General features: G+C 70.3%; 38 protein-coding genes and 6 pseudogenes. 16 read left to right on the top strand and 28 right to left on the bottom strand.

The window, feature by feature from the left end:
• Positions 1-89: 89 nt before the first annotated feature.
• The 15 genes and pseudogenes from ABZU99_RS03485 to ABZU99_RS03415 all read right to left on the bottom strand — a co-directional run.
• Positions 90-1,055: pseudogene (locus tag ABZU99_RS03485) on the bottom strand (ISAzo13 family transposase); the annotation flags it as partial.
• A gap of 55 nt (positions 1,056-1,110) precedes the next feature.
• Positions 1,111-1,951 (bottom strand): annotated as a pseudogene (locus ABZU99_RS03480) (IS256 family transposase); the annotation flags it as partial.
• 104 nt (positions 1,952-2,055) lie between these two features.
• The gene (locus ABZU99_RS03475) at positions 2,056-3,087 is read right to left on the bottom strand and encodes a hypothetical protein (RefSeq protein WP_355944853.1); all 1,032 of its coding nucleotides are present in this window, start codon (positions 3,085-3,087) and stop codon (positions 2,056-2,058) included.
• Positions 3,069-3,824, bottom strand: a complete 756-nt coding sequence (locus ABZU99_RS03470) for a hypothetical protein (protein ID WP_355944851.1) — start codon at positions 3,822-3,824, stop codon at positions 3,069-3,071. Before ABZU99_RS03470 ends, ABZU99_RS03475 begins: the two co-directional genes overlap by 19 nt.
• Positions 3,825-3,919: 95 nt before the next feature.
• A pseudogene (locus tag ABZU99_RS03465) lies at positions 3,920-4,507 on the bottom strand (IS5 family transposase); the annotation flags it as partial.
• A gap of 1,156 nt (positions 4,508-5,663) precedes the next feature.
• Entirely contained in the window at positions 5,664-7,451 is a 1,788-nt protein-coding gene (locus ABZU99_RS03460) for an IucA/IucC family siderophore biosynthesis protein (protein ID WP_356043921.1), read from the bottom strand.
• Positions 7,448-8,056: a GNAT family N-acetyltransferase gene (locus ABZU99_RS03455; RefSeq protein ID WP_356043923.1), complete on the bottom strand. Its 609-nt coding sequence runs from the start codon at positions 8,054-8,056 to the stop codon at positions 7,448-7,450. The genes ABZU99_RS03460 and ABZU99_RS03455 overlap by 4 nt, the downstream gene beginning before the upstream one ends.
• Positions 8,053-9,360 (bottom strand): lysine N(6)-hydroxylase/L-ornithine N(5)-oxygenase family protein, encoded by a 1,308-nt coding sequence (locus tag ABZU99_RS03450; RefSeq protein ID WP_356043925.1) that lies wholly within the window; start codon positions 9,358-9,360, stop codon positions 8,053-8,055. The genes ABZU99_RS03455 and ABZU99_RS03450 overlap by 4 nt, the downstream gene beginning before the upstream one ends.
• A 156-nt stretch (positions 9,361-9,516) precedes the next feature.
• Positions 9,517-11,094, bottom strand: a complete 1,578-nt coding sequence (locus tag ABZU99_RS03445; protein ID WP_356043927.1) for an aspartate aminotransferase family protein — start codon at positions 11,092-11,094, stop codon at positions 9,517-9,519.
• 260 nt (positions 11,095-11,354) lie between these two features.
• Positions 11,355-12,236 (bottom strand): siderophore-interacting protein, encoded by an 882-nt coding sequence (locus tag ABZU99_RS03440; RefSeq protein ID WP_355944844.1) that lies wholly within the window; start codon positions 12,234-12,236, stop codon positions 11,355-11,357.
• A 64-nt stretch (positions 12,237-12,300) separates the two neighbouring features.
• The gene (locus ABZU99_RS03435) at positions 12,301-13,329 is read right to left on the bottom strand and encodes an ABC transporter substrate-binding protein (RefSeq protein WP_356043931.1); all 1,029 of its coding nucleotides are present in this window, start codon (positions 13,327-13,329) and stop codon (positions 12,301-12,303) included.
• A 154-nt stretch (positions 13,330-13,483) separates the two neighbouring features.
• Positions 13,484-13,594: pseudogene (locus ABZU99_RS03430) on the bottom strand (oxidoreductase); the annotation flags it as partial.
• Positions 13,585-13,758 (bottom strand): annotated as a pseudogene (locus ABZU99_RS03425) (Rieske 2Fe-2S domain-containing protein); the annotation flags it as partial. The pseudogenes ABZU99_RS03430 and ABZU99_RS03425, both read right to left, overlap by 10 nt.
• A gap of 405 nt (positions 13,759-14,163) precedes the next feature.
• Positions 14,164-14,442: a DUF4190 domain-containing protein gene (locus ABZU99_RS03420; protein ID WP_355944842.1), complete on the bottom strand. Its 279-nt coding sequence runs from the start codon at positions 14,440-14,442 to the stop codon at positions 14,164-14,166.
• Positions 14,443-14,445: 3 nt separating this feature from the next.
• On the bottom strand, positions 14,446-14,601 hold the full coding sequence (locus ABZU99_RS03415) for a hypothetical protein (protein WP_356043935.1): 156 nt from the start codon (positions 14,599-14,601) through the stop codon (positions 14,446-14,448).
• Positions 14,602-14,749: 148 nt separating this feature from the next.
• Between ABZU99_RS03415 and ABZU99_RS03410 the strand changes: the two genes are divergently transcribed.
• Positions 14,750-15,379, top strand: a complete 630-nt coding sequence (locus tag ABZU99_RS03410) for a TetR family transcriptional regulator (RefSeq protein WP_355944838.1) — start codon at positions 14,750-14,752, stop codon at positions 15,377-15,379.
• Here the strand turns inward: ABZU99_RS03410 and ABZU99_RS03405 are convergent.
• Positions 15,345-16,676, bottom strand: a complete 1,332-nt coding sequence (locus ABZU99_RS03405) for a M6 family metalloprotease domain-containing protein (protein ID WP_356043937.1) — start codon at positions 16,674-16,676, stop codon at positions 15,345-15,347. The two genes, ABZU99_RS03410 and ABZU99_RS03405, sit on opposite strands and share 35 nt — an antisense overlap.
• Positions 16,677-16,982: 306 nt before the next feature.
• On the opposite strand from ABZU99_RS03405, the gene ABZU99_RS03400 reads away from it, so the two are divergent.
• The 3 genes and pseudogenes from ABZU99_RS03400 to ABZU99_RS03390 form a co-directional block, all read left to right on the top strand.
• The gene (locus ABZU99_RS03400) at positions 16,983-17,630 is read left to right on the top strand and encodes a TetR/AcrR family transcriptional regulator (protein WP_355944835.1); all 648 of its coding nucleotides are present in this window, start codon (positions 16,983-16,985) and stop codon (positions 17,628-17,630) included.
• 179 nt (positions 17,631-17,809) lie between these two features.
• On the top strand, positions 17,810-19,318 hold the full coding sequence (locus tag ABZU99_RS03395; protein WP_356043940.1) for an MFS transporter: 1,509 nt from the start codon (positions 17,810-17,812) through the stop codon (positions 19,316-19,318).
• Between the two features lie 120 nt (positions 19,319-19,438).
• A pseudogene (locus ABZU99_RS03390) lies at positions 19,439-19,627 on the top strand (IS30 family transposase); the annotation flags it as partial.
• An 89-nt stretch (positions 19,628-19,716) separates the two neighbouring features.
• On the opposite strand, the gene ABZU99_RS03385 reads toward ABZU99_RS03390, so the two are convergent.
• On the bottom strand, positions 19,717-20,229 hold the full coding sequence (locus ABZU99_RS03385) for a MarR family transcriptional regulator (protein ID WP_355944831.1): 513 nt from the start codon (positions 20,227-20,229) through the stop codon (positions 19,717-19,719).
• Positions 20,230-20,345: 116 nt separating this feature from the next.
• Here ABZU99_RS03385 and ABZU99_RS03380 point away from each other — a divergent pair, with 116 nt between their 5' ends.
• Positions 20,346-21,128, top strand: coding sequence for a class III extradiol ring-cleavage dioxygenase (locus tag ABZU99_RS03380; RefSeq protein WP_355944829.1), 783 nt, complete (start codon positions 20,346-20,348; stop codon positions 21,126-21,128).
• A gap of 142 nt (positions 21,129-21,270) precedes the next feature.
• Here the strand turns inward: ABZU99_RS03380 and ABZU99_RS03375 are convergent, their stop codons facing one another.
• Both ABZU99_RS03375 and ABZU99_RS03370 read right to left on the bottom strand, forming a co-directional pair.
• Positions 21,271-22,392 carry a questin oxidase family protein gene (locus ABZU99_RS03375; RefSeq protein ID WP_356043944.1) on the bottom strand — a complete coding sequence of 374 codons (1,122 nt, stop codon included), beginning with the start codon at positions 22,390-22,392 and terminating at the stop codon, positions 21,271-21,273.
• 161 nt (positions 22,393-22,553) lie between these two features.
• Positions 22,554-22,982: a hypothetical protein gene (locus tag ABZU99_RS03370; protein ID WP_356043947.1), complete on the bottom strand. Its 429-nt coding sequence runs from the start codon at positions 22,980-22,982 to the stop codon at positions 22,554-22,556.
• A gap of 383 nt (positions 22,983-23,365) precedes the next feature.
• Between ABZU99_RS03370 and ABZU99_RS03365 the strand changes: the two genes are divergently transcribed.
• Positions 23,366-24,367 carry a sigma-70 family RNA polymerase sigma factor gene (locus ABZU99_RS03365; RefSeq protein WP_355944823.1) on the top strand — a complete coding sequence of 334 codons (1,002 nt, stop codon included), beginning with the start codon at positions 23,366-23,368 and terminating at the stop codon, positions 24,365-24,367.
• A gap of 175 nt (positions 24,368-24,542) precedes the next feature.
• Here ABZU99_RS03365 and ABZU99_RS03360 read toward each other — a convergent pair whose 3' ends face one another.
• Entirely contained in the window at positions 24,543-25,280 is a 738-nt protein-coding gene (locus ABZU99_RS03360; protein ID WP_356043950.1) for a 3-oxoacyl-ACP reductase family protein, read from the bottom strand.
• A 266-nt stretch (positions 25,281-25,546) separates the two neighbouring features.
• Between ABZU99_RS03360 and ABZU99_RS03355 the strand changes: the two genes are divergently transcribed.
• From ABZU99_RS03355 to ABZU99_RS03345, 3 genes are all read left to right on the top strand, one after another.
• Positions 25,547-26,308 carry a DeoR/GlpR family DNA-binding transcription regulator gene (locus tag ABZU99_RS03355; RefSeq protein ID WP_355944819.1) on the top strand — a complete coding sequence of 254 codons (762 nt, stop codon included), beginning with the start codon at positions 25,547-25,549 and terminating at the stop codon, positions 26,306-26,308.
• Positions 26,305-27,249: a 1-phosphofructokinase gene (pfkB, locus tag ABZU99_RS03350; RefSeq protein ID WP_356043953.1), complete on the top strand. Its 945-nt coding sequence runs from the start codon at positions 26,305-26,307 to the stop codon at positions 27,247-27,249. Before ABZU99_RS03355 ends, pfkB begins: the two co-directional genes overlap by 4 nt.
• A gap of 85 nt (positions 27,250-27,334) precedes the next feature.
• Positions 27,335-29,518, top strand: coding sequence for a fructose-specific PTS transporter subunit EIIC (locus ABZU99_RS03345; protein ID WP_356043956.1), 2,184 nt, complete (start codon positions 27,335-27,337; stop codon positions 29,516-29,518).
• Positions 29,519-29,525: 7 nt separating this feature from the next.
• Here the strand turns inward: ABZU99_RS03345 and ABZU99_RS03340 are convergent, their stop codons facing one another.
• Both ABZU99_RS03340 and ABZU99_RS03335 read right to left on the bottom strand, forming a co-directional pair.
• Positions 29,526-30,488, bottom strand: coding sequence for an FAD-dependent oxidoreductase (locus ABZU99_RS03340; RefSeq protein ID WP_356043959.1), 963 nt, complete (start codon positions 30,486-30,488; stop codon positions 29,526-29,528).
• Positions 30,489-30,562: 74 nt separating this feature from the next.
• Positions 30,563-31,705, bottom strand: a complete 1,143-nt coding sequence (locus ABZU99_RS03335) for a P1 family peptidase (RefSeq protein WP_356043961.1) — start codon at positions 31,703-31,705, stop codon at positions 30,563-30,565.
• 199 nt (positions 31,706-31,904) lie between these two features.
• Between ABZU99_RS03335 and ABZU99_RS03330 the strand changes: the two genes are divergently transcribed.
• Both ABZU99_RS03330 and ABZU99_RS03325 read left to right on the top strand, forming a co-directional pair.
• Entirely contained in the window at positions 31,905-32,480 is a 576-nt protein-coding gene (locus ABZU99_RS03330; protein WP_356043964.1) for an AMP-binding protein, read from the top strand.
• 3 nt (positions 32,481-32,483) lie between these two features.
• On the top strand, positions 32,484-32,669 hold the full coding sequence (locus ABZU99_RS03325) for a hypothetical protein (RefSeq protein ID WP_355944807.1): 186 nt from the start codon (positions 32,484-32,486) through the stop codon (positions 32,667-32,669).
• A 7-nt stretch (positions 32,670-32,676) separates the two neighbouring features.
• Here ABZU99_RS03325 and mscL read toward each other — a convergent pair whose 3' ends face one another.
• The 5 genes from mscL to ABZU99_RS03300 all read right to left on the bottom strand — a co-directional run bounded on the left by mscL (position 32,677) and on the right by ABZU99_RS03300 (position 37,012).
• Positions 32,677-33,171, bottom strand: a complete 495-nt coding sequence (gene mscL, locus ABZU99_RS03320) for a large conductance mechanosensitive channel protein MscL (protein WP_355944993.1) — start codon at positions 33,169-33,171, stop codon at positions 32,677-32,679.
• 108 nt (positions 33,172-33,279) lie between these two features.
• Complete coding sequence (locus ABZU99_RS03315; RefSeq protein ID WP_355944805.1) at positions 33,280-33,906, bottom strand: RcpC/CpaB family pilus assembly protein; 627 nt, start codon at positions 33,904-33,906, stop codon at positions 33,280-33,282.
• A gap of 173 nt (positions 33,907-34,079) precedes the next feature.
• Positions 34,080-34,928: an S-methyl-5'-thioadenosine phosphorylase gene (locus tag ABZU99_RS03310; RefSeq protein ID WP_356043968.1), complete on the bottom strand. Its 849-nt coding sequence runs from the start codon at positions 34,926-34,928 to the stop codon at positions 34,080-34,082.
• 95 nt (positions 34,929-35,023) lie between these two features.
• Positions 35,024-35,386: an FmdB family zinc ribbon protein gene (locus ABZU99_RS03305; RefSeq protein ID WP_355944801.1), complete on the bottom strand. Its 363-nt coding sequence runs from the start codon at positions 35,384-35,386 to the stop codon at positions 35,024-35,026.
• Positions 35,387-35,521: 135 nt separating this feature from the next.
• Positions 35,522-37,012: a potassium/proton antiporter gene (locus ABZU99_RS03300; RefSeq protein ID WP_355944991.1), complete on the bottom strand. Its 1,491-nt coding sequence runs from the start codon at positions 37,010-37,012 to the stop codon at positions 35,522-35,524.
• 275 nt (positions 37,013-37,287) lie between these two features.
• On the opposite strand from ABZU99_RS03300, the gene ABZU99_RS03295 reads away from it, so the two are divergent.
• The gene (locus ABZU99_RS03295) at positions 37,288-40,041 is read left to right on the top strand and encodes a penicillin acylase family protein (protein ID WP_355944799.1); all 2,754 of its coding nucleotides are present in this window, start codon (positions 37,288-37,290) and stop codon (positions 40,039-40,041) included.
• 104 nt (positions 40,042-40,145) lie between these two features.
• On the opposite strand, the gene ABZU99_RS03290 is transcribed toward ABZU99_RS03295, so the two are convergent.
• Positions 40,146-40,745 carry a 5-formyltetrahydrofolate cyclo-ligase gene (locus ABZU99_RS03290; RefSeq protein ID WP_355944989.1) on the bottom strand — a complete coding sequence of 200 codons (600 nt, stop codon included), beginning with the start codon at positions 40,743-40,745 and terminating at the stop codon, positions 40,146-40,148.
• Between the two features lie 85 nt (positions 40,746-40,830).
• On the opposite strand from ABZU99_RS03290, the gene galU reads away from it, so the two are divergent.
• The 4 genes from galU to ABZU99_RS03270 form a co-directional block, all read left to right on the top strand.
• On the top strand, positions 40,831-41,733 hold the full coding sequence (gene galU, locus ABZU99_RS03285; protein WP_355944797.1) for a UTP--glucose-1-phosphate uridylyltransferase GalU: 903 nt from the start codon (positions 40,831-40,833) through the stop codon (positions 41,731-41,733).
• A 4-nt stretch (positions 41,734-41,737) separates the two neighbouring features.
• Positions 41,738-43,063, top strand: a complete 1,326-nt coding sequence (gene glp / locus ABZU99_RS03280) for a gephyrin-like molybdotransferase Glp (protein WP_355944795.1) — start codon at positions 41,738-41,740, stop codon at positions 43,061-43,063.
• 62 nt (positions 43,064-43,125) lie between these two features.
• Positions 43,126-43,608 carry a cyclic pyranopterin monophosphate synthase MoaC gene (moaC, locus tag ABZU99_RS03275; protein WP_355944793.1) on the top strand — a complete coding sequence of 161 codons (483 nt, stop codon included), beginning with the start codon at positions 43,126-43,128 and terminating at the stop codon, positions 43,606-43,608.
• Positions 43,605-44,181 (top strand): MogA/MoaB family molybdenum cofactor biosynthesis protein (locus ABZU99_RS03270; RefSeq protein ID WP_356227680.1); only part of this gene is annotated, 577 nt, incomplete at its 3' end. The genes moaC and ABZU99_RS03270, both read left to right, overlap by 4 nt.

Raw genomic sequence — 44,181 nt, 5'->3', positions numbered from 1 at the left:
TGATCAGGACGACAAGAGCCGTATGACGAGAGATCGTCACGTACGGATCTGTGGGAGCCGGAGGGTGCGAATCCCTCCGGCTACCCGACCTTCGAAGTGCCCGGCGGGAAGTGACAGACCGTGACGGTCAGGCCGGCCTCGGCGGCGAACGCGGCCAGCTCGGCCTTCCACAGCCGGTAGCGGTAGCTGTTGGACCCGCCGGCATCAGCGGTGATCAGCAGCCGTGATGCCTCGGGATAGTCGTGCTGTCCGCGTGCCTGCCACCAGCGGCGGATCGAGGCGGCCGCGAACGCGGACGTGTTGTGGTCGGTCCCGACGTTCACCCAGCCGGTGTTCGCGGTCATGTCGTAGATCCCGTACGGAATCACCGACTCCACGTGCGGGCCGGCGAAGAAGCTGTGGTCCTCGACCTCGACGGGCTTCCCGGCCGGCCGCCACTCCTGCCCGGCCATCGGCAGCAGCCCGATCTGTTCCTTCTTCTTCGCGTCCACACTGATCACCGGCTCACCCGCGGCCTGGTGCTCTTTGACCTGCTCGTTGATGTAGCGGAACTGCGCGTCCCGGTCGGGATGCTGATCGCCCTCCAGCGTCTTGGTGGTGCCCTGCAGGCTGAACCCCTGCTCCTTCAGCAGGCGGCCCACCGTGGGCGCGGTCACGCGATGCCCCTGCCGAGACAGCTCGGCGGCCAGGTTGCGCAGCGACTTCGTCGTCCAGCGCAGCGGCGACATCGGATCACCGCGCTCGTCCGGCTCGACCAGTGCCATCAGCGCGGGAACCATCTGCGGGTCAATGACCTCGGCTCGCATCCGTCCACCACCGGGGCGCCGGACACGCCCCTCGGTCAGCGGCTGATCCCCGGCTTCGAGTTCGAATACGCCCTTGCGGACGGTGGTCTCGCTGACCTGGGCCGTCCGAGCGACCAGGCGCACGCCTCCGTGACCGAGCAGCCGGGCCTCGGTCGCCAGTGCCAGCCGCTGCTGACGCTCGTTCAGGTGCGGGAGCAGGACCTCGAACCGCCGTGCCAGCTGGCCTCGGACCTCGTCGGATATGCGCATACCACATCAACGAGGTCACTCCTGCGGAGCAACGCGTTGATTTTTGACGGCTTCGGTGCACGACGCAGGTCTGCACGAGCGTCCTGGGCCGGACGGTCTCGACCGCGTCGGGCAGGCCCTTCAGCCCATCGCAGACGAGCATGAGGACGTCGCTGACGCCGCGGTTCTTGATCTCGGTGAGGATGTGCAGCCAGCGCTTGGCGCCCTCACCGCTGTCACCCGCCCACAGCCCCAGAATCTCCCGCCGGCCCTCGGCGGTGACGGCCAGGGCCACATAGATGGGCCGGTTGGCCACCGCACCGTCGCGGATCTTCACGTGGATGGCGTCGATGAAGACGACCGGATAGACGGTGTCGAGCGGGCGGCTCTGCCATTCCGTCATGCCCTCCAGGACCTTGTCGGTGATGGTGGAGATGGTCTGGCGGGAGACCTCGGCGCCATAGACCTCGGCCAGGTGGGCCTGCACCTCGCCGGTGGTCAGGCCCTTCGCGGGCCAGCGAGATGACCATCTCGTCGACGCCGCTCAGGCGCTTCTGCCGCTTCTTGACGATCTTCGGCTCGAAGGAGCTGTATCGGTCACGGGGCACGGTTATCTCCACCGGACCGACGTCGGTCAGCACCGTCTTGGAGCGTGTGCCGTTACGGGAGTTGCCACCGTTCCTGCCCGCCGGGTCGTGCTTGTCATAACCGAGATGGTCGGTGATCTCGCCTTCCAAGGCGGACTCCAGCAGCCGCTTGGTCAGCTGCTGCAGTAGGCCGCCTTCGCCGGTCAGCTGCAGGCCCTCGGCCTGGGCGCGGCCCACCAGCTCGTCGATCAACTGGTCGTCCACGGCCTTCGCCGACGCAGCCTTCGTGGGCTCGGCGGCCTCGGAGTCGGATACGTTCTCACTGGTCATCGATGCATCTTCCATGATCGGGAGTTACACCGAACGATTTATAGTCCCCCTCTCAACCTTGACGCAGGACATAGAGACACCCCGGCCCAGCACCGGATAGCTCTTCAGGCGGCTCCCCCGCAGTTCTTCCAGACGTGCTCACCACCTGGCGCATATGCGTCCTTGGGCGGCAGAACGAGGCCGTTCGCCCGGAGAAAGTCCAGTGTTCGTGACGGCGCAGAGCTCTCGGCCATGCGGGAGTCGAGCAGTTCCATCACCTGGGAGTACCCCCGAATTGGCGGCTGCCCGGTGTGAAACTGGTACCACCACTGCCCGTTGAGGTACTTCGCCACCTCCTCCGCCATCCTCCCGTCGTCTTTCAGGCCGGTCAGAGCACTGATCTGCCCGCGCAGGCCAAGGGTGGTCAGGGCGTGATCCACCATTTCCCTCGATGTCATCGCAGGCAGCGTGCGGCCGACGGCGGGAAGCAGAGAATACGCAACGGGCATCCCATGGGCGGGGGAGTGCCATACGCGTTGGCGTGCCGCGTATCCCAGGGCGAAGAATGGTTTCATCAACGCATCAACTCGAACGTCGGGAATGACAGCCAGGTCGTACACACCCGTGTCGACACCCTCGCTCTTGTTGAGAACGGCGAGTTGCTCGAGGTCGACCAGGCAGACGTAGACCTCAAGCTCAACGTTTTTGCACAGGCTGTGCCCAAGAAGGAGTTCGCCGTAGAGGTAACCGTGACCATGGAACCGGCAAGCAGCGACATCGGCTCCTCGCATGTGCCCTTTGAACACCGGCAGGAAGTGGACATCCGATTCGGTCGAGCCTGAAGCGTAGTTACGCAGTTTGGTGTACAGGGTCGACGGATTGCGGTTGGCCCCGTAGGCGAGTACGGGAAATCGTTGCTGCAGACCGGGGAGGCGTAACGCGCTGAGCAGTTCCTCAAGAAGCAGACTCTCGCCCCCGGCAGTGACCAGGAACTCATGGTCCTTGTTGCTGGAGACCGGCAGGACCCGATCACCCCAGAGGAGGTAGCTCTGGTCAACCGAGACCCCAGGATACGTCTCTGGAAATTTGCGCGCCGGATGCCAGTTGTGCACGGGCGTACCTGCGGCGCGCATGGTCTTCAGTGCGATGCGGTCCATCTATCGACATCCCTCCACTTCCAGCGGACCCGGTACCGGGCATGGATGGGCAGCCAGTCGGTCTTGACCGGGGTGACGTGCCAGTACACAATACGCCCGTCGTCTAGGATCATCGGCTTGACCCGCGCGGGCTCGACCCTTGACCTGGCCCCGGTCTGGACTGATCCGAAGGCTTCGGTACATCGATAACGCTGCGTGAAGATCAGAATGATGGTGAGGGATTTGGTGGGCCTCTCTATGTGAGTCTCAAAGAACTCATCGGTCACTCCGTCGTATGCCCCGATGAAGGCAACCCTGTTGATCACCGGGCTGGGGACGCCCTGCGCAAGCCCGGAGAGGGGCACACCCACGGCCTGATTGGTCACCATGTGAGTGGAGTCGTAGTCGCCGGACTCGTATTGGTGAGGATGACTCGCCGAGCTGGCCGATAACTGGCCGCGAGTGCTGTAGATGGAAACGAGGCCGGTCCCGCCCTCTGATTCCCGCTGCACCAGGTACGCATCGGAGAGAAGCGCGGATCCTGGGTTCTGCGGGTCAAGGCTGGGGCTGTTCTGCAGATTGACGACCTTGACCAGGTCCTGGACGCTGAATGATCTCGCCTCGTCGATATCACCGAACCGCAGAGGGCTGTCGTAATCCGGGAGTCTTCGTCTTCTCCAGTGCCACGTCCCCTCGGCCAGTGCGATCGCGATCGACACCAGTACCGAGATCGCTGCCACAATTGCTTCCGCAGTCATCGTGGATTCCCGTAGCTCTCTATCAGAATGGTCAGTGCGAGCGTGGAGTACAGGACGATCCCCACGAGGAGGTGGCTGAGGCCTGACGCGCACCATTATGGCGTGCTGGCTGTCCAAGGACACGAGGATGCACACGTTGTACTGAGCTTGAACTTATGGTGTCGCAGTGCGACGGTTCTTGATCCCTGCACTATGAGCTCGTAACACGACCATGATCGGCGTTTCTTGAGTCGCCTCCAGCAGATGAGGCTGCAGGCGAGGGATACGAAAGCGTCGTGGAGCTCGGTCCGGCGTTCCCATCGGACGGCGAGGCGTTTGAACTGGTGGAGCAGGGCAAAGGTCTGCTCGACGACGTAGCGGAGCTTGCCCAGTCCCTGGTTGTTCGGGGAGCCCTTGCGGGAGATGACGGGCAGGATCCTGCGCGTGCGCAGCTCTTCCCGGTTGGGATTGGAGTCGTAGCCCTTGTCGCCGAGCAGGGCCTCGGGACGGCGGCGGGGACGGCCAGGGCGGCCGGCGACGGGCGGGATGCCGTCGACCAGGGCGAGGGTCTGGGTGACGTCGTTTACGTTGGCCGCGGTGGTGATGACCTTGAGCGGAGTGCCGCGTCCGTCGCGGATCAGGTGGTGTCTACTGCCCGTCTTGCGCCGGTCGACCGGCGACGGACCGGTGTCGGCACCCCCTTTTTTTCGCGCGGATGTGGGAGCCGTCTACACACGCCGGGGACCAGTCGATCTCACCCGCCGAGTTGAGCTCGGCGAGCAGGATCCGGTGCAACTGGTCGAAGACGCCGGCCTGCTGCCATCGCTCCAGCCGACGCCAGCAGGTCTTGCCCGGAGCCGAACCCCGGCTCCAGCGCGGTCTGTCTCAGCTGTCCAGGGTGATTGTGCCGTCCGGAATCCAGCCCTCGACGTACCCCTCTATGAATAGGCCCAGTTCCCGAGGGAAAGTTGTGACCTGCTTGAGCTGTGCAATGGCCACCAGTGAGCTGAAGGTAAAGCTGAGTCGGTCGCCACCGGCTCTGAGAGCTTGAAGATCGTCACGCGATAATCTTGGGTAATCGGTCCCGCTGCACTGGAGACAGCCGTAGTCAGATATCCGGTCACTCGGCCTCTGCGCACCTCGGATAGGGCCGTGCCCTGCCGCCGCCACCCTCGCACCACCCTCGCGCTTGAGCTGTCCACCGGCACATCCAGCCGCAGCGGCCACCACACTGCCGTACTCGTTGGCTGGTGTAGCAGGATCGTTCTCCTGTCATGGGACAGCAGAACGATCAGTACGGTGCGCCGCGCACTCTGACGGAACATGCCCATGCTTCACGGTCGGCCTGCTTAGCAAGTCGTGGCGAGCCAATCGCCGCCGCGTGGGTGAAGCACTGAGCCAGCTTGATGGCAACTCAGGTGGCCTGCGGTGTCAAGGACATCGGGCATTCCATTGCGGTGACCCAGCGCCTCACTGAGAAGCGGATCGCCGCTACGCCCTGTGAAAGCTGGCCTGACCTGTAGCAATCCGCACAGCGTTTCCGGGTCGAGGGTCAAGCGTTCCGAAGCGTTCTGCCTGTCGTCTGCTGACCTGCACTGACGGAGATTTCTACAAGCCCCACGGAGGCGTGCACCCGATCCTCCCTGCTGGTGGCAGGGGGAGGTGCCGGGGACAGCCCAGCGGACGGGGGAAGGGGCGGGTGCGTCCCCCGGGAGCTCTGGTCACGCCCTTGTGGATCTTGTCGGTGGGGCCATGGCCTGGGGGATGTCGCCCCAGGGCAATGGCCCGGGCCTGGGGCCCGGGCCGGCCCCGGATCGGCCGCCTGATCGCCCCTCCGCCGCGCCCCCGGCCGCCTGATCATCAGGCCCCCGGACGGAAGGCCGCGATCGGGTTCTGGAGGGTGCCGATGAGCTGGAGGGCGCCGGACGGGTCCTGGAGGTCGACCATTTCGCGGTTGTTGCGGAGCTGGAGTCGGTTGAGGCAGGACAGGGCGAAGTCCTCGGCGAACATGTCGTACTGGGTGCATTTGTCCGAGAGGTGCGGTACCGACTCCTGGTAGGCCAGTACGCACTCGGCGACCGTGCGCCAGAAGGTGTCCTCCTCCAGCAGGCCGTCGCTGACGAGGATGCCGTTGAGGAAGCGGAGGAAGCAGTCGAAGACGTCGGTGAAGACGGAGAGCAGCTTCTTGTCCTCGGGGACGTCCGCGCGGATGCGTTCGACGGCCGGGGGGAGGACGGCGGTCGGGTCCATGACCGCGATCTCCTCGGCGATGTCCTTGAAGATCACCCGCTGGACCGCACCGTCCTCGATGACCAGGATGACGTTCTCGCCGTGCGGCATGAAGACCAGGTCGTAGGCGTAGAAGCTGTGCAGCACCGGGGTGAGGTAGGCGTCCAGGTAGCGGCGGAGCCAGGTGGCGGGGGTGAGGCCGGATTCCTCGATGAGGGCGCTGACGAGGGACGCGCCCTCGCGGTCGGTGTGGAGGAGGGAGGCCATGGTGGCCAGGCGTTGGCCGGGTTCCAGCGACGGGACGGGGTTCTCGCGCCACAGCGCGGCGAGCATTTTGCGGTAGGGGGAGTAGCGGTTGGTGGCGGCCTCGTACTGGCGGTGGTGGTAGCCGATGGCGGCCCGCTCGCGGATGATCGAGAAGCGGGCGGCGCGGAAGATCTCGTCGGAGGAGATCAGCCCTGCCAGCCAGTCGTTGATGGCCGGGGTGGCCTCCATATAGGCGGCGGACAGGCCCCGCATGAAGCCCATGTTGAGGACGGAGAGAGCGGTTTTGACGTAGTGCTTGGAGGGGTCCGTGGTGTTGAAGAAGGTGCGGATCGACTGCTGGGCCAGGTACTCGTCGTCCCCCGGGCCCAGGCAGACCAGATGCTGCCGGGCGACCTCGGCGGCGAAGCTGACCGACAGCTTGTTCCACCACTGCCAGGGGTGCACGGGCAACAGGTGGTAGTCGGCCGGGTCGAGGCCGAGGTCGGTCAGGGTGGCCGCGAAGCGGGCGCGGGTCTGCTCGCTGAGCTCCGAATGGATCAGCTGCTCGTAGTCCAGGTCGGCGCAGGACGTGAACGTGGCGCGGTCGCGGCGGGCGGCCAGCCAGATCAGCTGGACGGGGCTGGCGGTCTCGGGAGCGTACGAGAGGTATTCGTGGATGCCGAAGCCGAGGCGGCCGTTGTTGGCGACGAAGCCGGGATGGCCTTCGGTCATCCCGGTCTCGATCTCCTGGAAGCCGGACTTCGCCAGCTCTGCGGCGCTGGTGGGCTCGGCGGCCAGTTTGTAGGCCGTGCCGGAGAGGGTGGAGCTGATCTCCTCCAGGTAGACGGGGAGGATGTCATCGCTGAGGCCGAGGGCCCCCCGCAGTTCTATGAAGAAGTCGAGGGCGTCCAGCGGCAGTTCGGCGCCGTCCCGGCCGTGGCGGGTGATGCTCTCCGCCTCGACCAGCCAGTGGTCCAGCGACAGGACGCGGGCGGCGAAGCGGTACGCCACCGCGCCGTCGTCGCTGTGGACCGCGTAGCGGCCGTCGTCCAAGGGCTCGGGTGTGAGCAGGCGCTCGTGCGCGAACTCGGCGAGCGCCTTGCGGATGAGGAGGCGGCCCGCCCGCTCCCACAGGTCGGGGGTGAGGTGGGCGACGGCGTCGCGGGGGGTCATCGGGTTACTCCTTGGGTGGCGCGTACGGCACGTACGGCGCCTTCGGCACAGGCCGCCTTGAACCGCTCGCGGGTGCAGATGCTGAGGTAGGCGTCCTTCTCCGGTTTGGCGATCCGCTCGACGATCTCGAAGCCGACGGCGGCGTTGAGTGCGTGGACCGCCGTATTACGGACGTCGGGTTCGACCACGACCCGGCGCACGGCCGGATCGGCGAAGCAGAACTCCATGACGGTCGTGATGACGGCGAGGGTGAAGCCGCGCACCGGGGTGTCGGTCGGCGCGCACAGGAAGTGCATGCCGACGTCACCCGGTCGGGGCTCGTACAGGCCCACCAGTTCGACCTTCGCCGGGTCGTAGCGTTCGGCGAGGAAGGCCGGGCGGCCCTCGTGCAGGCCGATGAAGGCGTCGTGGTGCGGATGCTCGGCGATCCTGCGGTACTCGGTGGCGACCTCCGCCTCGTCCGCCTCCTGCATCATCCAGAAGGACGCCTTGGGGTGGGTCACCCAGCCGTGCAGCAGCGCGGCGTCGGCCGCGGGGTCCAGGGCGCGCAGGGCGAAGGTGCCCAGGCGGTCGTCGGTGCGTGAGAAACGTGAGAAAGGGGTCATGATGCCGCTCCCTGCGGCGCGCCGAACTCCTGGAAGGCGATGGACTTCTCCACCGGATAGTGCTCCCGCCCCAGCAGCTCGCGGATGATCCACGCGTTGCGGTACGGGCCCATGCCCAGATCCGGGGAGGTGAGGCTGTGGGCGTGGGTGGCGCCGTTCTGGAGGAAGATGCCACGCCCCGTCACATCGATGCTGTAGTTGCGGGCGACGTCGAAGCGGCCGCGGCTGTCCCAGCGGATGCGGTCGTGGACGGGCTCCAGGAAGGCGGGCACCTGGTAGCGGTAGCCGGTGGCGAGGACGAGTCCCTGGGTGGTGAGGGAGAAGTCCCGCTCTTGTTCGACATGGCGCAGCGAGAGGGTGTACGTGCCGGAGGACGCGTCGTACGAGGCGTCGGTGAGCGCGGTGTTGGTCAGCAGCCGCGTCGGCACCGGGCCGCTTACGCTCTTCTGGTAGAGCTGATCGAAGATGGCGTTGATGAGGTCGGCGTCGATGCCCTTGAACAGGCCCTTCTGCTCGGACTCCAGCCGATAGCGGGTGCCCTCGGGCAGCGCGTGGAAGTAGTCCACGTACTCCGGTGAGGTCATCTCCAGCGTGAGCTTGGTGTACTCCAGCGGGAAGAAGCGCGGGGAGCGGGTCACCCAGGTGAGCCGGTAGCCGTGGGTGTCGATGTCGGCCAGCAGATCCTGGTAGATCTCGGCGGCGCTCTGGCCGCTGCCGACGATGGTGATGGACTCCTTGGCCTGGAGCGCTTCCTTGTGCTCCAGATAGCGCCCGTTGTGCAGCAGATCGCCGCCCAGGCCCTGGCATGCCTCGGGGACGTATGGCGGCGTGCCGGTGCCCAGGACCAGGTGGCGGGCGCGGTGCACGGTGGTTCCGCCGGTGGCTGGGCGCAGCGCGTGCACGGTGTAGAGGCCGTCGGCCTCGTCGTACTCGACGCGGGTCACCTCGTGGCCGAAGCGGATGGACGAGAGTTTGGCGGCGGCCCAGCGGCAGTAGTCGTTGTACTCGGCACGCAGCGGATAGAAGATCTCGCGGATGTAGAAGGAGTAGAGCCGCCCGGATTCCTTCAGATAGTTGAGGAAGGAGTACGGGGAGGTCGGGTCGGCGAGGGTGACGAGGTCGGCCATGAACGGGGTCTGGAGTGTGACGCCGTCCAGCAGCATGCCCGGATGCCAGTCGAAGTCCGGCTTGCTCTCCAGGAACAGTCCGTCGAGTTCGTCGATCGGCTCGGTGAGGCAGGCGAGGCCCAGGTTGTAGGGGCCGACGCCGACCGCGATGAAGTCGTGCGTGTGCGGGGTGGACACGTGGGTCTCCGGGTCTCCGGCGGGATGAAGGCGGTGAAGGCGGCTCAGCGGTCGCGGCTCAGCCGGCGTGGCTCAGCGATCGCGGCTCAGCCGGCGTGGCTCAGCGATCGCGGCTTAGCCGGCGCGGCTCAGCCGGCGTGGCTCAGCGGTCGTGGCTCAGCCGGCGCCCGAGTGGCTGAGTTCGGGCTCGATGTGCAGGGCCAGGTACTGGCCGGCGTGCTCGGCGAGGAGGTCGAGGACGCAGGCGATGTCGCTCAGCGAGGTCTCCGGGTTGAGCAGGGTGAATTTGAGGTAGTGGCGGCCGTCGACGACCGTCCCGGCCACCACCGCCTCGCCGGAGGCCGCGAGCGCCTCGCGGGCGTGCAGATTGGCCCGGTCGACGAGGGCGGGGTCACGGTCGTCCCCGGGCGGCGGTACGTAGCGGAAGACCAGCGTGGACAGCTGCGGCTCGGTGACGACCTCGTAGCGCGGATCGGTGTCCAGCACGCTCCATGCCTCGGCGGCCCGGTCCACCACCTCGTCGAAGAGCGCCCCGACGGCGTCCGCGCCCATGATGCGCAGCGTCAGCCACAGTTTGAGCGCGTCGAAGCGGCGGGTGGTCTGGAGGGACTTGTCGACCTGGTTGGGGATGAGCTTCTTGGCGCTGCGCTCGGGATTGAGGTAGTCGGCGTGGTACGTGGCGTGGCTGAGCGTGGCGCGGTCGCGGACGAGCACGGCGCTGGAACTGACCGGCTGGAAGAAGGACTTGTGGTAGTCCACGGTCACCGAGTCGGCGCGCTCGATGCCGTCGAGAAGGTGGCGGCGGGTCGGGGAGACCAGCAGTCCGCAGCCGTAGGCGGCGTCGACATGCAGCCAGGAGTCGTAGCGGGCGCACAGCTGGGCGATCTCGGGTAGCGGGTCGATGGTGCCGAAGTCGGTGGTTCCGGCGGTGGCGACGACGGCCATGACCACCAGGTTCTCGCGTCGGCAGCGGTCCAGCTCACGGGCGAGGGCGACGGTGCGCATCCGCCGGTCCTGGTCGCATGCGACGGGGATGACGGCCTCGTAGCCGAGCCCCAGGACGGCGGCGGCCTTCTGGATGGAGAAGTGGCCGGCCTGGGAGGTGAGGATGCGCAGCCGCGGCAGGATCTCGGATTTGGCGACGGTCTTTCCGGTCGCGGCGTTCTCCTTCTCCACCAGCGTGCACGCCTCGTCGCGGGCCAGCAGCATGGCGTGCAGATTGGACTGGGTGCCGCCGCTGGTGAAGATGCCGTCGGCGGCCTCGCCGAGACCGACGCGGTCGGCCGTCCACTCGATCAACCGCCGCTCGATCAGGGTGCCGCCCGCGCTCTGGTCCCAGGTGTCCAGGGAGGAGTTGACGGCGGACAGGACCGCCTCGCCGAGCAGCGCCGGGATGACCACGGGGCAGTTGAGATGGGCGAGGTAGCGCGGGTGGTGGAAGTAGACGGCGTCCTTGAGGTAGACGTCCTCCAGCTCCTTGAGCGCCTCGCCCGGGTCGCCCAGCGGCCGTTCCAGGTCGATTGCGGAGATCTCGGGGGCCAGTTCGGCGGGGGAGACGCCGGTGAACGGGCGCTCGGTGCGGGCGACGGTGGAGGCCACCAGGCCGACGCCGTCGGTCACGGTGCGCCGATAGCGCTCCGCCGTACGGTCGTTGAAGAGGTGGGCCCTGCCATCCGCCGCCCCGGGTATCGACTCCGGCGACGGGTCCTCAGCGGTCTGCGCGAGGAAACTCACGGTCTGTCCCTTCTGAAACGAGCATGCGGGCGTGCGGGGAGCTGCGGGCATGCGGCTTGTGGGGGGTGGCCTGGGGGCCTGCCGGGGTGTCCAGTGGCCCGTTGGGCCCGCGGGCGCGCCCTATGGCCGAGGTCTGCGGGCCTGCGGGGGCGCTGGACGGGGCGGCCGGGCGCGCGGGGGCGCGTCGAGCGGTCGGCCGCCTGTCGAGCGGTCGGCCGCCCGTCGTCCAGGTCGGGTGAGGAAGGAAGGGGTGTGGTCGCTCAGTCGTCGGCCGCGGGGCCGGTGCCCGACACGGCCTCCTCGACGAGCTGCTCCTCGCAGGCGCCCAGGCGCCAGTAGCCGGTGAACGTCACGGCTTTGCGGTCGAAGCCGCGCTCGCGGACCAGATGGCGGCGGAGGGCCCGTACCGTCCCGGCCTCGCCCGCGATCCAGGCGTACGGAGTGCCGTGCGGCAGCTCGGCGGCGCGCAGCTCGTCCAGGACGAGGGCGGAGCGCGGGGCGTCGGGGGCGGCGCCGTCCCGGATCAGCCAGGTGATGTCGGCGTTCGCCTCGGTGCGCAGCTCCTGCAGGTCCTCCGCGTGCTGGACCTCGATCCACACCTTGGCCCGGGTGCCGGCGGGCAGCCATTCGAGGATGCCGGCGATGGCGGGCAGCGCGGTCTCGTCGCCGCTGAGCAGCACCCACTCGGTGCCGGGCGGGGGCCGGAAGTCGATCCCGGCGTTGTCGGCGACGACCGGGCCGAGGAGGGTGACGCGGTCGCCGCGCTCGGCGCGGGCGGCCCAGCGGGCGGCCGGGCCGCCGTCCTCGTGCAGCGCGAAGTCGACGTCGATCTCGTCCGGGTCATGGCGCTGTTCGCGCACCGTGTAGGAGCGCATGATGCCGCGGACGCCGGGGTCCATGGCCCGCCAGCCGGCGAACCAGCCCTCGCCGTCCTCGACCGGTACGACCGGGGCGCTCTGGCCGGGGTGCGGCAGGAACAGCTTGAACCGCTGGTCGCGGCCTCCGGCGGTGAACTCCTTGAGACACGCTCCGCCGAAGGTGATCCGCGCCATGGACGGCCCGAGCGAACGGGTCCGGACGACCTGCGCGTCGAAGAAGCGGAACGGGACGGCCGTGGGGGTGGTGGTGGCTGCGGTGGTCATGGGAGGGGGGTCTTCCCTTCGCTTGCCGTGAAGCGGCTGGGCCGGCCGGTCGACTGACCGCCGGTCAACTGACCTTCTTCGCGTCCTGGATGGCCTTGGTGAGGGACTCGACGAGCGGGGCGGCGCCGGCGTACGAGAAGCGCGGCTCGCTGCTCCAGGGAGTGATCTGGCCGGCCTTGACGGCGGGGAGCTTCGCCCAGGTCGGCTTGGAGGTCAGGGCCTTGGGCTGGAGGGTCGCGGTGCGGTTGTCGAGGAAGAGCACATCGGCGTCGTACTTGTCGGCGTTCTCCCAGCTCAGGCTCTCGAAGTAGCCGCCCTTGTCGGGCTTTTGGGGGACGACGAAGTCGACGCCGAGCTCGCTGAAGTAGATCAGGTCGGCGTTGATTCTCGGGTTGGAGACGTAGAAGAGATCGGCGCTGGCGGAGCAGGCCATGACCTTGATCCGATGCGATTTCACGGTCCGGCGCAGTTCCTCGGACGCCTTCTCGAACCGTGCCTTGGCGTCGGTGACCTTCTTGGCCTTGAGGTCGGCGCCGAGGGCCTCGGCCAGCGCGGCGTAGCGCTTGATGGGCTCCAGCATGGAGACCCGGCCGGTGGTGATGGCGGCGCTCTTGGCCAGCGCGAGGATCTTCTTCTTGCTGTCGTCCGGGACGTAGAAGAGCGCGCCCGGGTCGTACATGTTGGTGATCAGCAGATCGGGGCTGAGCGAGGCGTACTTTTCGACGTTGAACTGACCCCACGTCTGGCCGAGGGACGTCACCTTGTCGACGGGGAGGTCGCCGGCCTGCACATCCGGCTTGCCGTTCTTCAGCGTGGTCGGGCCGAAGACGCCGGTGATCTGCTGCTCGATGCCGAAGTCGTAGAGCGCCGCCGCCGCGCCGATGTAGGCGACGATGTGCTGGGGCCGGCCGTCGAGGGTGATCTTCTGCTTGCGGTCATCGGTGAAGGACCAGGCGCCGCCGCCCTTTCCGTCGTCGCCGGAGCCCGAACCGCCCTTGCCACCGCAGGCGGTGACCATGGCTCCGAGACCGACAGCGCCGCCCGCGGCGAGCAGGCCGCGGCGGGAGAGGGGGAGTGCTCTGGCCTGGCGCATAACGGTGTGCCTTCTCTCGATGCGTACGGGGACGATGGCCACGGGACGGCGACCCGAGGACGTAGTTAGGTTAGCCTAACCAACCTGGTTGTCCAGTGGGTGGGGTCGTCCCAGCCCCGTCATCGAGAGGTGCCGGCGGCTGCTCGGGGCCGATTCACAGGTCCAGCACCAGCCGGGAGCCGCGGCAGCGTGAGACGCAGATCGTCATCGTCCCGCCCGACGCCCGCTCCTCATCGGTGAGTACGGAGTCGTGGCCGTCAGGGGATAGCGGCGGTGCACACAGCGGTCGGCGAGCGCGACCACCGTGCCGTCCGACTCGCCGCGGTGGAAGGCGACGGGTTCGTTCAGGATGGTGCGTCCCAGCAGCTCGCGGCCGGTCTCACGGCCGTAGGCGGCGACGTACCACGGGTTCCTCGCGAATGCGGTCATGCGGATCGGTACCTCGCGCTCATCGGCGCGGCGGCGCGCGATGCCCGGGTGCTCGGCGGGGGTTCGGCGCTGGTCTTCCCCGACCACATCGTCTCGCCCCTCGACGAGCTGCGCGCCGCTCTGCCCCCGGACGTCCGGCTCGACTACGCCGTGGGCGCCGAGCGTGGTGACGGGCGTCATGTGCGGGCAATGGCTCTTTCATTGAGTCGTTGAGTGGAAACGGAAGGGTCGCTGGGTGGAATCGCCGACGGCCGCTGGGCGGGAAAGGCGACGTGCCGCTGGGCGGGAAACGCAACGTGCCGCTGGGCGGGAAAGGCGACGTGCCACTGGGCGGAAACGCCGACGGCCGCGCAGGGGTGCCTGCGCGGCCGTCGGACCTGCGGAGAGGTCTTGGGCGCGGCGGGATCAGCCGCCGAACTGCCAGAAGACCGAGTGGTTCAGGGTCAACAGGACGATCAGCAGGACCACGTCCGAGATGCCGAGCGCGAGTCCGAGCAGTGCCCGGCCCCGGCGGCGGGTCTCACGGGCGAGCGCGAGCGTCCCGAGGACGATGGCGCAGGGCCCGAAGATCGCGTTGAAGAGCAGCAGGCCGATCAGGCCCAGGACGAACGAGGCGACGGCCATGCCGTCGGCGTCCCGGCGCGCCCTGGCGGGCGACGTGCGGGACGGTGCGGTGAGTGCCATGGGTCAGCTCCCCTTGTGTCCGGCGCGTTCACGGATGAAGAAGACGAGCAGCCAGGCGCCGATGGCGCCGGCGGCGGCGAGGAACAGCGGGAGCGGGGTGTGCGCCGCCGCGCCCAGAAGGACCCCCATCAAGGCGAGAGCCGCGACGATGAAGAGCATGTGAGCCTCTCTCGTAGTGACGGATCCGGTTGCGGATGGCGTTACGATGGTTGTTCGGTGAACAGTTGGATTTACAACTGTTCACTGAGATCTAGAGTACCCCGCACACCACTGGCTAAAGTCGGCGAACAGATGTTTACTGAATGATATGAGTCACACCTCCGGGGTCCGGCAGGCCCAGAAAGAGAAGACGCGGCGCGCGCTGCTGGACGCGGGGCTGCTGCTGTTGGAGGACCAGAGCCTGAGCAGCCTGGGTCTGCGCGAGGTCACCCGCGCGGTGGGGGTGGCCCCCGCCGCCTTCTACCGCCATTTCCGGGATCTGAGCGACCTCGGTGTCGCGCTCGTCGAGGAGTCGCTGGGCAGTCTGCACCACATGATCCGCGCGATACTCGCCGACCAGGCCGGCGACGAGGAGCGGATCGATGCCACCGTCGAGGCGGTCGCCGAGCATGTACGCCGCTATCCAGCGCATATCCGCTTCATCGCGCGCGAGCGCCACGGTGGCGTACGTCCCGTACGGGAGGCCATCGCCGCCGAGTTGGGGCGGTTCGCCGACGAGGTCGCGGACGCCTTCACTCCGCAGCTGGTTCCGCAGGGCTGGTCGCCAGAAGATGTCCGGATCCTTGCGCAGCTCTATGTCGACCATATGGTGATGACGGCGACGGCGTTTCTGGAGGCCCAGCCGGACCGTCCGGAGATCGAGCGGCGGGTGGCCGCCACCGCGCGCAAGCAGCTGCTGCTGATCAGCCTCGGGCGCCGGCACTGGCGCGACGGGTGACCTCGACGCCGTAGTTGCCCCGCGCGTCCCGCCCGGTGACGCGGACGCGCACGCGCGTGCCGTCCGCCGTCCCGGTGAAGCTCTCGCCGGGCGCGAACGCCGCGTCGCTGAGCCCGGGGTGGACATTGCGCTCATGGGTGCAGCCGCGGCCGCCGGGGGTGCTGTCCATGACCGTCACGGGGCCGCCGCCGGAGTCGATGCGGGTGTCCACCCAGGAGACCAGGACGCCGGGCTTGCATATCGCCTCGTCGTTGCCGCCGCTCTCGCGCGCCTCGACGGCGTAGCCGGTGGACGGCGAGACGGGGACGAAGAGCAGCTTGGTCCCGTCCGGGCGGCTCAGCGGGGTGAGCGTATGCGCCGAGACGCCGGCCTGGGCGGCGCAGGTCACCTGGCGCGGGCCGAGCCAGCCGAGCTTCCACTTGTGCCAGGCCAGCAGGTCGTTGCCGACGCCCCAGTCCTCGGACATCACGTCCCAGTGGCCGACCTTGTCCCCGCCGCCCCGGGTGTAGAGGTCGGGCAGCCCGAAGACATGGCCGTTCTCGTGGGGGAGGACGCGGAACCCGGTGCGGTGCAGCGAACCGGAGCCGTCGTCCTGGCGGCTGTAGACGAAGGAGACATTGGCCAGCGGTACGCCGTCGGCGGTCGGGGCGCGCTGGTTGTCGGCGTAGGTCACGGACAGCACGGCGTGTGCGGCCGGCGGTCCGGCGTTCGGGGTGACCAGGACGTTGACCAGGTCGTAGCGGCGGAAGTCGACCTCAGGGTCGGCCGTGGCGGCTATATCGGCGACGAGTTTGCGATAACCGGGCTCGAAGGGGCTGCCGCGCTTGATGCCGTACGAGCGGAAGGAGTGCGGCATCCGCAGCCAGTGGTCGATCGGCATCGCGGGGCGGTAGTCGAGCCGCCCGTACGAGCCCTGCGCGAACCAGCGCGAGGTCTGCGGGAAGAACTCCTCGAAGCGCTGGCGGGCCGTGCCCTTGCCGTGGACATCCGGGAAGTCGATCACCAGGTTGAGGGCGTTGACCGTGCCCGTACTACGGCTGTAGCCGTGCCCGGTGGGGATCCCCTCGGACATCTGGAGCCCATGGCCCGGGGCGAGGGTGCACGGCCCGAGGGAACCGGTGGCCGGTTCCGCCGAGAGCGCCGGGGCCCGCGTGGGCGTCGCGGTGGTCGTGGGACGCGGTGTCGCCGCCGGGGCCACCGCGGCCACCGTGAGCACGGCGGCAGTGGCGAATGCGCTGCCTCGGCGGGGCTTGCGTATTCGTATGCGGGGGCGCGTGGTCTCGCGGGTCTGCTCCATTGCCGACCACGGTGTGGGCGCGCCGGCGGGGGCGCCCGTGGGGTGCCGCCGTGCGGGGGAATCGGCTGCTCCGTCCGGGCGGTACGGCGCCCGGAAGAGTGTGATGCGGGTCACCTGCGGACGGGGAAATTCCGGGGACTGATTCCCCGTTTAAACGAGTGATCGCATAAACGGGGACTGACTCCCCGGAAAAGTTGAACGTCGAAACGTCAAAACGTCGAGAGCCGGGACCGAGTCGCCGGACATCGCGCGCGGAGACGCCGTACGCCGTACGCAGGGATGTCGTACGCAGAAGGGAGCGCTGACATGGCCGCCACGATGACCGCGAAGTCCGGGCAGCCCCGGCTGCGCGCGGACGCCGTGCGCAACCGGGAGCGGATCGTCGCCGCCGCGCGCGAAGTGCTCGTCGAGCACGGGGCCGAGGTCCCGCTCGATGAAATCGCTCGACGGGCCGGTGTCGGCAATGCCACGATCTACCGACACTTCCCGGACCGCCACGAGCTGATCCACCACGTCACGCTCTCGGTGATGTCCCGCGTCGCCGAACAGGCCGAATCAGCCCTGGCCGAGGAGCCTGACGCCTTCCGGGCGCTGTGCCGCTTCGTCCACGCGGCTGCGGATGAGCGGATCGGCGCGCTGTGCCCGCTGCTCTCCGACGGAATCGACAAGGAGCACCCTGACCACATCGCCGCCCGCGGCCGTCTGGACGCCGGTATCGACGCCCTCATGGGAGCGGCGCGCGCGGCCGGCCTTCTGCGCACCGACATCGACGTCGGTGATCTGATGGTGGCCCTCACCCAGCTCACCCGGCCGCTGCCCGGCAGCGGCTGCGTGAACTTCGACACGTTTGCGCACCGGCATCTGCAGCTGTTCCTGGACGGCCTGTCGGCCCCGGCGCGCTCCGAACTGCCCGGCTCCGCAGCGACCTTGGAGGATCTGCAGCACCGGCCGTGACATCGAGCGCACGACGGCCGATCGCACCGCACCGCACCGCACCGCTTATTTTCCGCGCGTTCACAGGTCTTCTGTGCGTGCGTTCTCGCCTCTCGCTTTCTCTTGTCCCAACGGCCTGAGCCGGACTGACCGGCCCACACGTCCCACTTCACTCTCCGCACCGCTAGGTAGGCACACCCATGCCCGAAACGGCTCAGTACGTCGATCCCCGGCGCTGGAAAGCGCTGATATTCATCGCGCTCGCCCAGCTGATGGTCGTGCTCGACGCGACCATCGTGAACATCGCGCTCCCCTCCGCGCAGACCGACCTCAACATCTCCGACGGCAACAAGCAGTGGGTCATCACCGCCTACGCCCTCGCCTTCGGTGGACTGCTGCTGTTCGGCGGCCGGCTTGCGGACCTGTGGGGCCGTAAGCAGACCTTCGTCGTGGGCCTCGTCGGCTTCGCGGCCGCTTCGGCGTTGGGCGGCGCCGCGCTCAACAGCTCGATGCTCCTCGGCGCCCGCGCGCTGCAGGGCGTGTTCGGCGCGCTGCTCGCGCCCTCCGCGCTCTCGCTGCTCGCCGTGACGTTCACCGACGCCAAGGAGCGCGCCAAGGCGTTCGGCGTCTTCGGTGCCATCGCGGGCGGTGGCGGCGCCGTCGGTCTGATCCTCGGCGGTGTGCTCACCGAGTACATGGACTGGCGCTGGACGTTCTTCGTGAACATCCCCTTCGCCATCGTCGCCGCGGCCGGCGCGATCGCCGTGATCCGCGAGCCCGTCGAGAGCCGTAACCCGTCCCGGCTGGACATCCCCGGCGTGCTCCTGGCCACCTCGGGCCTGGTTTCGCTGGTCTACGGCTTCACCCGCGCCGAGTCCGACGGCTGGACGGCGGGCTGGACCATCGGGCTGTTCGTCGCCGCCGCCGTGCTGCTGACCGCCTTCGCGGTCGTCGAGTCCCGGGTGAAGGCCCCGCTGCTGCCGCTGCGTGTGGTCACCAACCGCAACCGCGGCGGCGTCTACGCCTCGCTGGGCCTCGCCGTCATCGGCATGTTCGGCCTGTTCCTCTTCCTCACCTACTACATGCAGGTCGTCAAGGGATACAGCCCGGTCAAGACCGGTCTCGCCTTCCTGCCGATGATCGCGGGCATGATCACCGGCTCGACGCAGATCGGCGCCCGGCTGATGACCCGGGTTCCGGCCCGGCTGCTCATGGGACCGGGCTTCCTGGCCGCCGCGGCGGGCATGCTGCTGCTGACCCAGCTCGACCTGGACACCTCGTACCCGGCCCTGATCCTGCCCGCGTTCCTGCTGCTGGGTCTCGGCATGGGCACGGCCTTCATGCCGGCGATGAGCCTGGCCACACACGGTGTCCAGCCGCGTGACGCCGGTGTCGCCTCGGCGATGGTGAACACCTCGCAGCAGGTCGGCGGCGCCATCGGCACCGCGCTCCTCAACACCATCGCCGCCAGCGCCAGCACCGAGTACGCGAAGTCGCACGCGCTCGCGGCGCCCTCGCGCAAGGCGCTGGAGCTGCAGTCGATGGTGCACGGCTACACCACCGCCATCTGGTGGGCCGTCGGCATCCTGACGCTGGCCGCCACGATCGCCATCACGCTGATCAACTCCGGAGGGAAGGGCAGCGGTGGCACGGTGGCGGGCTCCGGTGAGGGGGCCGTCGAGGACGCCGTTCCGGTCATGGCGCACTGAGCCGGGGCCTCTGAACGGCCTTGGCGGTCGTAGCGGCCTCAGCGGTCGTAGCGTTCCTACGCAGGCGAAGGCCCCGCTCCCTCGTCTTCCGTTCTAGTGGTCGTTGCAACACCGCAGCTCAAACGCGGCTCGAACGAGAACACGAACGGCCTGCTGCGCCAGTACTTCCCCAAGGCAACCGACCTGTCCGTCCACACTCGCGAGCACCTGGAGGCCGTGGCAGCCGGACTCAACGGCCGTCCACGCAAAACGCTCGGCTGGGAAACCCCAGCCGAGCGTCTCGCTGAGCTCCTGGCCACAGCCAGTTGATCACTTGTGTTGCAACGACCCCTGGAATCCGCCATGGGAGCGGGGCCTTCGTGTGTCCCTGGGGCCGGGGGGCCGTGTTCCGGGGCCGCTCAGCGCAGCCAGGGCAGATCCGCGCCCTCCGGCTGCAGACCGTCGGCGATGATCCGGCAGATGTCACCGAACTGCGCGATCTGCTCCGGGGTGAGCCGGTCGAAGATCGCCGTCCGTACGGCGGCGACATGGCCGGGGGCGGTGTCCCGCAACACCGCGAAGCCCTTGTCGGTGAGGACGGCGTTCTGCCCGCGCTTGTCGGAGGGGCAGTCCTCGCGCCGTACCCAACCGTTCTTCTCCATCCGGGCGATGGCGTGCGACAGCCGGGAGCGGGTGATCGTGGCGGCCTCGGCGAGCTCGGTCATCCGCATCCGGCGGCGAGGCGCCGAGGAGAGCTTCACCAGCAGCCCGTAGTACACATGAGGCATGCCCGCGTCGCGCTGGAGCTGACGGTCGAGATGGTCTTCCAGGAGCATGCCGGCCTGGAGGTATGCCTGCCAGGCGCGCTGCTCCTCATCGGTCAGCCAACGCGGCTCTTCGGCGTCTGCGGGAGTCTTCAAGGCGTCGTCCACAAGGCTCATTGTAAGTATATTTCTTGAAACTTAAACAAGTGCGCGGTACAGTCGGAAACGCATTGCTTGAGACTTCAAGTGTCTGCTTCTCCGGATGTCTCGTTCGAGGAGTCCTCATGTCCGTGCCCGACGGGCGCATGCCCGCCCTCTACCTCAGCCATGGTGCTCCGCCGCTCGCCGACGACCCGGTCTGGCCCGGTCAGCTCGCCGCCTGGTCCGCGGGGCTGCCCCGGCCCACGGCCATCCTGATGATCTCCGCCCACTGGGAGGAGGCGCCGCTGGCCATCGGGGCCACCCAACAGGTCCCTCTCGTCCATGACTTCTGGGGCTTCCCCGACCACTACTACCGGGTGCGGTACGCCGCGCCCGGTGCCCCCGAGCTCGCCGAGCGCGTCCGCAAGACGCTCCGTGCGGCGGGCACGCCGGTCCAGGACATCCCGGACCGGGGGCTCGACCACGGTGCGTACGTACCGCTGGTCGAGATGTACCCGGACGCCGACATCCCCGTCCTCCAAGTGTCGATGCCCACCCTCGACCCGCAAAGGCTGATGGAGATCGGGCGGAAGCTGGCGCCGTTGCGGGACGAGGGCGTGCTCATCGTCGGCAGCGGCTTCTTCACCCACAACCTCGCCGCGCTCCGGCGGACGGGACCGACGCCGCCGAGCTGGTCGGCCGAGTTCGACGACTGGGGGCAGCGCGCCCTCGACGCGCAGGACATCGACGCCCTGCTCGACTTCCAGCGCACCTCCCCGGCGGGGCGGCTCGCGCATCCGCGCACCGAGCACTTCGCGCCGCTGTTCGTCACGCTGGGGGCGGCGGAGTCGGAACTGGGGAGCCAGCGCAGCGTGATCGACGGATTCTGGATGGGGCTGGCGAAGCGGTCGGTGCAGTTCGGCTGAGGCCGCTTCGGGCGGCGCCGCTTCAAGGCCGCTTGAAGGTGGTGCGGCTTCAAGGCCGCCTGAAGGTGGTGCGGCTTCAAGGCCGCTTGAGGGTGGTGCCGCTTCAAGGCCGCTTGAAGTGGTGCCGCTTCAAGGCGTCGGCTCAGCGCGCCGGTTCGATGAGCGCGCAGGCGTGGAGGGCGGCGGCCAGGGCCGTATCGCGGCCGTCCACGACATCGAGCGCGGTGTCGGTCAGCTTGATGACGTGCTCGTCGCCGTGGGCGGCGGCGCGGGCGAAGACCTCTTCGGGAGACAGGGCGCCCATGGACGGCAGCCGGTCGGCCGGAAGTGGCTCCGCCGGCCCGTACGCCGCCGTGACCGCGGCGCTCGCCGCGAACGCCGCGTCCAGGCTCGGCGCCCACAGCTCGCGCGGGAGCGCGGGCAGGGTGCGCAGCACCGCGTTGGGCGCGGTCGCGGCGTGGACCAGCATGATCGGCTCACCGTGGCCATGGGTGGCGTAGCGGTGCGTGGCGGCCCGTACGAGCTCGGTCAGCCGCTGCCGCGCCTCGTCCGCGCTTGTTCCGTCCGGCCGTGTCCCGTCCGGCCGTGTCCCGTCCGGGCGCGGGACGGCGGGCCAGGCCGGGAACGCGGTGAGCCGCGGCAGCCGTTCCCTTATGCCGCCGCTCTGGTCGTCGATCGGCTCCACGGCGGCCAGCGCGTCGGCCGCCGAGGCGGGCGTGGGCGCCGGCGCCCACGTGAGCGGCGGCAGCGGTTCATGCCGGGCGGCCCAGTAGCCGAGGGCGTGGGCGAGCTCGGCGGTGCGGGATGGGGTCGTACCGGTCGTACCGGTCGCGATGGGTGCGCCGGTTGCCTCGTCCGGGGCGCTCAGGAGCGTCCGTACGGCGTGGCCGGCCCGGATCACCGGATGCGTCGCCCCTCCGGCGATCCCGGGCAGCAGCCGGGGCCACCACAGCGCGAGGACGTCCCACCAGGGCCGGTCGGCGAGTTCACGGCCGAAGTACGCGGTCCAGTCGGCGATATGACGTGGATCGCCGAGCGCCTCGCGCCAGTTCTCCTCGGTGATCCGGGCGTGGGGGCGCGGCATGTCCTCGAGCTTGTCACGGTAGGCGTCCAGCCACGGGTGAACGGCCCGCCCCTGCCCATGGCGCACCAGCGCCTCGACGGCCATCGGCGCATGGTTGCTCAGCCACCCCTGCCGTTCGGGCCCGGCGGCGTGCAGCCGTTCCAGGGCCTCGTCCAGGGTTCCGCTCGTGTCGTCCGTCATGGCGCCCAACCTAGGGAGCCCGCCCGGCGGCCGGAACGGCCTGCGGGCGTACGTCGCGATGGACCTCGGCCCTACGCCGGGCGACCGATCACCGCGGACGCGGCCGCGGGCCCGCCGTGCCGGGTCCCGCCGTGCCGGGTCCCGCCGTGCCGGGTCCCGGCTCAGTCCTCCGCGTCCTCCGCGCGCATGTGGAACACGTAGTACGCCATGGCCGTCATCGCCAGCCCCACCCCGAGGCCCACTCCCGAGGCCCGGTACACCGACGCCCCGCTCACCGAGTACAGAAAGCCGAGCGCGCACCCGAGGACCGTCCCGTACAGCGCCGCGCGGAGCTCCGGCATCAGGGGCGACTGCACCCTGCCGACGGCGTAGCAGACCGCTCCGACGACCACGGCCGCCACCAGGCCGAGAATGCCGGCAGCCAGGAGGCTCGACCCCTGGTTGTGATCGATGAAGATCGCCCAGCCGCCGAAGACGACGCCCAGGACGAGCGGGACCACCCAGGAGGCGGAGGGGTGGAGGCGTGGGGCATGAATCCCGGGGTGACGCCGTTCACGTAGGGGGGCCGCGGGGGCCGCGGGCGCGTTCATGGCAGGACCTCCTCGTCGCCGTATCCCGCCCCTGACCTGTCGCTTTCCAGCGCACACCCATACGCCGCACCCGGCAACCCGGCTCGTGGACGTCCCCGGGCAACCCGGGACGCACGAGATTCGTCTTGTGGGGTGGGAGAGCGGCGGGGGAGGGCTGGGATGACCCCCGCGAAGGGGGCCTGACCTGCGTTTTCCGGCACTCCGGCGCCACGCAGACGGCTCTGTGCGCCGACAGGATACTGCATGATCACAAAAAGGTGTGCACGGCATGGGAATTCTGTCCGGATTCCAGTCGTTGTTTCCATCGGACGGGGCACCCGGCAGAGGAAGGTCCGGAAGGTCCGTCCATAGTCCGCGCCCGATCCATTTGCAAGGGAGCACGCATGGCAACCCGTGCCGTCGCCCGTAATCAGTCCACCAGCGGTGGTGCTGATGGGGCCAACAGTGTTCGCGCCACAGGCGGGGAGATCGCCGATCGCGACCTGGTCGGCATGTATCTCGACGAGATCGCTCGCACCCCGCTGCTGGACGCGGCGAAGGAGGTCGAGCTGTCCCAGTCCATCGAGGCGGGTGTATACGCCCAGCAGATCCTGGACGGGGAGGTTGAGGACGCCCCCGCCGCAGGTGCGAGCCGCGAGGAGCTGGAGGCGATAGCCGCCGAGGGCGCCCGCGCCAAGGACGTCTTCATCCGCTCCAACCTGCGCCTCGTCGTGGCCGTGGCGCGCCGCTACCCGCGCAGTGGGCTGCCCTTGCTCGACCTGATCCAGGAGGGCAACGCAGGCCTGGTGCGCGCGGTGGAGAAGTTCGACTACACCAAGGGCTTCAAGTTCTCGACGTATGCGACCTGGTGGATTCGCCAGGCCATTACACGCTCGATCGCGGACCAGTCCCGTACGATCCGGCTGCCCGTGCATCTGGTCGAGGAGCTCGGCCGGATCCGTCGGGTGCAGCGGGAGTTCAACCGTGAGCACGGCCGTGAGCCGGAGCACGCGGAAATCGCCGGGGAGCTCGGCTCCACCACGGAGCGGGTCTCGGACGTGCTCGACTGGGCGCGTGACCCGGTCAGCCTGAACATGTCGGTCGACGACGAAGGGGAGACCCAGTTCGGCGATCTGCTGGAGGACACCTCGGCGGTCTCGCCCGAGCAGTCGGTGATGACGCTGCTGCGCAGCGAGGAGCTGGATGACCTGATCGGTCGCCTCGACGACCGCACCGCCTCCATCATCAAGGCGCGGTACGGCATCGACGACGGCCGGGAGCGCACGCTGACGGAGGTCGGCAAGCAGCATGGCCTCACGCGTGAGCGGATTCGCCAGATTGAGAAGCACGCACTGCTTGAGCTGAAGAAGATGGCGCGCCAGACCGGTTTCGACGCCGCCGCTTGAGTCATACGTAGAGCTGAGTCATACGGAAACCAGACCCGCGCCCCCGGATTCCGGGAGCCCAAGACATCACAGATCACATGGACCCTGTGCACCACCCCCTGGACCGAGCCCCGGCGCCTCTCCCCCCCCCAGCGCCGGGGCTCGCCCTTTGCCCGGCCTTCCGCTGCCCCGGTGATCAGGCGGCGAAGCCGCCGTCCACGGCGATCGACGCGCCGGTGAGGTAGCGGCCGCTGTCGCCCGCGAGGTGGGCCACGATCGAGGCGATCTCCGTGGGCCGGCCGTAGCGGCCGAGCGCGGTGAAGCCGGTCTGCAGGGCGGCGCTTTCGCCGTCGGCAGGGTTCATCTCCGTGTCGACCGGGCCGGGGTGGACCAGGTTCACCGTGATCCCGCGCGGGCCGAGCTCGCGGGCCAGGGCCTTGGTCAGCCCGGTCAGCGCGGTCTTGCTGGTCGCGTAGAGGCTCCCGCCGGGGAACGCGACGCGCTCGGCCATGCAGCTGCCGATGTTGATGATCCGCCCCCCGTCGGCCAGATGCCCGACGGCCGCCTGGGCCATCAGGAACGGCGCCCGGACATTGACGGCGAGAACGCGGTCCACATCCGCCAGTGCCAGCTCGCTGATCGGACCGAGCACGCCGACGCCCGCGTTGTTGACCAGAATGTCCAGCCGGCCGAACTCGGCGGCGACCCCCGACACGGCGGCGCGCACCGCCTCCGCGTCGGCGCTGTCCGCCTGGACGGCCCAGGCCCGGCGGCCCAGCCCCTTGATCCGGTCGACGACGTCCGCCGCGCGGTCGGCCCGGCTGTGGTAGGTCAGCGCGACATCGGCGCCGTCCTCGGCGAGCCGGATCGCCACGGCCTCGCCGATGCCGCGGCTGCCGCCGGTGACCAGGGCCGCCTTGCCGTCGAGTGACATGTCTGCTCCTTTACTCCCTGAGGAGGATGAAAAATCCGCTCTGTGGTGGTCCCCGAGGATCTGTGGTGGTCCCTGAGGACATGACACGATCCTCGCCGGGCGGGTGCGGGAAGTCCGGCGGCATTCGGACATGGCGCTGAAGGGGGCGCTCGTCGACGATGCCCGGTCGAGTTTGTTTCGTGCCCGAGTCTGTTTACTTTGTGGAAGCAGCATCGTAATGTGGCCGCGAAATCACAGGTTCGGGCATGGAAGGGGCGTAAACCCACATGTACGCACCGGAGCGTCAGCAGGAGATCCTCCGGCTCGCCCGCGAGAGCGGACGGGTGGATGTGCTGTCCCTCGCCGAGGAGTTCCAGGTCACCGCCGAGACCGTACGGCGCGATCTGCGGGCCCTGGACCGGGCGGGGCTCGTCCGCCGTGTGCACGGGGGCGCCATCCCGGCCGGCCGGCTCGACTTCGAGCCCGACCTCGCCGAGCGCGAGTCCACCGCCGCCGATGAGAAGGACCGCATCGCCCGCGCCGCCCTCGCCGAACTGCCCTCCGACGGCAGCGTGATCATCGACGCGGGCTCCACGGCCGCCCGGTTCGCCGCCGCCTTCCCGCTGGAGGCCGGTCTCACGGTCGTCACCCATGCGCTGCCGATCGCCGCCCGCCTCGCCGACCACCCCGGTATCGCCCTGCACCTCGTCGGCGGACGGGTCCGGCATCGCACCCGCGCCGCCGTGGACGCATGGGCGCTGCGCGGCTACGGCGAGATCAAGGCCGATGTCGTCTTCCTGGCGACGAACGGCTTCTCCTTGGAGGGCGGGCTGACCACCCCCGACCTCGCCGAGGCGGCCGTCAAGAGCGCCATGATCGGCGCCGCCCGCCGGGTGGTGCTGCTCGCGGACTCCGCCAAGTTCGGCCAGGAGCACTTCGCCCGGTTCGGCGGCCTTGACGCCGTCGATCTGCTCATCACGGATACCGGGCTCAGCCCACAGCACGCCCTCGCCATCGAGCGGCAGGGCACGGAAGTGGTACGCGCATGATTCTCACCGTCACCCCCAACCCCAGCCTGGACCGCACGTACGAGATCCCGGCGCTGGAGCGCGGCGCCGTGCTGCGGGCCACCACCGACCGGGTCGACCCCGGCGGCAAGGGCGTCAACGTCTCGCGCGCCGTGGCCGCCGCCGGACACCGCACGGTCGCCGTGCTGCCCCTCGGCGGCCCGGAGGGCGCGCTGCTCGCCCGGCTGCTGGAGGGGTTGGGCATCGAGGCGGCGGGGGTGCCCGTGACGGGCTCCACCCGGGTCAACATCTCCGTCGCGGAGCCGGACGGCACCCTCACCAAGCTCAACGCGGGCGGACCAGAGCTGAGCGCCGCCGAGGCCGAGGCGGTGCTGGAGGCCGTACGGACCAGGGCCGACGGCGCCGACTGGATCGCCTGCTGCGGCAGCCTGCCGCGCGGCCTCGCTCCCGAGTGGTACGCCGAGCTGGTCGTCCGGGCCCATCGGGCGGGCGCCCGGATCGCCGTGGACACCTCGGGCCCCTCGCTGACCGCCGCCCTGCGCGAGCGCCCGGATGTGGTGAAGCCCAACGCCGAGGAGCTGGCCCAGGCCGTCGGCCGGCCGCTGGCCACCGTGGGCGAGGCGGTCAAGGCGGCCGAGGAACTGCGCGGGCTGGGCGCCCGCGCCGTCCTGGCCAGCCTCGGCGCCGACGGCCAGCTGCTGGTGGACGAGACGGGCGCCTACTTCGGCTCGGCGCCGGTCGCCACCGTCCGCAGCAACGTCGGCGCGGGCGATGCCTCGCTCGCCGGATTCCTGGCGGCAGGCGGCACCGGAGCCGCCGCGCTCACCGCGGCCGTGGCCCATGGCGCGGCCGCCGTGCAGCTGCCGGGCAGCGCGATGCCGACCCCGGCCGACCTCGACCCCTCCGCCGTCCTCGTGACGGCGGACGTCCCGCTGGACCGTGCTCTCAAGGAGCCCGCGTGACCGGCCCCGCCCACCCCAGCCCCCCAGTCCCCACTCCGTACGCCCGCCTGCCCCAGGGCGGCATCGCACACAAGGGAGCCGCGAGATGAGCGCGCTGATCACCGCGGATCTGGTCGACCTGGACCTGTCCGCCGACACCAAGGAAGCCGCCGCCCGGTCGCTCGCCGAACGCATGGTCGCGGCCGGTCGCGTCACCGACCTCGACGGTTTTCTCGCCGACGTGGCGGCCCGCGAGGAACAGATGCCGACCGGCTTGGACGGCGGCATCGGCATACCCCACTGCCGCAGCGAACATGTCACCGAGCCGACGCTGGCCTTCGGGCGCAGCACGGCCCGTATCGACTTCGGTGCGCCCGACGGTCCGGCCGACCTGATCTTTCTGATCGCCGCCCCGGCGGGCGCGGACAGCGACCATCTGACGATCCTGTCGAGCCTGGCGCGGCAGCTGATGAATGCCGACTTCACGGCCGCGCTGCGCGCGGCCGACCAGCCGGAGCAGGCGGCCGCCCTGATCCGCGGCGACGAGCGGGCCGCGGCCGAGGAGCCGGCTGAGGCCGGCGAGGCCGCCGCCCCGCAGACCCCCGCGCGCCTCGTGCAGGAGGCCACCCCGCAGCCCCCCGCGCAAGAGGCTGCCCCGCAGACCTCCGCGCGCCCTGTGCAGGAGGCCCCGCAGGCCTCCGCGCACCCCGTGCAGGAGGCCACCCCGCAGACCCCCGCGCAGGAGGCCGCCGTCCCGGAGCCTGTGGCCCCCTTCCGGATCGTCGCCGTCACGTCGTGCCCGACCGGTATCGCCCACACCTATATGGCTGCCGAGTCGCTGGAGAACGCCGCTCGTGAGGCGGGCGTCGAGCTGGTGGTCGAGACCCAGGGCTCGGCCGGATTCGACAAGCTCCCCGCCGCCACCATCGCCGCCGCCGACGCGGTGATCTTCGCGCACGATGTGGAGGTGCGGGACAAGGGCCGGTTCGCGGGCAAGCCGACCGTGGACGTCGGGGTGAAGGCGGGCATCAACCGCCCCGCCGAACTGGTCGCCGAGGCGCGGGAGAAGGCCGCCCGCGGCGAGGTCAGCGCCCCGGCGACCGCCACGGAGCGCTCGGCCCCGATGGACGCGGACGGCGCTGGTGACGGCTTCGGCACCCGGCTGCGCAAGTGGCTGATGACGGGCGTCAGTTACATGGTCCCGTTCGTCGCCGCGGGCGGTCTGCTGATCGCGCTCGCCTTCGCGATCGGCGGCTACGAGATCGCGAGCGCCAAGTCCGTCGCGGACCACTTCATCTGGACCGAGACCGCCAGCTGGGCGGCGCTCCTCTTCCAGATCGGCAGTGCGGCGTTCACCTTCCTGGTGCCGGTCCTGGCGGGCTATATCGCCTACGGCATGGCCGACCGGCCAGGTCTGGTCCCCGGCTTCGTCGGCGGCTTCATCGCGACCACCATCAAGGCCGGATTCCTCGGCGGTCTGGTCGCGGGTCTGATCGCGGGCGCGGTCGTCATGGGCATCCAGCGGTTCAGGGTCCCGGCGGCACTGCGTGGCATCATGCCGGTCGTGGTGATCCCGCTGATCTCCTCGGCGGTCGTCGGCTTCCTGATGTTCGTGGTGATCGGCAAGCCCATCGCCTCCGCGCAGAAGGCGATGACCGACTGGCTCAACGGCCTCTCCGGCGCCAACGCCATCATCCTCGGCGTGATTCTCGGCCTGATGATGTGCTTCGACCTCGGCGGTCCGGTCAACAAGGTGGCGTACGCCTTCGCGACGGGCGGGATCGCGGTGTCGGACCCGTCCGCGGGCAGCCTCAAGATCATGGCCGCCGTGATGGCCACCGGCATGGTCCCGCCGCTGGCGATGGCGCTGGCCACCACGGTGCGGGGGCGGTTGTTCACCAAGACCGAGCGGGAGAACGGCAAGGCCGCCTGGGTGCTGGGCGCTTCCTTCATCAGCGAGGGGGCGATCCCGTTCGCGGCGGCCGACCCGCTGCGGGTGATCCCCTCGTCGATGGCGGGCGGCGCGGTCACCGGCGCGCTGTCGATGGCCTTCGGCTGCACCCTGCGCGCCCCGCACGGCGGCATCTTCGTGGTTCCGCTGATCGGCCAGCCGTTCCTCTACCTGCTGGCCATCGTGGCGGGCACGGCGGTGTCGGCCGGACTGGCGGTCCTCCTCAAGGGGCTGCGGAAGACGGCGGAGCCGGAGGCCACCACGGCCGCCTCGGCCGGTGACGGGGCCGCCCCGGGCGGCGCCACCGAGGACGAGGCGAAGGTGGCGGTCGCGGTCTGAGCGCATCTCAGTCACCCCCAGCTCCGTCGGGCGCCATGGCGCCGATGTCCGTGGGCAGGCCGCGCGAGGCGTAGTAGGCGCCGAGCGCGGCCTCGCCGCCTGATCCCATGGCGGTCGCGATCCGCTGGAAGCGCGCCGAGCGCAGATCACCCGCGGTGAAGACCCGGGGGTGCTGGCGCGAGGGCGGACAGTATCCCGAGGGGTCGGCGGCGAGGGCCCCGCCCGGTGGCGCCGGGGCGCTGCCCATGTTGAGGAACGCGATATCAGCGGTCAGGGTGCGCCGCTCGCCCTCCACGGTCATGACCTCGGCGGTGATGGGCGCCGGGGAAGAGCCGGCCGGCGAGGACCCGAACGCCAGCCGCCGCACGGCCACCGGCTCCACCCGCGAGTCCCCTCTGATCTCCTCGGTCTTGTAGGCGTCCTCGGGCGGATGGGCGACCAGCAAACGGGTCGTCAGCTCCGGATGGGCGCGGGTCAGGGTGCCGAGGGGACGGTCCGCGCCCAGGACCAGCACGGTGCGGTCGGTGAGCTCCTCCGCATCCGCCTCCCGCAGTGGGGACAGGGCCCTTCCCTCGGCGCCGCTGAGCCATCCCGCCTCCTCGGGTCTCAGCGGCCCGACCCCCGTGGCGACGACCGCGTACGGCGCGGTCAGTCGCGACGCATGAGCCCCTGTGGGCTCCACGGTGACCTCCACCCGGTCGTCGAAGGCGTCGACGCGTGTGGCCCGGCGGCCCAGCGCGACCCGGCAGGGATCGCAACGGGCCACATCGGCCTCGATCGCCGCCGCCAGGCCGGGACCGCTGGTGAAGCCGAGGACGTTGCCCAGCACCGGGATACGCCGCAGTGCACCGCACAGGTCCTCGTCCGACTCGATCAGCACGGACCGCATCCCCACGCTCGCCGCCATCAGGGCGGCGGCGCAACCGGCCGGGCCTCCGCCGACGATCAGCAGATCGGTGTCGGTGTCCATGGTGATGTCCCTCCCCCTTCGTCTCTTCTTTCTCTCTTCCGTTCGTCCCTCTTCCGGATCTCCCGGCGGCCCGGTCAGCGGCCGTAGAGATCGCGGTACGCGGGGAAGACGCCCCCGGGGCCGTCCACGCCTTCCGCCGCCAGCACCGCCGCGACCACCGCCCGCGTCAGCACATCCGCCCCCGCCGCCAGCACCTCGTTCAGCGCCCCGCTCTCCCGGTGCACCCCGAACGCCGGATCCGCGGTGCCGCCCTGGCCGTCGTCCGCCACCAGCGGGTGATCGCCCGTGGCCAGGGCGAAGACGGTGTCGCCGTCGGACAGCAGATGCACTGGCCGGACCGCCCGCGCCAGCCCGTCGTGCGCCGTGCCCGCGAGCTTGTGCGCCTGGGCCCGGGTGAGCGCGGCGTCGGTGGCCACCACCGCCAGGGTGGTGTTGAGCGGGGGGCGTACGGACGCGGCCTGGCGCCGCTGCGACTCGGCCCGCGCCGCGGACAGCCGGCGCAGTGCCTCCGCGTGCTCGGCCTCCCCGGGCCGGGGCGGCGCGCCGCCCTCCGACGGCTCGAACGCCTGCCCGTACAGCACGCCCGTCCGTGGATCGACCACCGAGCCCGCCGCGTTGACCACCGCCAGCGCGGCCACCGTGAGGCCGGACGGCAGCACCGTGGAGGCCGACCCCGTGCCGCCCTTGAGCCCGGCGGCCACCGCGCCCGTGCCCGCGCCCACATTCCCCTGCGCGACCGGCGCGCCCGGCTCGGCACGGGCCGCGGCCTCGATCGCCTCACGGCCCAGCGCCGCGTCCGGCCGGGCCCGCCAGTCGCCACCCCGGCCCAGATCGAACAGGGCGGCGGCCGGAACCACCGGGACGACCTGCGCCGGATCGGGGCCGACCCGGAAGCCCCGGCCCTGCTCCTCCAGCCAGCCGGTCACCCCCGAGGCGCTGTCGAGGCCGAACGCACTGCCGCCGGTCAGCACGAGGGCGTCGACGCGCTGGACGAGATTGCGCGGATCGAGGGCGTCGGTCTCCCGGGTGCCGGGACCGCCCCCGCGCACATCGACCGCGGCGACCGCCCCGCCCTCGGGCGCCAGCACCACGGTCGTCCCGGTCAGCCAGCCGCCACCTGACCGCTGGGCATGGCCGACGCGCAGCCCGCGGACATCCGTCAGCCCGTCGGCCCGGCCGGGAGGGGGAGATTCGGGGATGGTCCCGTCGGCATTCATGGAAGCTATGCGTAGCACGGGAAGCCGTGCCATGGTCGTGGAGCGTGGCCAGGAGGGGACGGACGGGCCGGGAACGGCGCCTCCCTCGACCCCGGCCGCGCGGCGCGAGCCGGGGCCGCGGCTCCCTGGAGGGAGCCTCCGGCCGCCCATGTAGAGGACGTTCATCAGACGTTGATGGCCTGGCGGCAGTCTGTGCGGCATGCCGTTCGCTCCCGCCCCGAAGAAGACCGCCCTGCCCCGTACCTCTCGGACGGAGCAGCTCTCGACCCTGGCCGCCGATACGCGGCAGACCGCCCGGGTGGCCCTCCGCTGGATCAGCGAGCCGGACTGCACCGAGGAGCTCACCCATGCCGAGCTGCTCGACCAGGCGGCCAGGGCCGCTGCCGCCCTCACCCGGCTCGGGGTGCGTGCCGGGGATCGGGTGGCGGTGCACCTGCCGCTGGTGCCCGAATCCGTGATCGCCACGCTTGCCTGCGGCCGGCTCGATGTCGTCCGCGGCAGCCTCCCCGTGGGGCTGCGCGCCCATGAACTGCGCGACCGGATCCGGAAGATGGGCGCCAGGGTGGTCATCACCGCGGACGGTGAGCAGCGCTGCGGGGAGCCGCAGCCGCTCAAGCAGCTCGTCGACCGGGCGCTGCCCGGCTGCCCGGAGGTGCGGTCGGTGCTGGTGGTCCACCGGCTGGGCCGCCCGGTGTCCTGGACGCCCGGCCGGGACCTGTGGTGGCACGACGAGCTCGGCCGGTACACCGAGCCGCTCGCGCGGCCGTACTCTTGAGGCATGAGCACCGCCCCTGCCCCTGGACCGCGTGATCCTGCCGCCGCGCTGGACTTCGGAGATCCGCTGGCGCAGCAGTCATCGGACGATACGGACCGCGGGTGGGGTGAGCGGGTTCCCGGCGACAGCGCCCACAGCGCCGCGGATCTGGCCCGGTTCCTCGACGAGAAGCCGCCCCACCACCTCTGACGGATCCCTAGGCGCTGGAGCCGTTGCCCTTCTGGAGAGCGGGACCGCTGCCGCGCTGCGCCTTCAGCTCGTCGCGTATCTCGCGGAGCAGGGTGATCTCCGCGGCCTCCGTCTGGGCCTGCTCCTCCTCCGCCTTCGCCTCCCTGGCGGCCTTCCGCGCCAGATAGCGCGACATCGGCAGCACCATCAGGAAGTACACCACCGCTGCCGTGATCAAGAAGGTCAGCACGGCGCTGAGCACGGTGCCCCAGAGGATCGGGATGCCATGGATGACATCCCCCGCGGCGTTCGTCTCGCAGGGCGCCTTGAGGCATGAGCGGTACTTCTCGAGGTCCTTCGTGCCGAAGGCGCCGACTATGGGATTGATCAAGCCCTTCACTATGGAGTTCACGACGGCGGTGAAGGCGGCTCCGATGACGACCGCGACAGCCAGGTCGATCACATTGCCGCGCATCAGGAAGGCTTTGAAGCCCTCCAAGACGCTCTGCTTCTCCTCGGACACCTTCTCCTCGCTCAACCCACTGCCTCTCTTTCGCCGCGTCGGTGCTGGAGCGGACGGTTCCGCAACCTACACCGGCAAGGGGAACGGGCAGGAAACGGGGCGGGGGCGTCAGGAGCGGCACAGTGCCACCGCCAATCGGGAGCCGGCCGCGGCCCCGGCCAGCGCGGCGGCCGCCGCTCGCGGCACCGTCAGCACCACCAGCGCCCCGCCGTCGGCCGAGGACCCCGCGTCCACAGCGCCCGACTCCGCGGAGTCGCCGTCCGCAGCCCCGCCGCCCCCGGGGACAGAGGCCACCGTGACTCCGCGCGCGACCACCCGTGCGGCGGCGCCGGACGGACGGCCCTGAGCGGCGGAGTCGGGAGCGGGCGCGGCCAGCACATCCACCCGGTCGCCGGAGTGCAGCAGCCGCACCGCGGCCGCGTCGGCGATCCGGACCGGTGCGGAGACCAGGGCGGGGCGCGCCTCGCCGGCCCGGCCCCCGGCCTGGCCGTCAGCCGCCGGGGCGGGCGCCGCTGAAGACGCCCGGTCCGCACGGTCCTGGCCAGGTGGTGCCGCCGCGGCGAGTGCGGCGGCCGTGAGCGCCAGCCCGGCCGCCATCGCGCGCCGTCGCCGCCGCACCGCCCGCCGGACCCGGTATCCGCCCTCGCGGCCGACCCGCACGGGGCCGAACCGCGGAACCGGACGGGCCGGGGGAGCGGAGCGGGGTAACGCGAGCGTGGGGGACGGATGGGACATGGCACATCACCGCCTGCCGTGAGGGACCGGGAGCTTCTGGCCCCTTCACGATGCCCGGCCTCGCCCGATCCCGCTTGGGCCTGTGGACGACCCCCGGGGCTGTGGACAACTCCCTCACCCGGGCGAGCGACACCTACGCCGCCCCGCCCCGGCCCCGACGCCCCGACGCGCTCTTACGGCAGATCGATCCCCAGGTCCCAGCCCTCGTGCCCACGGCTGCACAGACAGTCCCGAGCGGAGGTGTCCGGCAGCTTGCCCACCGCGTCGAAGAGCACCTCACGCAGCCGGCCGACGTTCTCCCCGAACACCTTCAGCACCTCGGTGTGCGAGACGCCCTCGCCCGTCTCCACCCCTGCGTCCAGGTCGGTGACCAGCGTCAACGACGTGTAGCAAAGCTCCAGTTCCCGTGCGAGCACCGCCTCGGGGTGACCGGTCATACCGACCACCGACCAGCCCTGCGCCGCATGCCAGCGCGACTCGGCCCGGGTGGAGAAGCGCGGCCCCTCGATCACGCACATCGTCCCGCCGTCCACCGGCTCCCAGCCGCGGCCGCGCGCCGCCGCCACGGCTGCCTGCCGCCCCACCGGGCAGTACGGGTCGGCGAATGTGGTGTGCACGACGTTCGGCGCCCCTCCGTCCGGCAGCGGCTCGCCGTCGAAGTAGGTCTGCGTCCGGCTCTTCGTGCGGTCGACCAGCTGATCCGGCACGAGCAGCGTCCCTGGTCCGTACTCCGGCTGGAGCCCGCCCACCGCGCACGGTCCGAACACCTGCCGCACCCCGACCGAGCGCAGGGCCCAGAGGTTGGCGCGGTAGTTGATCCGGTGCGGCGGCAGATGGTGGGCGCGGCCGTGGCGGGGGAGGAAGGCGACCCGCCGTCCGGCGATCTCGCCGAGGAAGAGCGAATCGCTCGGCGCCCCATAGGGGGTCTCCACGGTGGTCTCGGTCACATCGTCGAGGAACGAATAGAACCCCGACCCCCCGATGACCCCTATGTCGGCTTGTCTGCTGCTGGTCTCGGCCATGCGATCACCCTAGCCAGCCGCCTCCGGACGAACGACACCCCGCCGCGTCCTAAAGAGGCGCGGCGGGGTGTCGTGAAGATCAGGCGGCCGAAGGATCAGGCGGCCGAGCTGGCGCTGCTCGACGTCGAGGACGTCGACGAGGACGATGACGTCGAGGAGGGGGAGGACGACGACGTCGAGCCCGACCCGGACGACGCGTCCGAGGACGACGACGAGCTCGCGCTGTCGCTCTTCGCCGCCGGCTTGGCCGAGCCACCGCCCGAGCTGCTGGAGCTGGAGGAGGAGCGGCTGTCGTTCCGGTAGAAGCCGGAGCCCTTGAAGACGATGCCGACCGCCGAGAACACCTTCTTCAGGCGTCCCTTGCAGTTCGGGCACTCAGTCAGGGCATCGTCGCTGAACTTCTGCACCGCCTCGAGGCCCTCGCCGCACGCGGTGCACTGGTACTGGTAGGTCGGCACGTACTTCCTCCTGGCACTCTCACTCAATGAGTGCTAACGACGCTCCATAGTGCAGTATTCCCGGCCGTCAGTCCACTGGGCCAGGTCATTCGGTGATCGATCCCACGTCCGGCCCGCAGCGCGGCACCGGCTCCGTCAGGCCCCGCCGGTGCCCAGCCAGCCCGCCAGTTTGCCGCCGCGGCCCACCGCGCGCAGCCGCTGCTCCGCCGCGTCGCGCACCGGGTCCGTGGCCACCACCATCAGTTCGTCGCCGCGCCGCAATACGGTCGACGGCAGCGGCACAAAGCTGGACCCTCCCCGTACGACGAGGGTGACCGCGGCCCCGGGCGGCAGCCGCAGCTCGGCGACCTCGACCCCGTGCATCTTGGAGCCCTCGGGGATCGTCACCGACAGCAGATGCCCGCGCAGCCGCTCCAGCGGCGCGGACTCGATGCCCAGGTCGGAGGTGGCGTCCGTCTCCCCGAGCCGCAGCCATTTGGCGAGCCAGGGCAGTGTCGGTCCCTGGATCAGGGTGTAGACGATCACCAGGACGAAGACGATATTGAAGATCCGGCGGCTGTCGGGCACCTCGCCGACCATCGGGATGGTCGCCAGCACGATCGGCACCGCACCGCGCAGTCCGGCCCAGGACAGCAGCGCCTTCTCCCGCCACGGCACGCCGAACGGCGCCGTGCTGATCAGTACCGACAACGGACGGGCGACCACGGTCAGCACCAGTCCGACGACGATGGCGGGCCAGATGTCATCGAGCAACTCGTGCGGGGTCACCAGCAGTCCGAGCAGGACGAACATGCCGATCTGGGCGATCCAGCCCAGCCCCTCGGCGAAGGCGCGCGTCGCCGGCCAGTGCGGCAGCCGCGCGTTGCCCATCAGGAGCGAGGCGACGTAGACGGCGAGGAAGCCGGACCCGTGCGCCATCGCGCCGACCGCGTAGGCCGCCATGGCGATCGCCATCACCGCGATCGGGTACAGACCCGAGGCCGGCAACGCCACATGCCGCAGCCCGTACGCTCCGAGCCAGCCGATCGCGAGGCCGATCACCGCGCCGATCGCCAGCTCCATGGCGATCTCACCGATCAGGGAGTACCAGGGGGGAATGGGCCCCCGCGCGGAGAAGGCGACCACCAGGATCACCACCGGGGCGTCGTTGAAGCCGGATTCGGCCTCCAGGGCGCCCGTGAGCCGCTTGGGCAGCGGCACCTTGCGCAGCACCGAGAAGACCGCCGCCGCGTCCGTGGACGACACCACCGCGCCGATGATCAGCGCCTGCCGCCAGTCCAGTCCCACCACATAGTGCGCCGCCGCAGCGGTGACCCCCACGCTCACCGCGACACCCGCGGTGGACAGCGCGGCGGCCGTCGGCAGAGCGGGTTTTATTTCGCGCCATTTGGTGCTCAGACCGCCTTCGGCCAGGATCACGACGAGCGCGGCGTAGCCGATGACCTGCGTCAGCTCGGCGTCGTCGAAGGTGACCCCGATTCCGTCCGTGCCGATGGCGACGCCGATGCCCAGATAGATCAGCAGTGTGGGCAGGCCGCTGCGGGAGGAGACCCTGGCGGCCACCACCGCGACAAGCAGGATGAGGGAGCAGATCAGCAGCAGTTCATTGAGGTGGTGAACAGTCAGGGGCCGGACCTTTCTCGCGCGAGCGGCGGGAACGGTTCGCGCGGTTCCCGGCCGACCGGAACTTCATTGCCTTACCTAACATTTTACGGGTTCTTGACGCGGGCCTCCTACGCGGGTCGTGTGCCGAGGTGTAGAAGCCCGGCCGGATGGGCGGTCCGCATGGCCGGGTGGCCGATGCGGGGCGTCAGTCATGACTCCGCGTAGGGGCGGCGACAGCGCTGCGCCTATGGTTGCTCAAGCACTCCCAGGATCACCCTGCCCCTCGAAGGACAGCGATGCCCGCCAACAAAACCGGCTCTCCTCGTAAGAAGAAGGGCCGACGCGTCCGCCTGATCGTCATAGCAGTCGTGCTGCTGCTGATCGGAGGCGTCGGCTACGGCACGTACTGGAGCATCAGTACGGTGCGTGCCTCTTTCCCGGAGACCACGGGATCGCTGCAGCTCAAGGGGCTGTCCAGTCCCGTACAGGTCAAACGTGACGGCTATGGGATACCCCAGATCTACGGCAACACCCCTGAGGACCTCTTCCGGGCCCAGGGGTTCGTTCAGGCCCAGGACCGCTTCTGGGAGATGGACGTCCGCCGCCATATGACGGCGGGACGGTTGTCGGAGATGTTCGGATCCGGCCAGGTTGAGACCGACGCGTTCCTGCGCACCCTGGGTTGGCACCGGGTGGCCCAGCAGGAGTACGACACCAAGCTGTCGGCGACCACCAAGAAGTATCTGCGCGCCTACTCCGACGGGGTCAACGCCTATCTCAAGGACCACCAGGGCAAGGCACTGTCCGTCGAGTACGCGGCCCTGGACCTCAAGAACGACGGCTACCAGCCCGAGAAGTGGACCCCGGTCGACTCGGTCGCCTGGCTCAAGGCGATGGCCTGGGATCTGCGCGGCAATATGCAGGACGAGGTGGACCGGGCGCTGGCCTCCAGCAGGCTCAGCGCCAAGCAGATAGAGGAGCTCTATCCGTCCTACCCGTACAGCCGGAACAAGTCCATCGTCCAGGGCGGGGCCCTCAACGAGGCCACCGACGAGTTCGACCCCCAGGCGACCGCGACCGACGCGACGCAGGGCGGCAACGCCGGGAGCGGGGCCACCGGCGCCGCCCAGGGGCTGCAGAGCCAGCTGTCCTCGCTGTCCACCACCCTGGACAAGGTCCCGGCGCTGCTCGGCCCGAACGGCACCGGCATCGGCTCCAACTCCTGGGTCATCTCCGGCAAGTACACGACCACCGGCAAGCCCCTGCTCGCCAATGACCCCCACCTCGCCCCGCAGCTGCCGTCCGTCTGGTACCAGATGGGCCTGCACTGCAAGCAGGTCTCCAGCGCCTGTCCGTACGACACGGCGGGCTTCACCTTCGCCGGCATGCCCGGCGTCGTCATAGGTCACAACCAGAACGTCAGCTGGGGCATGACCAACCTCGGCGCCGACGTCAGCGACCTCTACCTGGAGAAGGTCAACGCCAACGGCTACCTCTACGACGGCAAGCAGGTCCCCTTCACGACCCGCGAGGAGACCATCAAGGTGGCGGGCGGCAAGAGCCGTACGATCACCGTCCGCGCCACCAACAACGGTCCGATCGTCTCCGACCGCGACGACGAGCTGACGTCCGTCGGCAAGAGCGCCCCGGTGGGCAGCGGCGCCGACGATGTGGCCCCCGACCGCGGCGACGGCTACGCGGTGTCCCTGAAGTGGACCGCGCTCACCCCGTCCAGCACCATGGACGCGGTCTTCGAGCTCGACACCGCCAAGGACTTCAGCGACTTCCGCAAGGCGGCCCAGGACTTCGCGGTCCCCTCCCAGAACCTCATCTACGCCGACACCAAGGGCAACATCGGCTACCAGGCGCCCGGCCGGATCCCGGTGCGCGCCAAGGGTGACGGCCGCTACCCGGCGCCCGGCTGGGACTCGCGCTACAAGTGGAGCAAGTACATTCCGCAGTCGGCGCTGCCCTGGGAGCTCAACCCCAGGAGCGGCTATATCGTCACCGCGAATCAGGCCGTCATAGACAAGAAGAAGTACCCCTACCTGCTGACCGACGACTGGGGCTACGGCGCGCGCAGTCAGCGCATCGCCGACCTCATCGAGTCCAAGATCAAGGACGGCGGCAAGGTCTCCACCGACGACATGAAGTCCATGCAGATGGACAACAGCAGTGAGATCGCCAAGCTGCTGACGCCCTATCTGCTGAAGATCAACATCAAGGACGACTACACACGCCAGGCGCAGCAGCTCCTGGAGAGCTGGGACTACACCCAGGACTCCGACTCGGCCGCCGCCGCGTACTTCAACGCCGTCTGGCGCAACACCCTCAAGCTCGCCTTTGGCGACAAGCTGCCCAGGGAGCTGCGGGTCAAGGGCCAGTGCCTGCGGGTCCGCCCGGCGGACGACTCCGGTCCGCTGGAGGACCTGGAGGGCAACACCCGGCTGGTGCGCGAGTGCGGCAAGCGCGACCCCGACATGGCGCAGCCGGACGGCGGCGACCGCTGGTACGAGGTCATCCGGAACATCGTCAAGGACCCGGGCAACAGCTGGTGGAAGACGGCGGGCACCCGCAACAGCCCCGGCGCGACCAACCGTGACGAGCTGCTGGCGAAGGCCATGCGGGCCGCGCGCTCCGAGCTCACCGCCAAGCTGGGCAAGGACATCAACAGCTGGAGCTGGGGTCGGCTGCACCGGCTGACCCTGAAGAACCAGACGCTGGGCACCGAGGGCCCCGGCGTGGTCCAGTGGATGCTCAACCGCGGCCCCTGGAACCTCTCCGGCGGCGAGGCCGCCGTCAACGCCACCGGCTGGAACGCGGCGGGCGGCTACGACGTCACCTGGGTCCCCTCGATGCGGATGGTCGTCAACCTCGACAACCTCGACAAGTCGCGCTGGATCAACCTCACCGGCGCCTCCGGGCACGCCTACCACGCGCACTACACGGACCAGACCGAGAAGTGGGCGAAGGGTGAGCTGCTGCCCTGGGCGTTCAGCAAGAGCGCGGTGGACAAGTCGACGGAGGACGAGCTGGCGCTCACGCCGTAGCGCTCGACGGGCCCGGAGGCCGTGCGCGGGGCGCTCCCGCCCCCGGCCGCCCCGGGGCCCCACCGGCCCTCGCGGCCCCGCTGTGAGACGCCTCCGGGCGCCTCTCAGCGGGGCCGCGGCGTGAAGCGGTGGACACCCGAGGGCGTGATGGCCGCGTGCACGGGCCGGTCGTGGCCTTCCTCGGGGACCTCGTCCAGCAGCTCGCCGTCGTAGAGCAGCACCACCAGCGCCGGGTCGGCCCCCGCCCGTGCCAGCCGGGCCAGCACCCGGTCGTACGAGCCGCCGCCGCGGCCCAGCCGCATGCCGCGCCGGTCCACCGCGAGCCCGGGCAGCAGCACCACGTCCGCCCGGGTGACCGCCTCGGGGCCCAGCCGCGGCCCCGCGGGCTCCAGCAGCCCGCGGCGGGCGGGCACCAGCCGTCCGGGCCCCTCGTCCTCGCCCCAGTCGAGATCGTTGTCCTCAAGCAGGACCGGAAGCAGCACCCGCGCGCCCCGCGCGCGCAGCGCGTCCCGCAGCGCCCGCGTGCCGGGCTCGCTCCCCATGGACACATACGCCGCCACCGTGGCCGCCCCGGCGAGCTCCGGAAGCTCCAGCGCGCGACACGCCAGAGAGGTCCGGGCCGTCTCGATGTCATCCGCAGTCAACCTGGCTCTCACCGTCAGGAGACGTCGCCGCAACGCGTGCTTACTAGCGTCGGTATTGATCACTGGGCGCGAAAACTCCTTGTCTCATGCCATATTCACCGAATCCTCATCATCCGCCCTAAAGGCACCAGATAGGGTTCAGAGCATGACTCAATCGCGTACTCGGATCAGTAAGGCTGTCATCCCCGCCGCGGGCCTTGGCACCCGCTTTCTTCCGGCCACCAAGGCCACGCCCAAGGAGATGCTGCCGGTCGTCGACAAGCCGGCGATCCAGTACGTCGTCGAGGAGGCCGTCACCGCCGGGCTGTCCGACGTCCTCATGATCACCGGCCGTAACAAGCGGCCCCTGGAGGACCACTTCGACCGCAACTACGAGCTCGAAGAGACCCTGACCCGCAAGGGCGACGAGACCCGGCTCGCCCGCGTCCGGGAGTCCAGCGACCTGGCGACCATGCACTACGTCCGCCAGGGTGACCCCCGGGGCCTTGGCCACGCCGTGCTGTGCGCCGCCCCGCACGTCGGTGACCAGCCCTTTGCCGTCCTCCTCGGCGATGACCTCATCGATGCCCGCGACCCGCTTCTGGCCCGGATGGTCGAGGTCCAGGAGCAGCAGGGCGGCAGCGTCATCGCCCTGATGGAGGTGGACCCCCAGCAGATCCACCTCTACGGCTGCGCCGCCGTCAAGCCGACCCTGGACGAGGGCGTCGTCCAGGTCACCGGCCTGGTCGAGAAGCCGGACCCCGCCGACGCGCCCAGCAACTACGCCGTGATCGGCCGCTATGTCCTCGACCCGGCCGTCTTCGACGTGCTGCGCCGGACCGAGCCGGGGCGCGGTGGCGAGATCCAGCTCACCGACGCCCTCCAGGCGCTCGCCTCCGATCCGGACCTCGGCGGCCCGGTGCACGGCGTCGTCTTCAAGGGGCGCCGTTACGACACAGGCGACCGTGGCGACTATCTGCGTGCCATTGTCAGACTCGCGTGCGAACGTGAAGACCTGGGCCCGGAGTTCCGGGACTGGCTTCGTCGATACGTCAACGAGGAGATGTAGCACTTTGAGCAGCACCGCGGCACGGGCCGCCGACCAGGACGCCACCAAGGACCGGGACCGGGTCTGGACGGTGGCCGAGCACCTCGACGACATCCTCGGGCACATCCACCCGCTGGAGCCCATCGAGCTGCAGCTGCTCGACGCCCAGGGCTGCGTCCTGGTCGAGGATGTCACCGTCCCCGTCGCCCTCCCGCCCTTCGACAACAGCTCCATGGACGGCTATGCCGTCCGGACCGCTGACGTCGGAGCCGCGACGGCGGAGCATCCCGCGGTGCTGACCGTCGTCGGCGATATCGCGGCGGGCAGCGGCGAGCTGCCCACCGTGGGACCGGGCGAGGCGGCCCGGATCATGACCGGCGCCCCGCTGCCGCCCGGCGGTCAGGCCGTCGTCCCCGTCGAATGGACCGACGGTGGCCTGGACAGCGGCCCGGTCACCCACATGCTCGCGCGCGGCGCCGACCCCCACGGCGGCAGCGGCAGGGTGCGGGTCTTCCGGCCGGTCCAGGACGGGCAGCATGTGCGCACTCGGGGGAGCGACGCGGACGCGGGCGAGCTCGCGCTGCGCGCCGGTACGGTCCTCGGGGCGCCGCAGATCGGGCTGTTGGCCGCGATCGGCCGCGCCACGGTCAAGGTCCGCCCCCGGCCGCGCGTGGTCGTGCTGTCCACGGGCAGCGAGCTGGTTCAGCCCGGCGAGGAGGCCGGTCCCGGCCGGATCCATGACTCCAACAGCTTCCAGCTCACCGCCGCCGCCCAGGAGGCCGGCGCGATCGCCTACCGGGTGGGCGCCGTGATCGACGACGCGGCGACGTTGCGCTCGACCGTCGAGGACCAGCTGGTCCGCGCCGACGTCGTGGTCACCAGCGGCGGGGTCAGCGTCGGCGCGTACGACGTGGTCAAGGAGGCGATGCACGAGGTCGCGTTCCGTAAGGTCGCCATGCAGCCGGGCAAGCCCCAGGGCTTCGGGCGCGTCGGCCCGGACGGCATCCCGCTGATCGCCCTGCCCGGCAACCCGGTCAGCTCCTACGTCTCCTTCGAGCTCTTCGTGCGCCCGGTGATCCGCACCATGCTCGGCGGCGGCCAGGTCCACCGCACCACCGGGCGCGCGGTCTGCCCCGACGGCGTCGCGTCCTCCCCCGAGGGCAAGCGCCAGTTCCTGCGCGGCTGGTACGAGCCGGCGGCGGACGACCAGCCCGCCACCGTCACCCCTGTGGGCGGCGCGGGATCGCACCTCGTCAAGGCCCTGGCCCAGGCCAACGCGCTGATCGTCCTCCCCGAGGAGGCCACCGGGGTGGCCCCCGGCGCCGAGGTGGACGTCGTCCTGCTGAGCTAGGTCCCTGCCACGGCGGGTACGGTGTCGCCCACAGCAGCCACCTGGCCCGGACCGGGAGAACGATGAGCAGCGCCCAGGATCACCTCACCCACCTCGACTCCGCGGGTGCCGCGCGCATGGTCGACGTCTCAGCCAAGGACGTCACCGCGCGCACAGCGCGCGCGAGCGGCCGTGTGCTCGTGGCCCCGCGCGTCGTCGAACTGCTGCGCGGCGAGGGTGTCCCCAAGGGCGACGCCCTGGCCACCGCCCGTATCGCGGGCATCATGGGCGCCAAGCGCACCCCGGACCTGATCCCGCTGTGCCATCCGCTCGCCGTATCGGGCGTGAAGGTGGACCTCACGGTCGCCGACGACGCGGTGGAGATCGTCGCCACCGTCAAGACCACGGACCGCACGGGCGTGGAGATGGAGGCCCTGACGGCGGTCTCGGTCGCCGCCCTCACGGTGATCGACATGGTCAAGGCCGTCGACAAGGGAGCCGTCATCACGGACGTCCGGGTGGAGGAGAAGACCGGCGGCAAGTCCGGGGACTGGAGCCGCGCATGACCGGCTCACCGGCGTATCGCGCCCTGGTGATCACCGCCTCCAACCGCGCCGCCGCCGGCGTCTACGCCGACCGGGGCGGCCCGCTGATCGCCGAGGGGCTGGCCGCGCTCGGCTTCGCGGTGGACGGCCCGCGCGTGGTGCCCGACGGGGACCCGGTGGAGGCAGCCCTGCGGGAAGCGGTGGCCGCCTCGTACGACGTCGTCGTCAGCACCGGAGGCACCGGCCTCACCCCCACCGACCGCACCCCCGAGGCGACCCGTCGCGTCCTCGACTACGAGATCCCCGGCATCGCGGAGGCCATCCGCACCGAGGGGCTCGCCAAGGTGCCCACCGCGGCGCTCTCCCGGGGGCTCGCCGGAGTCGCCGGACAGACCCTGATCGTCAACCTGCCCGGCTCCACCGGAGGGGTCCGTGACGGCCTTACGGTCCTCGGCCGCCTGTTGGTCCACGCGGTCGACCAGATCCACGGCGGCGACCACGCCGGATCCGCGGGCGGTGACGACGCCGGATCCGCGGGCGGTGACGACGCCGGATCCGCGGGCGGTGACGACGCCGGATCCGCGGGCGGTGACG

The organism is Streptomyces sp. NPDC005266, assembly GCF_040607655.1.
GTDB lineage: Bacteria > Actinomycetota > Actinomycetes > Streptomycetales > Streptomycetaceae > Streptomyces.
Note: the sequence above shows the minus strand (reverse complement) of the source record. Positions and strands in the feature narration are given on the sequence as shown.

Bases quoted from the DNA above. Each gene is read 5' to 3' on its own strand.
- ABZU99_RS03315 (WP_355944805.1), bottom strand. From the start codon at position 33,906: ATGTCCCATCCGTCCCCCACGCTCGCGTTACCCCGCTCCGCTCCCCCG.
- ABZU99_RS03355 (WP_355944819.1), top strand. From the start codon at position 25,547: ATGTACGCACCGGAGCGTCAGCAGGAGATCCTCCGGCTCGCCCGCGAG.
- ABZU99_RS03380 (WP_355944829.1), top strand. From the start codon at position 20,346: ATGTCCGTGCCCGACGGGCGCATGCCCGCCCTCTACCTCAGCCATGGT.
- ABZU99_RS03405 (WP_356043937.1), bottom strand. From the start codon at position 16,676: ATGGAGCAGACCCGCGAGACCACGCGCCCCCGCATACGAATACGCAAG.
- ABZU99_RS03395 (WP_356043940.1), top strand. From the start codon at position 17,810: ATGCCCGAAACGGCTCAGTACGTCGATCCCCGGCGCTGGAAAGCGCTG.
- ABZU99_RS03435 (WP_356043931.1), bottom strand. From the start codon at position 13,329: ATGCGCCAGGCCAGAGCACTCCCCCTCTCCCGCCGCGGCCTGCTCGCC.
- ABZU99_RS03325 (WP_355944807.1), top strand. From the start codon at position 32,484: ATGAGCACCGCCCCTGCCCCTGGACCGCGTGATCCTGCCGCCGCGCTG.
- ABZU99_RS03370 (WP_356043947.1), bottom strand. From the start codon at position 22,982: ATGAACGCGCCCGCGGCCCCCGCGGCCCCCCTACGTGAACGGCGTCAC.
- ABZU99_RS03375 (WP_356043944.1), bottom strand. From the start codon at position 22,392: ATGACGGACGACACGAGCGGAACCCTGGACGAGGCCCTGGAACGGCTG.
- ABZU99_RS03460 (WP_356043921.1), bottom strand. From the start codon at position 7,451: ATGACCCCCCGCGACGCCGTCGCCCACCTCACCCCCGACCTGTGGGAG.
- galU (WP_355944797.1), top strand. From the start codon at position 40,831: ATGACTCAATCGCGTACTCGGATCAGTAAGGCTGTCATCCCCGCCGCG.
- ABZU99_RS03455 (WP_356043923.1), bottom strand. From the start codon at position 8,056: ATGACCCCTTTCTCACGTTTCTCACGCACCGACGACCGCCTGGGCACC.
- ABZU99_RS03310 (WP_356043968.1), bottom strand. From the start codon at position 34,928: ATGGCCGAGACCAGCAGCAGACAAGCCGACATAGGGGTCATCGGGGGG.
- pfkB (WP_356043953.1), top strand. From the start codon at position 26,305: ATGATTCTCACCGTCACCCCCAACCCCAGCCTGGACCGCACGTACGAG.
- ABZU99_RS03335 (WP_356043961.1), bottom strand. From the start codon at position 31,705: ATGAATGCCGACGGGACCATCCCCGAATCTCCCCCTCCCGGCCGGGCC.
- ABZU99_RS03330 (WP_356043964.1), top strand. From the start codon at position 31,905: ATGCCGTTCGCTCCCGCCCCGAAGAAGACCGCCCTGCCCCGTACCTCT.
- ABZU99_RS03440 (WP_355944844.1), bottom strand. From the start codon at position 12,236: ATGACCACCGCAGCCACCACCACCCCCACGGCCGTCCCGTTCCGCTTC.
- moaC (WP_355944793.1), top strand. From the start codon at position 43,126: ATGAGCAGCGCCCAGGATCACCTCACCCACCTCGACTCCGCGGGTGCC.
- ABZU99_RS03345 (WP_356043956.1), top strand. From the start codon at position 27,335: ATGAGCGCGCTGATCACCGCGGATCTGGTCGACCTGGACCTGTCCGCC.
- ABZU99_RS03340 (WP_356043959.1), bottom strand. From the start codon at position 30,488: ATGGACACCGACACCGATCTGCTGATCGTCGGCGGAGGCCCGGCCGGT.
- ABZU99_RS03295 (WP_355944799.1), top strand. From the start codon at position 37,288: ATGCCCGCCAACAAAACCGGCTCTCCTCGTAAGAAGAAGGGCCGACGC.
- ABZU99_RS03420 (WP_355944842.1), bottom strand. From the start codon at position 14,442: ATGGCACTCACCGCACCGTCCCGCACGTCGCCCGCCAGGGCGCGCCGG.
- ABZU99_RS03400 (WP_355944835.1), top strand. From the start codon at position 16,983: ATGGCCGCCACGATGACCGCGAAGTCCGGGCAGCCCCGGCTGCGCGCG.
- ABZU99_RS03365 (WP_355944823.1), top strand. From the start codon at position 23,366: ATGGCAACCCGTGCCGTCGCCCGTAATCAGTCCACCAGCGGTGGTGCT.
- ABZU99_RS03415 (WP_356043935.1), bottom strand. From the start codon at position 14,601: ATGCTCTTCATCGTCGCGGCTCTCGCCTTGATGGGGGTCCTTCTGGGC.
- ABZU99_RS03410 (WP_355944838.1), top strand. From the start codon at position 14,750: ATGAGTCACACCTCCGGGGTCCGGCAGGCCCAGAAAGAGAAGACGCGG.
- ABZU99_RS03360 (WP_356043950.1), bottom strand. From the start codon at position 25,280: ATGTCACTCGACGGCAAGGCGGCCCTGGTCACCGGCGGCAGCCGCGGC.
- ABZU99_RS03475 (WP_355944853.1), bottom strand. From the start codon at position 3,087: ATGGACCGCATCGCACTGAAGACCATGCGCGCCGCAGGTACGCCCGTG.
- ABZU99_RS03470 (WP_355944851.1), bottom strand. From the start codon at position 3,824: ATGACTGCGGAAGCAATTGTGGCAGCGATCTCGGTACTGGTGTCGATC.